The organism is Rummeliibacillus sp. JY-2-4R, from assembly GCF_053847205.1.
The window spans coordinates 1,095,760-1,153,430 of record NZ_CM132623.1; the positions used below are offsets into that span (position 1 = coordinate 1,095,760).

Sequence of the window (57,671 nt, forward strand, 5' to 3'; positions counted from 1 at the left end):
TACTTGTAAAATTGGAAGGCAAGGAGAAAAAAAGTAACATTCTCAATATACTTACTTTTGGGCGTTTTAATCATAAAATCGAAAAACCAAAAACTAAATTTGATTGGCTCACTTCTGATGCAAAAGAAGTCCAAAAATACTTAGATGATGATGAATGCGGTTTTATTTCAACCAATCAGCTTTATGTAGATTTTTTACAAGGTATTATAAATTTATCGAAGTCTAAACAAGTGAATAAAATTCGTAAAGATTTGCCAATCTTATTGATCAGTGGTTCAGATGACCCAGTTGGAAGTTATACAAAAGGAATTTGGAAAGTCGCAAATCAGTTCCAAAAATATGGTTTTCATGATGTAACGGTACAGATTTTTTACGGTATGCGACATGAAATTTTAAACGAAATCAAGAAAGAGCAAGTGTTTCAAACGATAATAAAATGGTTGGAGAAAGAAGAATGACACAACAAGAATTAGATGTGATTGCAATAGTTGGACCTACAGCTGTAGGAAAAACTGCACTAAGTATAGAGCTTGCTAAGACGATGAATGGTGAAATTATTAATGGCGATTCTATGCAAGTGTATAAAGAGTTGAATATTGGTACAGCAAAAATTACACCAGAAGAAATGGAAGGAATTCCCCACCACTTACTAGATATAAAAGAACCGACAGAATCTTTCTCAGTTGCGGATTATCAACAATTAGTTCGTGCCAAAATTGCAGAAATTAAGGATAAGGGAAAACTACCCATTATAGTGGGAGGAACGGGTCTTTACATTCAAGCAGTATTATATGATTTTCGTTTTACTGAAGAGAAGATTGATGAAGGTATACGCCAAGCCTATTATAAAGAATTGGCTGAGATAGGTCCTGAAGCTATGCACGCTAAACTTGCAAATGTTGACCCGAAAACTGCTGCTAATATACACCCGAATAATACTAGACGCGTTATTCGTGCATTAGAAATGGCAGAACATAGTGATATTTACAAATCGGACGATTCTCAACATCTCGGGGATACACCACTCTATCATCATAGAATAATCGGGTTAAATATGGATCGGGATATGCTTTATAAACGAATTAACCTACGTGTTGATTTAATGATTGAAAAAGGATTATTAGAAGAAGTAAAGGGTTTATACGATAAAGGAATCCGAGATGTTCAATCCATTAAAGCTATAGGATACAAAGAGCTGTATTCGTACTTCGATGGTCTTCTAACTTTGGATGAAGCAATCGATGAGTTGAAGCAAAATTCTCGGCGTTATGCGAAACGCCAGCTTACTTATTTCCGAAACAAAATGAAAATTGAATGGTTTGATGCACAATTGGGTATAGTAAAAATAATTGATAAAATTTTACAAAATTAAAGGAAATGCGCTAGATAAATCGAATATACAATACTATTAAAGAGGTTAAGGGGGATCTTCATGAAATCAATGAATTTACAAGATACTTATTTAAACCAATTACGAAAGAATGGTATTTTCGTTACCGTATTTTTATTAAATGGCTATCAATTAAAAGGGACTATTCGTTCATATGATAATTTTACTGTGCTACTCGAAGTAGAAGGTAAGCAACATATGATTTACAAACATGCTATATCCACGTTCTGCCCTTCAAAATCGGTAGATATACAACAAGAAGTCGAGTAAAACCGAAAATATTTTCTAATCTTGTCGTATTACCAAAAATGAGTTGATTCTATTTTGATTAATGTAGAATCAACTCATTTTTGGGTTGATATTAAAAAAGTAGCCCATTTTCAAAATCAACTATATACTATGTAATAGATAGAGAAGATGGAGGAAACAAAAATGAAAACAATTACACCCGAAGAAGTATTAAACAAATTAGATGCAAACGAAGATTTACATATTGTTGATGTCCGTGAAGACGCAGAAGTAGCAAATGGAATTATTCCAGGAGCAATTCATATACCACTAGGACAGATTCCTGAGAGAATTGCTGAATTAGATAAGGAAACTCCATATATTTTCGTATGTCATGCAGGTGGTAGAAGCTTTAGTGCATGCTCATACTTAGATGGTCTAGGCTATGATGTGACAAATATGGAAGGTGGCATGAGTGCTTGGGAAGGCGAATTACAATTCTAATTCCAAGTCAAACATGCAAAAAAGACGATTCCAATAGTGAATCGTCTTTTTTGCATGGAATTGCTTGTAAAAAAATATCGAATAGTTGACGAATAAGAAAGAATTGATAAGATTAAAATTGGTTTTAATTTAGAAATGGAGTCGATAGAAATGGCATATATGTCCAACTTAACAGAAGAAACATTGGCCTTAGCCAAAAAAATAGAGGGAAAAGTGAAGCCTTATTTTGAAAGAGCAGATGAAATGGCGTTTTACAACCAACAAAAAGTACTTTCAGCCTTTCGAAATAACCATGTAAGTGAAAGTCACTTTTATCCATCTACGGGTTATGGTTATGATGATGAAGGGCGAGATAATTTAGAACGTGTATATGCCGAAACATTTGGTGCAGAAGCAGCAATTGTACGTCCACAAATCATTTCGGGAACACATGCAATTACAATCAGTCTTTTCGGTGTTTTACGACCGGGAGATGAACTCATGTATATAACAGGACGACCATATGATACACTTCAGTCAATTGTTGACGGTGGTGATCGAGATACAGGTTCTTTAAAAGATTTTAATATTGGCTACCAACATATTGATTTACTAAATGATCAATATATTGATTGGGATTCTGTGAAAGATAAAGTTTCAGAAAAAACAAAAGTGATTGCGATACAACGATCAAAGGGATATGCCACTAGACCATCGTTTACAATAGAGCAAATCGCAGAAATGATAAAAAATATCCGTGCAATAAAAGAAGATGCCATTATTTTTGTAGACAATTGCTACGGTGAATTTGTTGATGCAGTGGAGCCGACAGAATTAGGTGCCGATTTAATGGCAGGTTCATTAATTAAAAACCCTGGTGGAGGTCTTGCAAAAGTAGGAGGGTATATTGCCGGAAAAGCAAAATATGTTGAGCAATGTGCATACCGTATGACATCTCCGGGGATTGGTGCAGAAGCTGGCCCATCTCTAAGTGCACTGCCAGATATGTATCAAGGATTCTTCTTATCACCACATGTTGTTGCTCAAGCTTTGAAAGGTGCAATTTTCACAGCAGCAATTTTAGAAGAAGTAGGGATGACACCATCGCCACGATATGATGCAAAGCGAACAGATCTGATTCAATCAGTATCTTTTAAAACGCCTGAACAAATGATTCAATTCTGCCAGTCAATCCAATTGAATTCACCTGTAAATGCTCACTTTGCACCACAACCTGCACCGATGCCAGGTTATGAAGATAACGTGATTATGGCTGCAGGAACATTTGTACAAGGTGCAAGTATAGAATTGTCTGCGGATGGCCCTATTCGTCCTCCGTATACCGCTTATGTACAAGGTGGATTAACATATGAACATGTGAAGTATGCAATACTAAATGCTGTTCAGAATTTACAAAAAAATTCTATTTAATTATTTAAAAAGAAATAAAAAAGGCTCGTAAACTTAATGTTTACGGGCTTTTTTAATAGAATTAGAATAACATGTAAGAAAATCTAACATACTGTTGACAGGGAAATTAACATAGTGTAATATAAATCTTGTGAAAGGTAAGGTGATGGATATGAGTAAAGAAATTCGCAAGACCATGCCTTTACTACCAATCAGTATAGTCATGCAACTTACTGATTTAACCGCTCGGCAAATTCGTTATTACGAAGAACATGAGCTAATCACACCTGCGAGAACTGAAGGGAATCGTCGGATGTTTTCATTAAACGATGTTGATGTTCTACTTGAAATAAAAGACTTATTAGACCAAGGCATTAACATGGCAGGTATCAAAAAAGTCTTCGCAATGAAGAACGAGCCAGTATTGGCAAAACAAACGAAAACTGATATAACGGATGCTGATTTAAGACGCATTCTTAGAGAAGAAATGCAGCAAGCACAAACAATGCAAAAAACGTCTATTCGTCAAGGGGATTTATCTCGATTCTTTTTTTAAGAGTTGAGTATTTATAAAGTTTATTACATATTAATGGGAGAGTGATTAGTTTGAGTAAATACACAAAAGATGATATCCGTAGACTTGTTGAGGAAAAAGAAGTTAAATTTATTCGTTTACAATTTACTGATATCTTAGGTACGATTAAAAACGTTGAAATTCCAGTGAGTCAATTAGAAAAAGCACTTGATAACAAAATGATGTTTGATGGATCTTCAATTGAAGGATTTGTTCGTATTGAAGAATCAGATATGTATTTATATCCAGATTTGGATACATTCATTGTATTCCCATGGACTACTGGTAAAGGTACTGTTTGTCGTTTCATCTGTGATGTTTATAAAGCTGATGGAACTCCATTTGAAGGGGACCCTCGTAACAACCTTCGCCGTGTTTTAGGACGTATGGAAAAAATGGGTTATACAAGCTTCAATCTAGGACCTGAACCTGAATTCTTCCTATTCAAATTAGATGAAGATGGTGAACCAACTCTAGAATTAAATGACCACGGTGGTTACTTCGATTTAGCACCAACAGATCTTGGTGAAAACTGCCGTCGTGATATCGTGTTAGAACTTGAAGAAATGGGCTTTGAAATCGAAGCTTCTCACCATGAAGTTGCTCCTGGTCAACACGAAATTGATTTTAAATATGCTAATGCAATCGAAGCTTGTGATAATATCCAAACATTCAAATTGGTTGTAAAAACAATTGCTCGTAAACATGGTTTACATGCAACATTCATGCCTAAACCATTATTCGGTGTAAACGGCTCTGGTATGCACTGTAACGTTTCATTATTCAAAGGCAAAGAAAATGCATTTTATGATGAATCTGGTGAATTAAAACTTAGCGAAACTGCTTTCCAATTCATGGCAGGCGTATTAAAACACGTTAAAGGATTCACTGCAGTAACAAACCCAACAGTTAACTCTTACAAACGTTTAGTACCTGGATATGAAGCTCCTTGCTACGTTGCATGGTCAGCTCAAAACCGTTCACCATTAATTCGTATTCCAGCTTCTCGTGGTTTATCAACTCGTATTGAAGTACGTTCAGTAGACCCAGCTGCTAATCCATACTTAGCAATGGCAGTAATTTTAGAATCTGGCTTAAATGGTATCGAACAACAACTTACACCACCACCTGCAGTAGATCGCAATATCTACATTATGAATGCAGAAGAACGTGCTGAAGAAGGTATCGGTAACTTACCAGCTAATTTAAATGATGCACTTGCTGCACTTGCAGAAGATAAAGTAATTCAAGATGCTCTTGGTAGACATATCTATGCAAACTTCCGTGAAGCAAAAGAAATCGAATTTGACATGTTCCGTACACAAGTACACCAATGGGAACGTGACCAATACATGAAAATGTATTAAGATGAAATGGAAAAGCGCTTGAGGCTTTAGGTCTTAAGCGCTTTTTCTTTGTCCTCTAATTTTATTATTTGTGGACAAATTTTTTATTTAATCCATATTTTTTTCTATGATAGTTTCTTTATATATTCATCTACTCCGTAACTTCTGAGAAACATCTACAAAGATAGGTGTATTTCTATGTAAAATATTGGTTGGGGATTATTAAAGGAAAAACTCTCTATTATGTCGAAATTCATTAGATAGAGAGGTGAGGGGAATGTGTAAATTAGGATTACCCAGTAGTAAAATAAAAGAATATCTAGATCAAACTAGCTTATGCGTTGGAGATAAGAAAATTATACAAGAATTAATTGAGCAAAATAATAAAGAGATTGAAAAAGAAGTTGCTTCAGCCCTAACTGAAAAAAATAAAGATGCAATAAGTTTTTCAATTAGTTAAGAGATATAAAAATGTGAGCACATCTTGTCAGGTGTGCTTTTTATATGCCTTCGACAATGGGTGAAAAGCGTTGAAGCTTTTAGCCTCAACGCTTTTTCCTTATTAAAGATTTTATTGAGGTAAGTAAAATTGTAAATGCAAAAAAGTATTGTCTAATTTTGCTCATCCTTAGATTTTTCAATAGGCTTATTTTGCTCTTCAATTTTCCTGAAATGAATATCATCGCTTATTTTCTTTTCATCCTGGTGCTTCAATGCGAGTACTGCTGCCCTCCCATCGCTTGGCGAACCATCTGAAAAATACATAGGAAATAATGAGAAAAACAGAATATAAAATGAGAAATAAGTAAACTGATACCAAAAGACAGACTTATCTAGAATTCCTTGAGAAATGAGAGCTTGTATCAGAAAAATACCTATCAGGTTGAATAAAGAACCGCCTAGGTATATCAATGCGTTTGTTATTCGGTTATCATGCTTTAACATTTTAAACTCGCATGCCCCATTCCAGAAGTAGTATTTCTTTACTTCGATATTCCATAAGGAGAATACTACCTGCCCACATCCAATACTGATTTTTTTCTCCGCCCCCCCGAAAAGTGTAACGAAAAAAATATGTCCGCTTAAATGGATAAGCGTAACGAAGGGCAGAATCACGAAAAAAGAGATTAGAAATTTTATTATATCAGCGAATCCAAACATGATTGTCCTCCTAAAATATTCTGTTTAGAATATCTACCCGGATAACAAAGAATAATAACTAGAAAAAATTTGTAATAATTAGTGTGCTATGTATTCTAAAGTTACATTAGAATACAATAATTTCCGGATGAGGGACTTTATGAATGATTGTTGCTTGATACATCAAGGTTAGACATTTAAAATCAACTATTGCGTTTAAATGCTTTTTTATTTACATACAAATATAAATCATAGTATATACATTTCAATGGTGATATGATAAGCCTTAGTATTAAGCATTTTTTTATGAAAGGGTATGAAGTTCTATGCCTGAGATGGAAAAAAAAACGAAAATCAAGCAGTCTAAATATCAAATTATTGCTGCCGATATTGCCTCTAAAATTGTTGAAAATAAATACCGAATTGGCGAAAGAATATATGCCAGATCTTCTTTAGCAAGTCAATATGGTGTGTCTTCGGAAACGGCACGTCGCGCAATTGCAGTGCTGCATGATTTAGAAATTGTAGAAACTTCAAAAGGTTCGGGCGTTATTATAAAATCATACGAGAACGCTGCGAAATTTGTCCATCAGCTACAAGATGTACAATCAGTAAAAGAAGTTCAACGTGAAATGGTTGATAGCATTTCTCAACAGAAGAAAGAACTCGAAAAGTTGGAAACTTTAACAAAGGAATTAGTAAGTCGTACTGACCGTTTCCATTCACTTAATCCGTTCGTTCCATTTCAAGTAACCGTTACAGGGGAATGTGCTTATTTAGGAAAGACCATTCAAGATTTGAATTTTTGGCAAAATACAACAGCAACAATTGTTGGTATTAAAAGAGGGCAGGAAATCTTATTATCACCAGGTCCTTATGCTTCGTTGCATGAATATGATGTGATCTATTTTATCGGAAATGAACAATGTGTTGACACAGTTCAAAATTTCCTTTTTTCAAAAGATTAAATAAACACAATTTAAAATACGGGTATCTAGGTAATCTAAAAAATTTTAGATTACCTTTTTTGTGGGAAATTTTATTTATTTAAATCATAAGAAGTACTCAAATTCTTTGCTGAAAAAAGCAAAAAATCTAGAAATATGATTACTCGGCTATTTAGTTTGTAATTGGTGGCTATTTGACTAAAGTAACAACCTGATGATAACATTAAGTTGTTACTTTGTGTTGAAGCGGTTAAATGCTGATAAATAGAAAATCTTTTTTTAGGGGAGATATATTTGGAAAAACTTAAAATTGATCACGTAAGTAAAGTTTTTGGTAAGCGCACAAATCAGGCGCTAGACTTGGTTAAACAAGGAATTACAAAAAATGAAATCTTGAACAAAACAGGAGCAACTGTTGGTGTATATGATGCTAGTTTTTCTGTAAATGAAGGTGAGATCTTCGTTATTATGGGGTTATCTGGTAGCGGGAAATCAACACTTGTTCGATTATTAAACAGATTAATAGAACCTACAAACGGTAATATTTTTATAGATGGAGAGAATATCTCGAAAATGAATAAAGAACAGTTGCGGAAAGTACGTAGAGAGAAAATCAATATGGTCTTTCAAAACTTCGGTTTATTCCCTCATCAAACAATACTACAAAATACTGAATACGGTTTAGAAGTTCGTGGAGTATCAAAAGAAGAACGTAGAGAAAAAGCAGAGCAAGCTTTAGAAAATGCAAGATTACTAGATTTCAAAGATCAATATCCAAATCAATTGTCTGGTGGTATGCAGCAACGTGTAGGATTAGCAAGAGCGCTTGCGAATAATCCGGATATTTTATTAATGGACGAAGCATTTTCAGCACTCGATCCACTTATTCGAAAGGGCATGCAAGATGAGCTATTGGATTTACAATCTACGATGAAAAAAACAATCATATTTATCACACATGATCTGAATGAAGCACTAAGAATTGGAGACAGAATCGCTATTATGAAGGATGGTCAAATTATTCAAATTGGAACAGGTGAAGAGATATTAACAAATCCAGCAAATGATTATGTTCGTAACTTCGTAGAAGATGTAGATCGCTCGAAGGTTCTAACAGCAGAAAATATTATGATACGTCCAATTACGGTCAATGTTGAACAAGACGGACCAAAGGTTGCGCTTGCCAGAATGCGCCAAGAGGAAGTAAGTATGCTTGTTGCTCTTGACCGCAGTCGGAAAATTAAAGGTTATATAACAGCTGATGATGCATTAGAATCTGCTAAACGTGGAGATAAAAGTATTAAGGAAATTGTTCATTCAGATATTGTGACTGTTGAACACGATACTCTTATCCAAGATGTTTTTAATGTGATCTATGACGCTCCAACACCAGTTGCTGTCATAAAAAACAGCAAACTTATTGGTATTTTAATCAAGGGAGTTGTTATTGAAGCATTAGCAAAAGATAGTGAGGGGGTATTAGTACATGAGTAATTTTCTAGATCAATTTTCAAAAATACCCGTTGCAAAATGGACACAAAACGCAATGGACTTTTTGACAGATCATTTTGCTGGTATGTTTGACACCATACAAGCAATAGGCCAAATAACGATGAATTCTATTACGGATTTCTTGATGATTATACCACCTATTCTTTTAATAATAATTGTAATGTTACTAGCATTTTTTGCTTCAGGAAAGAAAATAGGATTAGCAATCTTCTCGATGATTGGTTTGTTATTTATCTACAACCAAAACCTATGGGAAGAGTTGATGAATACAATTACACTAGTATTATTTGCGAGTATTATATCAATAATAATAGGTATTCCTATTGGGATATTAATGTCGAAAACTAGATTTGTAGAGAGTATCATGAAACCCATCTTAGACTTTATGCAAACGATGCCTGGTTTCGTCTATTTAATACCAGCTGTTGCCTTTTTTGGCATAGGAGTTGTACCAGGAGTATTTGCTTCTATTATCTTCGCAATTCCACCGACAATACGATTTACAAATCTCGGTATAAAACAAGTATCAAAAGAGTTAATCGAAGCATCTGAATCATTCGGTAGTACTTCTTTCCAGAAATTATTTAAAGTTGAACTTCCTCTAGCAAAATCCACTATTATGGCGGGAATAAACCAAACAGTAATGTTAGCACTTTCTATGGTCGTTATTGCTTCTATGATTGGTGCTCCAGGATTAGGTCGCAAAGTATTGTCAGCTTTACAACGTGCTCAAGTCGGAAATGGTTTTGTTGCGGGTTTATCTTTAGTAATCTTTGCAATAATAATTGACCGATTATCACAAAGCTTTAATAAGAAGAAATACGAACAAAAAGGATGATTGGATGAAACTAAGCAAAAAGATGAAAGCCATTAGTTTAGCTGCATGCATTGGATTAAGTACGATACTTGCAAGCTGTGATTTAAATTCTGTAAAGAGCAAACAAATTAACTTAGCTTATGTAGAATGGGATACTGAAGTAGCATCTACAAATGTTATTGGAAAAGTATTAGAAAATATGGGATATGATGTCCAACTTACTCCACTAGATAACGCAATTATGTGGGAAGCTGTATCAAAAGGTGAAGCAGATGCAATGGTAGGAGGTTGGTTACCAAATACCCATGCTGCACAATATAAAAAGTATAAAAATGATTTAGATGATTTAGGTCCGAATTTAAAAGGGGCAAAAATAGGCTTGGTTGTCCCAAAATATATGAAGGAAAATTCGATAGAAGATTTGAAAATGCAGGCAAATAGTACAATTACGGGTATTGAGCCAGGAGCCGGTGTTGTTGCCACAGCTGAAAAAGCTTTGAAAAGTTATGATAATTTAACCTCATGGAATGTAAAAACTGCATCCTCAGGAGCCATGACTATTGAGCTTGGTAAAGCGATTAAAAATAAAAAAGATATCGTGATTACAGGATGGTCACCCCACTGGATGTTCCAAAAATATGATTTAAAATATTTAAAAGACCCCAAAGGTGTTTTTGGTAAAGAAGAAAGTATTCACACTTTTGCACGTAAATCGCTGAAAGAAGACAAACCAGACGCTTATAAAGTTTTAGATAGATTTAACTGGTCCACTAAGGATATAGAAGAAACGATGCTAAAAATTTCAGAAGGTGAAGACCCTGAAGATGTGGCAGAAGAATGGATTAAAAAGAATCCAGAAAAGGTTGCAAGCTGGACAAAAGGGATAGATGAGAAATAATGATTAATATGAAACAAAGAGTCCTAAAGTCATTTGAAAATATGAAATTTAAATAGTGAGTAATAGAAAAAAGCATCCAATTCTAATCTATTAATAGAATAGAATTGGATGCTTTTTCATATAGTAGATTATTGAACATTACGATATAGTCCTACTACTTTACCAAGTATAGATACATTGTCTACAATAATTGGTTCCATAGAAGAGTTTTCTGGTTGAAGACGGAAATAACCATCTTCTTTGTAAAAACGCTTTACAGTTGCTTCGTTTTCTTCTGTCATTGCTACAACAATATCACCATTATTGGCTGTTGCTTGTTGTTTTACAATTACGTAATCACCATCCAAAATACCAGCTTCTATCATAGATTCACCCATGATTTCAAGCATAAAGATATGGTCGTCGGAAGTGCCGTAAAAGTCTGGAATCGGAAAATATTCTTCGATATTTTCAATGGCCGTAATTGGTAAACCAGCAGTAACCTTTCCTACTAATGGTACATGCATGACGCCTTGTTTTGAAATATTATCTTGGTCCAAAATTTCTATGGCACGAGGTTTTGTTGGATCGCGTCGAATAAGGCCTTTGCTTTCGAGTCTGTTTAAATGTCCGTGGACAGTAGAACTTGAAGCTAGACCGACAGCTTCCCCAATTTCTCGGACAGAAGGTGGGTACCCTTTCGTGCGAACTTCTTCTTTAATAAATTCTAGTATATCTTCTTGTCTTTTCGATACTTTTTTCAATCCAATCACCTCTTATCTTGAGTCTCTTCTAAAATTGTTAAATTTAGTATAACATTTGCGAACAAACAATGCAAACATAAGTTCGAAAAAGCAGTTGACAAAAACAAACGTTCGATTTATATTAGGAACATACATTCCGAACAAACATTCGATGAAAGGATGACTTACATGAATTGGGTTAAAAAAAATCAAAACACAACACTACTTTTTGCAATCATTATCATTGGCATGATTATACTATTCGTATCAAATAGAGATGTCACTAATTATACAAAAATTGAAATAGAACAAGGAGATACGCTTTGGACATTATCCGACGAATATAAAGGTGATCTTACAAATGATGAATGGGTTCGTCTAGTGAAAAATGAGAACAATATGATTGACGATAAAATAATAGCTGGTCATACTTTAAGTATTCCTGAATATAACAATACAATTTCAAATGATAAGGGAATAGAAGTGGCGAGTGAAGAAAATGGTAGATAAAAAAGCGGTTCTGTATTGTCGGGTAAGTACAGAAAAGGAAACTCAAGATACATCATTGGAGAGGCAAGAGTTAGAGCTAAGAGAATTTGCTTCAGCTAAAGAATATGAAGTGGCTGAAGTTTTCACTGATCGACATAGTGGCTATGATATTGATCGTGAAGGATTATTAGACTTACTAGAATATATAAAGGATTATCAAATTCATGCTTTATTTGTTCAAGATGAAACACGCTTGGGTCGGGGAAATGGACGCATGGCTGTACTACATTTGTTACAAAAAATGAATGTTGATATATTTACATTAAGTAATTCTGGTAATATGCGACTTAATGAAATGGATACGATGTTACTTGAAATTTTAGCTCTTGTAGAAGAATACCAACGTAAATTACATAATGCCAAAATAAGGCGGGGCATGAAGCGTGCTGTCGAAAATGGCTATAGACCTGAAAATAACTTAAAAGATAGAGGAAATCCTGAAGGAAGAGAAAGAATAGATGTTCCAATTGATCAAATTGTTAGCCTTAGACAAAATGGTATGACATTTGAAGAAATAACGGCTACATTAAAAGGATTAGGCTTTCAAATCAGCAAAGCAACGATTCATAGACGTTATAAAGAATATGAATTGGAAAGTAAATAGTGAATTTTAAAGCGGGAACTTATAATATATCTAAATTTCATAATTATTAATGCGAAAACTGCTGCAACTCTATTCATTAGGTGCAGCAGTTTTTAGTTTATTAAGAAATAAAATACTTTCTTCGTATAGAATATATATTCCATTTTTTAATTCTTCTAAAGATGCATAAGCATAAGAGAGACGAATATGATGAGAATCATAAGAGTTATAGATATAACCTGGATTGATTAACACTTTTCTCTGAAGTAGTTTGAGGAAAAATTCCTTGGTTACAATAGGCTCATTAAATCTAAACCAAATATAAAAGCCGCCTTTAGGTTTCTCCCATGTGGCCAAAGATTCAAACAACTCATTAAGAATCGTATCAAGAAGTGTAGCACGAAACTTCAATTGTTCTCTTAAAAAAGTTAAATGATTTTCATATAAATCAGAATTTAGCCAATGCGTAACAATTTCTTGAGAAAAAGCACTTGTCCCGTAATCCATTTGCATTTTAATATCTGCTAATCTCTTAATCACAGGTGTTGGACCGACTATCCAACCAACGCGTAATCCAGGACTAAGAGTCTTTGAAACACTTCCGATATATAGAACTTGACCAGATGTATCAAGTGATTTGATAGATGGAGAAACTAATTTTGAGTCAAATAGTAATTCGAAGTAAACGTCATCTTCAATTATTGGAATTCGAAGTTCAATACATAAGTTATAGAGATTTTGTTTTTCTTCTAATGACCAAACACTTCCGGTAGGATTGTTTAATGTAGGAATCGTGTAATAAATAGATTGTCGATTTCTTTTCATTTTCTGTAATGATTCTTTAAACATTTCCTCTTGAGAAACGGATTTTAATTGCATACCAAAAGATTGAAAAGGATGAATTGAATTTAAATAGGAACTGGGCTCTTGGAATACAATTGAGCCAGGTTCAAATAATCCCAATGATATTAACTGAAGCGCCTGCAGTGCACCAGAAACAATCAAAATGTTTTCCGGTGTAGTAGTAATCTTTCGTTTGCTTAAATAGTTACATAAAGCTTGACGCAATTTTTCACTACCTTGTGGGGAAGAATAGCCAATATCTTTTCCTTCAAATGAAAGATTTTGAAGGGATTTTTGTAATTTAGTAGTTGGCAACAAAGACGGAGAAAGCTCTCCAGTCCCTAAGCGGATTACAGTATTGTCTTGTTCATATTCATTGATCATTTGAATAGTATGATCATTTGGCTTATGAATGCTTGCTTCGATGTAGCTTTGCCAATTAGGTTGATTGTTTTTCGATAATAAATTCCAAGAGTTATTGGCAACAAATACACCTGAACCTATTCTAGACTCCAATATACCATCAGCTTTTAATTCATCTAAAGCGAGTTTTATTGTACTTCGATTTACTTCAAGCAAAAAAGCAAGTTGTCGCTGTGTTGGAAGTTTTGTGCCAACCACCCAATCTCCTGATTTAATCTGTTCTGTAATCCATTGTATAATTTGATGATGTAAACTTTTTGGAATAGTACGGCTCGGCTTCCACATGCTCAAATGACTCCTTTCTTAAAATTGGATGGGTAGATAGCCAACCAATTGGGCCTTTTCTTATATTTATATCATAGTACGATAATTATAGAAGGAGGAGGACATGGACGCTTATATTCATGGATTTATTTTAGCACTTGGTTTGATTTTACCGTTAGGTGTACAAAATGTTTTTGTTTTTTCTCAAGGAGGCACGCAACCAAATATATTGAAAGCATTGCCAGCGAGTTTAACTGCAGCTATATCAGATACTCTATTAATTGTTTTAGCGGTGTTCGGAGTTTCAATGATTGTTTTCCAATATGAATGGGTTCGAATCTTTCTGCTAATTGGAGGAATACTTTTTTTACTATATATGGGGAAAGTAATATGGAGCTCAAGCTCTTTAAATGTCGAAAAAGAACAGGCATTACCTATTAAAAAGCAGATTCTCTTTGCGCTATCTGTATCTTTATTAAATCCACATGCGTTATTGGATACAGTCGGCGTAATTGGTACAAGCGCATTAAAATATAGTGGAGAGGATCAATTATTTTTTACTTTGGCGTGTATTAGTGTTTCATGGTTATGGTTTGTAGGTTTAATGATTGTAGGGGCTCTTATGAAAAAGTTACAAATTTCGAAAACGATTTTTAACCTTTTCAATAAACTTTCTGCACTATTTATATGGGGAACGGCAATCTATTTATTGATCAGCTTGTTTTAAGTGATTTTGCATTTTATCCCGCATTAACGGGCTTATGGCTCAACTGCAAGTTCGACAGCAGAACGGGATTAACAATTAGTGGGCGATGGCCAACTAAAAACGCCACGAAAATTCTTCTTTGGTACTAGTACGTCCTGTAAATTGAAACGCCACTGATTGAAGTTTCACTTTATTTAAGCTTTAGGCTTGCGCTTGAAGCTTTTTTTTCTTACCTTTATAGTAGTGTAGTTATGAAAGGTGTGTTAAACGTGTTACCAAAAGACAAAATCCAGCGTATTAACTATTTATCAAAAAAATCAAAAGAAACAGGTTTAACGATTGAAGAAGCAAAAGAACAAACAGCTCTTCGAAAAGAATACTTGGATACATTTCGTGAATCAATGAGAGGGACAATTGAAAACGTACGTATTTTTGATCCGAATGGGGATGAAGTCACTCCAGAAAAATTACGTGCAAAACAACAAAGAAACAAACCATTAAATTAATTGAACAATTGAAAAAGCATTGTGTTATGAAAGAATGTTGACTAAACTGTAATAGAATAATATTTTGCTTTATGAAAGGATGTCTACTAAATGGCTCAACAAGCAGATCAGCTTGCAATAAACACAATCCGTACTTTGTCCATAGATGCAATTGAAAAAGCAAATTCTGGTCATCCAGGATTACCAATGGGTGCAGCACCAATGGCATATACGCTTTGGACAAAACAATTACACCACAATCCAAAGAATCCAAAATGGTTCAACCGTGACCGTTTCGTCTTATCGGCTGGACATGGATCAATGTTATTATATAGCTTGCTTCATTTAGGTGGGTATGATCTTCCAATGGAGGAAATCAAAAACTTCCGTCAATGGGGTTCATTGACTCCGGGCCATCCAGAATATGGCCATACTGCTGGGGTAGAAGCTACAACTGGTCCACTTGGACAAGGGATTGCAATGGCTGTCGGTATGGCTATGGCAGAAGCTCATTTAAGTGGAGTATATAACAAACCAGATTATGACATTATTAACCATTATACATTTGCGCTTTGCGGTGATGGTGATTTAATGGAAGGTGTATCAGCAGAAGCAGCTTCTCTTGCTGGACACTTACAATTAGAAAAGCTAATTGTTCTTTATGATAGTAATGATATCTCATTAGATGGAGATTTAAATAAGTCTTTCTCAGATAATACTGCAGAACGCTTTAAAGCATATGGTTGGAATTATATCTTAGTACAAGATGGAAATGATATTGATTCTATCAATAATGCTATTGAACAAGCAAAAGCTCATGTTGGTCAACCTACATTAATTGAAGTGAAAACTGTAATTGGATTTGGTTCACCAAACAAATCTGGTAAATCAAGTTCCCACGGATCACCACTTGGTAGTGATGAAGTAATGCTTACAAAACAAGCCTACGAATGGGATAATGAAGATTTCTTCGTACCTGAAGAAGTTTACAATACATTTAAAGAAGCAGCGAAAATTCAAGGTGAAGATGCAGAAGTTGCATGGAATGCCCAATTTAATTCTTATAAAGAAACATATCCTGAACTTGGCTTACAATTAGAAAAAGCAATAGCAGGCGATCTTCCTGAAGATTTTGATGCAGAAATACCAACTTATGAAGTTGGAAAATCAATTGCTACTCGTTCATCTTCAGGTGAAGTAATTAACGCATTAGCAAAGAAAGTCCCAGCATTCTTTGGTGGTAGTGCCGATTTAGCAGGTTCAAATAAAACAACAATCAAAGGTGCAGGCGATTTCTCAAGCTCTGAACGTGATGGCCGTAATATTTGGTTTGGCGTTCGTGAATTTGCAATGGGTGCAGCACTTAATGGTATGGCGCTTCATGGTGGTTTAAATGTCTTCGGTGGTACATTCTTCGTATTTTCAGATTACGTTCGTCCAGCAGTTCGTCTTTCTGCTCTTATGGGATTACCAGTAACATATGTATTCACACATGACTCAATTGCAGTTGGTGAAGATGGTCCAACACATGAACCAATCGAACATTTAGCAGCATTACGTGCAATGCCAAATCTTTCTGTTATTCGCCCAGCAGATGCAAACGAATCAGCTGCAGCTTGGAAACTTGCAGTATCTTCTAAAAACCGCCCTACAGCTTTAGTATTATCTCGTCAAGATTTACCAGTACTCGATGTAGATGTACAAACAGTTTACAATGGCGTTTCAAAAGGTGCTTATATTGTCAAAAAAGCGGATAAAGAAGTTGCAGATGCATTGCTTTTAGCAACTGGTTCAGAAGTTCAATTGGCAGTATCTGCTAAAGAAGAACTTGCGAAAGAAGGTATTGATGTAACTGTTGTGTCAATGCCTGATTTTGATCGCTTTGATGAACAAGATGAAGCCTATAAAGAAAGTGTGTTACCAAAAGCTATAACGAAACGTTTAGCAATCGAAATGGCATCTTCATTTGGTTGGCATAAATACACTGGTTTTGAAGGTGATGTACTTGCAATCGATGGTTTTGGTGCAAGTGCTCCTGGAGAAATCGTGATGAAAGAATATGGTTTTTCTGTCGACAATGTTGTATCTAAAGTTAAAGATCTATTAGCAAAATAAAACATAAAAAAGTAGAGGGAATTTCCCTCTACTTTTTGTTTTTTGACAAAGAAAGTGCAATATTTACAGGTGAAATTGACAAAATATTTGCTAAAATGAAGGTATAATTAGTTGAAAGAAGGGAGTGACAATAGATGCGTGTTTACTCAATCTTTCATGTCAAAAAAAAGCATCAGTCATTTATATACGGTAGAGAACGGTTATTATTTGAATTAATTAATAATATAAAAACTGAAAAAAATGCTTTTTATCCATCTCAGGAATTGACTTATTTATGCGAATTATTGCCAATTGATGAAATTGAAGCGTTTGTCGAACAATACTTATATAAAGATTTTACTGCCATTCAGATGAAGAACCATGAGATTTTTTTGACTCATGAATTTAAGGGCGACTTACATATCGAAATTCAACCATATTATTTAACAGTAACTTGTGTTGGATCACGTATGTTAGAATTGGATTTATTTGCAACATTATCAAAACTAAGTCCAGGGTTCATAGGGTTTAACAAGAACGAAATGGAATGTGGTTGGCTAAAACCTCCTAAATTTTCTGTTGTCGCAAAGGGTTAAATCAGATAAATAGTAGTATCAAAATAGTTTTTATTGTATAATCCTCTTGGAGATAATTTTCTCGTATGTGAATTTTAGAGGAGGAAAATAAGTGAGTACTGGCTTAGCAATTACTTTAATAGTAGTAGCACTAATCATAGGTTTAGTTGGAGGATTCTTCATAGCTCGACAATATATGATGAAATATTTAAAAGAAAATCCACCAATTAACGAACAAATGCTACGTGTGATGATGTCTCAAATGGGACGTAAACCATCAGAAAAACAAATCAAACAAATGATGAACCAAATGAATAAATTGAGTAATAAATAAATACTTGTTTACAATCTGTAAACAAAATACTTTTTGTACAAGTTGTTTATTTGCTTAATTATTATAATAATGAAATCTAAATAACAAAAACCAATGGAAAATTATTTATTTCCATTGGTTTTTTTATTTGAAAAAAATTTTAGAATGAGAAATGCTTCTCACATATGATTATTTGTCATCACATATTCATGTAGAAACTCACGAACTGTATCTTCATATTCTTGAGGATTTGCATTGAAGGATTGTGCATGTGCACCTTGTTCGAACAGTTTCAACATTTTTGGTCCTTTTTTTAATCTGTATAATTCGATGGTCATCGAAGGGAGGATAAAATCATCTGGTAGACTATGAATAAATAGTACGGGTTTATCAATATTTGTAACAGCCGTACGAGGTGCTACGCTTTTCAGCCAGTAGCCATCACGTAATCTTAAAAATATATTTGCAAGTCTAATGGCAAGTGGACTTTTGAATGGCGTTTGTTTAGTCAATAGATAATATAGTTCTTCTGAGAAATCAGAATAAGGACAATCGGCAATATAGAAGTGTGCTTTATCTTCTAAAGTTCCAGCATACAAGATTGTTGTTGCAGCTCCCATTGATTCCCCGTGGACCCCTATAGTGGCATCATCGCTTACTCTTTCTTTCATATAGTTCAGAACTGCTTGTAAATCGACTTTTTCATAATAACCATAACTTGTTGTCTTACCACCAGATTCACCATGCCTTCTGTGATCATAAACGACTGTGTTAAAGCCAAGACGTTCAAATAATCTTACATATTTTACAGAGTTTACTTTGTTTTCGGTCACGCCGTGGCACACAATCATCGTATTTGCTGTATCTAATGGTTTAAAATAGATTCCTTTTATCAAATATCCATTGGGGGAGTCGATACTCAAAGTTTCTTTGTGAACTGTTTCAAACCATTTTTCATCATAGCGCATTGCTTTTTTTTCACGATCTAAAATAAAATCATCGTCTTTTTTCTTAATATAAATAATTCGACTTGATACAAGGTAGCCAATCAATGTTATGGCTCCCCCGATAATTCCTGTCAGTAAGCCAATAATCCAGATAGCCCTTTTTTTCATGAGTAACACCACCTTCTAACTTTGTCTATATAGCTTATATTGAGCACTTGTAATTTCTACTTTCAAAAATGGTTGTAACTGTATTTCTCATTCTGCCCCCTTATATTCTGAATTAAAAGAATCCAGGAAAATTTTTGTTTTCTATATTATATGTGAGTTGATTTTATAATTCGTAGTTTTTCAAAAAAACGTTAATGTTACTTTCAAAGGTCTTATCAGTTCATTCCTTTACTACTTGTTGTACTTGATAACTGTTGATAATGTACACAGTAAGCAGTAAAATTGAATGAAATTGGTAATGACATCATACAACAATTTATATTTAAGGGAGTACAAATATAATGGCTAAGAAAAAAAGACAGCATAGTGAACAAAAACAATCAAAATCAATAGAAAAGGTAGAAAAACTTACTTTAGAAGATCAATTGAATGGCGATGTACTAGCAAAATTGAAACTTGCTAAAAAGGAACTTGTGGCAAAAGAGCAACAAGAACAAGAAGAAAAAGAAGCTCAGCTTGCATTTGAAAGAAAACAACGTGAAAAGAACAAAACGTTTGCTGAATTATTTGAAGAATATGGGGATAAAGGTTCCAAGTTTTAATTCAATATTGTAAAAAAACGGGAAGAATTGTAGAATTCTTCCCGTTTTTTTAATCTCGATGATTGATGTATATATCACGTTTAGTAGTGTTAATAAGTTCCTCTAAATTCTCAATTTGATCAATGGATTCATAGGCACTAATCGTCTTTACTAATTGTTCTTTTGAACTTGCACCAACAACAGCAGATGCAATTGTTTGATGTCGCAAAATGGTTTTTAATGCAAGTGCATGGATTGATGATGTGTGTTCAAAAAGCTGTGAAAGTGTTTCTTTTAGTTCATCTTGAGAATAAGTTAAATAGCCATTTGTTTTGGAAAGACGTGTTTGCCATTCGTCCGTCAATAATCCTTTTGCTACTGAGCCACGCGTTACAACAGATGCTCCTTGATTTCCTATAAAATCTAGCCATTCTTCTGGTCTTCGGTCAAGTAAGCTATATTGCATCATGACAGAAACAGCATGACTTGTTGGTAAAAAGCGTTTTAAAACATTTGGTCGAATTGATGAAATTCCATATTCACGTATTAAGCCATCTTTTTTTAATTCTTCAAATGCTTCTATAACTTCATCCCAATTATCCTCAGATGTCCCACCATGAAGTTGATATAGATCCACATAATCTGTTTCTAAACGTCTTAAACTTTCTTTAATACCTTTTTTAATATGTGATTTCGATGCATCCCAGTGCCATGTATCAGCTGAAGAATCCCAAACGTTTCCTACTTTCGTTGCTAAAATAATATCTTGTCTTTTTTCTTTTAAAAGCTTTCCTATCATTTCTTCATTTAGACCATGATTATAAAGATCCGCAGTATCGAAATAATTAATACCAAAATCAAGTGCAGCGTCCATAATATACGACGCATCATGAACGTCTGTTGGTAATGACATACAACCTAGACTAATTTCAGAGATATGTAAATCAGAAGAACCTAATTGTCGCTTTTTCAAAAATACCGCCTCCTTCAAGATAATGGTACAATGAAATATAGTAAAAGAACAATGGAGAGGGATTTATAGATGAAAAAATTCGAAGAAAAAACGATTTCAACAAAGCAAATTTTTGATGGACGTATAATTAAAGTCCAAGTAGATGAGGTAACATTACCAAATGGCAAAACAGCAACTAGAGAATTGGTGAAGCATCCAGGAGCTGTTGCAATTATCCCAATTACGAGTGAAGGAAAGATTGTGATGGTAGAACAATTCCGTAAACCGCTTGAGAAAAGTATTATCGAAATTCCTGCAGGTAAATTAGAGCCGGGAGAAAAACCTGAGTTTACAGCATTAAGAGAATTGGAAGAAGAAACTGGATATGGTGCAACTGAGTTAGAGTTGATCCAATCATTTGCTACTTCTCCAGGCTTTGCAGATGAAATTATTCATCTATTTGCAGCGAAAAATCTATTTAAAATTGCACAACCAAAAGATTTAGACGAAGATGAATTCGTCGAACTAATGGAAGTTAGCATAGAAGAAGCTGAGCAATTAGTGAAAGAACAACGTATTTATGATGCTAAAACAATATTAGCAATTATGTGGGCGAAAAATAATCTAGTAAAATAAGGTATGTTTAAGAGTGAGGAGCATAGGTTGTACTATTAGAAAGTAGGTGACCTAGTGAATCGCTCAATGCAAATAACTTATTTTTTCCTAATCATTTCAATTGGCTATATTGGAGGTATTATCGCATTTAAGATGTCAACACCAGCTCATAATGAATGGTTGATATCAATAATGGACCCAAGGCTTTTATTAGAAGATAAGCCAAAATTGTGGCAATCATTATGGCCAGCATTCATGCCTTATGTATTTTTAGTGTTGCTTGCTACACATCAATGGTTTAGGCATGCTACAAGACTTGTTGTTGTAAGTAAAAGTGCCTTCTTTGGTTTTTGTTCTGCATACTTAATTGCTACACAAAATGCATTTTGGAATTATGCACTCTGGTGGTTCCCAGTGCAATTTGTGTATACTTGTTTATTATTATTATTTTCAATTGTCCTCGTTCCAAAACCATTTTATGATAGTCGCAAAAAGGGTATACACTGGAAAAGAATTGTTGTTATTAGTATCATGACTATAATAGTGTTTGGTATTGAACTTCTTATTGTTCATTTTATGTTTTAATTTCTAATTATTTATTGATAATAATTATCAATAAATAACCATTACAATGAAATTAGTCGCTTAATCTTGTAATGAGAATTAAACATTTGGTATAATGGTAGAAGTTTAGGGGGGCGTCATATGGAGAGCCGTATCGATCGAATAAAAAAACAATTACATGGTGCTAGCTATAAACTGACGCCGCAACGAGAAGCGACGGTAAGAGTACTTTTAGAAAATGAGGAAGATCATTTAAGTGCTGAAGATGTATACCTTTTAGTGAAGGAGAAAGCACCTGAAATCGGTCTAGCGACTGTTTATCGTACATTAGAGTTACTAACAGAACTTAAAATTGTCGACAAGATTAATTTTGGAGATGGAGTGTCTCGATATGATTTACGACAAGAAGGAGCAGCTCACTTTCATCATCACCTCGTATGTATCGAATGTGGCGCCGTCGATGAAATTCAAGAAGACTTACTTGAAGATGTAGAAGCAGTTGTTGAAAAACGCTGGAATTTCCAAATTAAAGATCACCGATTAACATTTCACGGTATATGCTGGCGTTGCAACGAAAAGCATGCTGAAGAACAAAAAAACAAAGAACAAAATAATAATGAAGAATAGTTTATCCCGCATTAACGGGTAGTAAGACACGAACTTAAGGCTTTAGAAAATACGAAGAAGCATAGGTGGAAAATAACTGCCGGTAAATGCCCGATTGATTCAACTATCAATCAGAGGGGGTTGGAAGAACCCCTCACTGATTGAAGTTTCATTTTATAGCGAATGTAAAGGATGGCGGAGGTGCTATCCTTTTTTTTATACTTTTATAGCCATTAATCAGACTGACTCATGTTTGTTTAATAAAATTCGTTTATTTTAATCACAAAACTGTAACAATGAGGAGGGGATAGCAATGAAACAAGATATTTTAGATGCAATCGCAGATTATATACATTTTCTAAGAGTCGAACGTCAATTATCTGAAAACACATTACAATCATACGAAAGAGATATCAAAGACTACACAACGAATATTTTTGATAAACAACAGTTAAATACTTTTGATGATATAGATAGGCTTCACATTTTACAGCATTTACAGGCATTACGAAATAAAGGTATATCCGTTCGAACAGTTTCTAGACATATCTCATCCATACGTTCTTTTCACCAATTTTTGCTAAGAGAAAAGAGATGTGATCATGATCCCACAATTCATATTGAAATGCCGAAAATTGAGCAAAAGTTGCCTAAGGTTTTATCAATTGAAGAAGTTGATCGATTAATAAAAGCTCCGAACATTGCAAAACCTCAAGGAGTCAGAGATCGGGCAATGTTAGAGCTACTCTATGCAACAGGTATGCGTGTCAGTGAATGTATAGCCTTAAATGTAGATGATATCCATTTAACAATGGGATTTGTACGTGTATTTGGTAAAGGCGGAAAAGAACGGATTATTCCGTTAGGCAGTTCAGCAATTGAAGCATGCACAAACTATTTAAATGTAGCACGATTTAAGTTAGAAAATCAAAAATTGAGAACTGAAGCGTTATTTATTAACCAAAGAGGGAAAAGATTAACTAGACAAGGTTGTTGGAAATTGATGAAGGGTTATGCTGCTGATGCAGGAATTGAAAAGGAATTGACCCCGCATATACTACGACATTCATTTGCTACGCATTTAATTGAAAATGGAGCAGATTTGAGAGCGGTCCAAGAAATGCTTGGCCACGCAGATATAGCAACAACGCAAATTTATACGCATATAAGCAAATCAAGATTATCTGAAGTATATAAGCAATTCCATCCTAGAGCATAATATTTTTGATTTCGTCAGATGTCTGACCTTTATTTTTTTTCGAGATTTGTTAAAATGAGTTGTAGGAACAAGGAGGATAATTTGATGAACACAAAACCATTTAAACGCATTCACTTAATCGTAATGGATTCAGTTGGAATTGGTGAAGCACCTGACGCTTCAAAATTTAACGATGTAGGTTCTGATACACTTGGACACATTGCTCAAGAAATGAAAGGGTTAACAATGCCGAATATGCAACGACTAGGCTATAACAATATTCGTGGCTTGATTGGTCTTAACGATTTAGAAGGTATGAAATCAGTAGAAAAACCAGAAGCTTACTATGGCTATATGCAAGAAGCTTCAGTTGGAAAGGACACAATGACGGGGCACTGGGAAATCATGGGTTTAAATATAAACAAACCTTTCAAAGTATATCCAGAAGGATTTCCACAAGAATTAATCGAAGAATTAGAACAACGTACTGGACGTAAAGTTCTTTGCAATAAACCTGCATCAGGTACACAAGTTATCGAAGATTTCGGTAAAGAACATATGGCTACTGGTGCAATCATCGTATATACATCTGCAGATCCTGTACTGCAAATAGCAGCGCACGAAGAAGTTGTACCTTTAGATGAATTATATAGAATATGTGAAATTGCTCGTGAAATTACATTAAAACCAGAATATTTAGTTGGTCGTGTAATTGCTCGTCCATTTGTAGGGGAACCAGGAAACTTTACTCGTACTTCAAATCGACATGATTATGCATTAAAACCATTCGGGCGTACTGTGATGAATGAAATGAAAGACGCTGGCCTCGATGTTATTGCGTTGGGTAAAATCTCTGATATCTATAACGGAGAAGGTGTAACAGAAGCTATTCGTACAAAAGATAATACAGATGGGATGGATAAATTAGTAGAAGTTGCTAAAAAGGATTTCCATGGTTTATCATTCTTAAATCTTGTTGACTTTGATGCGAAATACGGCCACCGTCGTGATCCAATTGGATATGGAGAAGCATTAGAAGAGTTTGATCGCCGTCTTCCAGAAGTTCTTGAACTATTAGAAGAAGATGACTTATTAATGATTACTGCGGATCATGGGAATGACCCAACATTTCCAGGAACGGATCATACACGTGAGTTTGTGCCATTAATCGCATATTCTCCACGGTTCAAAGAAGGAAAAGCGCTTCCAAAAACAGATACTTTTGCATCCTTAGGAGCAACAGTTGCTGAAAACTTCGAAGTGAAACTTCCTGAATTTGGTAAAAGTTTCTTACAACTTTTAAAATAAGAAAGAGGCGATGATACCATGAGAATGGTTGATATTATCGAAAAAAAACGTGATGGTCATGAATTAACAACAGAAGAAATTCGTTTTTTCATTGATGGATACACAAACGGCTCTATACCGGATTACCAAGCAAGCAGCTTAGCAATGGCAATATTCTTCCAAGATATGACTGATCGTGAACGGGCAGATCTTACTATGGCGATGGTGGAATCCGGTGATCAAATTGATTTATCTGGTATTGAAGGTATAAAAGTAGATAAGCATTCAACTGGTGGAGTAGGTGATACTACTACTCTTGTTCTAGGACCTCTTGTTGCTGCAGTAGGTGTTCCTGTAGCGAAAATGAGTGGACGCGGTTTAGGTCATACTGGTGGAACAATAGACAAATTGGAGTCAATCGAAGGATTCCATGTTGAACTTACATCTGAACAGTTTACACAACAAGTAAACGATATTAAATTAGCAGTCATTGGCCAAAGTGGAAATTTAACTCCTGCGGATAAAAAGCTATATGCTCTTAGAGATGTTACAGGGACAGTTCCAAGTATTCCATTAATCGCAAGCTCAATTATGAGTAAAAAAATCGCAGCAGGAGCAGATGCCATCGTCTTAGATGTTAAAACAGGCGACGGAGCATTTATGAAAACGGTTGAAGATTCAAAAAAACTTGCTCATGCCATGGTGAAAATTGGACATAATGTTGGCCGCCAAACAATGGCCATCATTTCTGATATGAACCAACCACTAGGATATGCCATAGGGAATGCTTTAGAAGTAAAAGAGGCAATTGAAACATTAAGCGGAAAAGGTCCAAAAGACTTAACGGAGCTTTGTTTAACTCTAGGTTCACAAATGGTTGTAGTAGGTGGGCATGCAAAAACAATCGAAGAAGCTCGAAAACTTCTAGAAGAAGTTATATCAAATGGAACTGCTCTTGAAGTATTCAAAAAATTCATCAAAGGCCAAGGTGGAAACCCAGACGTCGTAGATGACTTATCATTACTTCCTCAAGCAAAGTATACATTTGAGGTACCTGCAAAAGAATCAGGTTTTGTAGAACATATTGTTGCAGATGAAATAGGTACAGCGGCTATGTTACTAGGTGCTGGTCGTGCAACAAAAGAATCTGAAATTGATCTTGCAGTTGGCTTAGTACTTCGTAAAAAAGTAGGCGAAGCTGTAACTGCAGGAGAGTCATTAGTTTCAATCTACTCTAATAGAGAGAATATAGAAGAAGTGTTAGATAAAATTTATGCAAATATTAGTATTTCACAAGAAGAAGTGAAAGCTCCAACTTTAATTGAAGGCATTATTACTGAATAATTGAATAAAAACGTGCCGCATTGGTTATAAATGAGCCAATGTGGCATTTTTTTTTATTTTTTCCACTATTAAATGATTAAAAGAGAGGTTATTTTCACAAACTAATGGATGATATGTCGTATTTTTTCTATCTTTAGCATTTTAATTGATAAATTGTCATGGCAAAGGATTCTTCTATTTATCCGTAGAATAGTTCTTGAAAAGGAGGTATGTAAATGCAGCACCATATTGAAATTACATCAGAAAAAATTGCGATTATCCGATTAAAAGGAGAGCTTGATCATCATGCAGCTCGCCAAATTCGTGAAGATATATCGCAAGCTATTTACAGTGGCTATGTACAAGATATTATTTGGAATTTAGAGGGGCTACAGTTTATGGACAGTGCAGGAGTAGGCTTAATCTTAGGAAGAATGAGAGACCTACAAGTACAAAATGGTCGTACATTAATCATCAAACCTTCTTCAACAATGGAGAAAATTTTCCAATTTTCAGGATTAGGCAAATATATTTGGCATGAATCAGAGCATGAAGCCATCCAAAGTTTAGGAGGGATTCTTCATGGATAATGAAATGACGCTATCATTCTTGGCAATTAGTGATAATGAGGCACTTGCTAGAATCGCAATCACAAGTTTTCTAGCTGTTTTAGACCCTACAATAGAAGAATTATCAGAGATTAAAACAGTCGTCTCTGAAGCTGTAACTAACGCGATTATACACGGATATGATGAAAATCCGAATGGAATTGTGACTGTCCAAGCAACACGTAATGGAAGAGAAGTAACAATTACTATTTTAGATCAAGGCGTTGGTATAGAAAATGTAACACAAGCGATGGAACCACTTTATACAACTAAACCATTGCTAGAAAGGTCAGGTATGGGCTTTACCATTATGGAAAGCTTTACAGATCAACTAGCTGTACAATCAGAACTTGGGAAAGGAACGGCCGTCACCTTTAAGAAACAATTTCAACCAGTAGAAGAGCCGCTATATGTAAGGTGAGAATTATGACATCAAACCCGCAAGCGTCAAAAGAACTTCTGACACAGGATCGAATGAGAGAACTTATAAAATTAGCGCAGGCAGGGGATGAGGCAGCTAGAAAAGAAATGGTTGAGGGGAATACCAGACTTGTATGGTCAATTGTTCAACGTTTTTCATCAAGGGGTGCCGATTTAGAAGATTTATTTCAAATTGGATGTATAGGGTTGATGAAATCAGTCGATAAATTTGATTTATCTTATCCAGTGAAATTTTCGACATACGCTGTACCTATGATTATTGGTGAAATTCAGCGATTTCTTCGGGATGATGGTATGGTAAAAGTCAGCCGTTCTATTAGAGAATTAAATTATAAGATACGTCATGCCACAGATGATTTCTTAAAAGACAATGAAAGGCCTCCTACAATTCAAGAGTTAGCATCTATATTAGATGTATCCATTGATGATGTCACAATGGCAAGTGATGCTTTACGCGATCCTGCATCACTTCATGAACAAATTTTTGAAAGTGATGGAGACCCAATTAGCTTAATGGACCAAATGAAAGACGAAAGGTCAGAGAAGCCATTCGAACATATACCATTAAAAGATATGTTAGAAAGACTGGGTAAACGTGAGCAGTCTGTCATCTATTTACGCTATTATCTTGACTGTACTCAGAGTGATATTGCTGAAAGACTAGGTATCTCTCAGGTCCAAGTCTCCCGCCTAGAAAAACGTATTTTAGCACAGTTGAAAATTTGGCTAACAGATCAGCAATATGAACAATTGGTAAAGGTGGCAGAACATGAGCAGTAACAGCAATAATGAAACACAAGCAATTTTCCAGAGTAATCAAGCAGCAGAAGCTTTCATGATTTCCCAGTTTGGGAAAAGTGAAAGCTTCGATATCAATATGAAATATATTCATGTTCATAATATGGAAGTATTCACCATTAATGTTAATGGGTTAATTGATAGTCAAAATTACACTCGATTATTGACATCGATACAACCAACTGTTGCGTATGAAAAAGATAAATATGAATCGCATGAAAAACGTTCTAACGCCCAAGAAAAATCAGACGGAGAGAATGATTCTAAAAAGGATTCAGAAGAAGGTCACACTTTAGATAAACAAGAAAGAATTCAAGCAGAAGCAGATTATTTCTTTTCTGCATTTCCTTTTTTTGCATGGGAATTGCAAACATCAAAGGATAAATTATTAGCTGCTATTATGAGTGGCCAGATAGCATTTGTAACACCATCAGGTATAGCTTTTACAGCAGATTTCAGAAATTACCCTGGAAGAAATCCTGAAGAGCCTGATAACGAAAAAGTAATTCGCGGTTCAAGGGATGGCTTTACGGAAAATATTATTCAAAATACAGGTTTAATTCGTAGAAGAATACGTGATACATCGTTGCGTTTTGAGTTACACCAAGAAACGTTTCGAAGTAAGACGGATGTAGCCATCGTTTATTTAAAAAACATGGCGAATGAGGAACATTTAAAATTTATTAGGGAACGATTAGAAGAAATAAAGCATGACGGATTGACAATGGCAGATAAATCACTAGAAGAATGGTTAATAAAGCAAGGATATCATCCATTACCATTTGTTCGTTATAGTGAAAGACCAGATATCGTTGCAGCACACATACTGGAAGGACATATCGCAATTGTAGTAGATACCTCTCCATCCGTAATATTAGTCCCCATTACAATGTTCCATCATTTACAACATGCAGAAGAGTATAGACAGGCCCCAGCAATTGGGACAATTGTTCGGTTTTTGAGATTTTTCGGAGCCTTCTTTAGTTTCTTCATATTGCCTCTGTGGTTCTTATTGATTAAGCATCCTGAATATGTACCGTGGTTTATGGATTTTATCGGAATTCACAAAAAAACCTCTATTCCTCTCCTCGTTCAAGTATTGGCGGCAGATATCGGTATTGAATATTTAAGGCTTGCAGCTATTCACACGCCAACTCCATTATCAACGGCTATGGGTTTAATAGCAGGTATCGTTATAGGTCAGATTGCTATTGAAGTTGGATTGTTTTCTTCAGAGGTTGTACTTTATACAGCGGTTACAGCCATTTTTACATTTGCGATTCCTTCTTATGAACTAAGCATTTCCATTAAAATATTCAGAATCGTACTTCTGTTGTTAACAGCAGCATTTGGTGTTAATGGATTCTTCCTCGGGATGTTGCTTATTGTATTCTATATGGCTTCTCTAAGACCGATGAGAGTACCTTATTTATGGCCACTCATTCCGTTTTATCCTAAAGCATTTGCGCACGTTGTGATTCGATACCCTATGACGAATGATGCCCCAAGACCATTTATCGTTGGAGCGAAGGATAGAAGACGAAACTAACAGGCATATTGCATCTAATCCTCTATCGTGTTAAAGTTCATGGTATAGAAAATTCCGTGTATTCTTAAAATCGCATAAGTATACACGATGGGAGCGATTAGATGTATTTATATGGGACTCAAACTATTACACCGAATGATCACCTATCTATCGGTGGCGTTGATACAGTAGAATTAGTAAAAACATATGGAACACCACTTTACGTTTACGATATTGCTCTATTTCGAAAAAGGGCTCGTGGTTTTATAGACACTTTCAAAAATGCTTCAGTAAAAGCGCAAGTTGCTTATGCTAGTAAGGCATTTTCAAGTATGGCAATTTATCAAGTGGCTGCACAAGAAGGCTTATCAGTTGATGTCGTTTCAGGTGGTGAGTTGTATACTGCCATTCAAGCAGGATTTCCAAGCGGAAAAATACACTTTCATGGGAATAATAAGAGTACACAAGAATTAGAATTCGCTTTTGATTCTAATATTGGATGTATTGTGATTGACAATTTTTACGAAATTGATGTGTTAAAACAGTTATCTGCTCAAAGAAAACAAAAAATGCATGTTTTAATTCGAGTAACACCAGGAGTAGAAGCACATACACATGATTTCATTACTACTGGTCAATCTGATTCAAAATTTGGTTTTGATTTAAGTAATGGTCAAGCAGATGAAGCTTTTAAACTGTTATACAATGATCCATATTTAGAATTACAAGGTATGCATTGCCATATTGGTTCACAAATATTTGATACAGCTGCATTTCGTCTTGCAGCAAAAAAATTGACAGACAAAATGGGTGAATGGTTAGAGGAATATCAATTCCACACGAATGTTCTAAATTTGGGTGGTGGTTTTGGAATCCGTTATACTGAGGAAGATGCACCCTTGGAACCAGCTATTTATGTAGATGATATGATAAAAACAGTAAAGCAAGAAGCTAAATTACTGAATATCCCAATGCCTGAAATTTGGATAGAGCCTGGAAGATCGTTAGTTGGAGATGCAGGTACAACACTTTATACTATTGGTTCCCAAAAAGAAGTTCCTAGTATACGTAAATACCTAGCTGTAGATGGAGGTATGTCAGATAATATTCGTCCTGCTCTTTATGATGCAAAGTATGATGCAGCAATTGCTAACAAAATGTCTCAAAAAGCAACAGAAACCTATACAATTGCTGGTAAACTCTGTGAGTCAGGTGATAAGCTGATTGAGAATATAAAACTGCCAAAAGCTGAACCAAACGATATCCTTGCAACATTTTGTACGGGTGCTTATGGTTATTCTATGGCTAGTAACTATAATCGAATTCCTAGACCGGCTGTTGTGTTCGTTGAAAATGGTGAGCATCAGTTAGCAGTGAAACGTGAAAGTTATGAGGATCTTGTGAAGCTAGACCTTCCGTTAACAATTGGAAGGGGGTAATTAGTTGAAAAAAAACAATATCATTTTAATAGTTACCTTATTAGTAATGGCAATTATTTGGGGAGTAATTTATTGGTTGTATATAGCTCCAGAATCACTTTCCAAATAACGGAAAAACATTTGCCAAAGTATTGCTTTTCGTGTAGGATATCTAAAGATACTTTAAGGCAAAAAAGAGGGATCTAATATATGTTGTATCGTTATCAGAAGGCATTCGAAAAAATTGCAATGGGACTCTTATCATTTATGCCTGAACATAAAGACGTAAAAAAGCTACAAGAGACGATTTGTCAATATAATTCTAATCCAAACTGGCAACTGTTTTTATGGAAACAATCTGAAGATTATATCGGCCTCGTAGGTGTTGAGATGGAGAATAGTCAATGGATTGTTAGACATATATCAGTGGATCCTTCTCATCGTGGAGAAGGTATTGGAAAAGAAATGATTCGGCAGCTTTCAGAAATGGATTTATGTGGCTCAATAGCATCAGATTCATTAACAGAACCATTTATCCAAAGATGTCTAACGATGTTAGAAGAAGCAGACAATAAGTATTAGTGTCTGCTTCTTCTTTTTTCTTCGCGTGTTAGAATAATATCAGAGCGATCTCTTAGCATATGTTTATTTTGAATAAAATAATAATCACTAGGTGGTAAAGCAGCGATAGAACGTTCCACTTTAGATTTTAAATCCGAAGAAATAATATCAATAGTCCAAAATACATAAGGAATATTGTTTTTTATATTTTCTTGAGTTAAATGGATGTGTTGTATTAATTTGAATGTATTAATTTCTTCTAAAAACGGATTATAAATAGAAGCACTTAATGTACTCTCCGCCTTTTTCAATATGGTATTTGCACCTTTAAAATTCCCACGCCTCCAGTGATATAGACCTGTAGCGAGCTGAATCCAACCTGTAAGTGGATGTGTTTTATCTCGTGGTGCTACTTCTTTCCAATATTTCTCTAATACTTCGTGACATTCAAAATAATCTTGATTGCCATTGAAATACGTAAGAAATTGGATAAATAAAGGGTGATGCATTGGATGCATTTTGGTCACCTTTCCTCTATACTAAATTTTGAAGATAAATTGTCAGGTGGTAAACTATGTCATACGAAGTAAAATTAGAGGCTTTTGAAGGCCCTCTCGATTTATTATTACATTTAATTCATCGCTTGGAAATTGATATTTATGATATCCCTATGGCTGAACTTACTGCACAGTATATGGAACATATTCAAGCGATGCAAGTACTAGAGTTAAACGAAGCAAGTGAATATTTAGTCATGGCCGCTACATTACTAGCCATAAAAAGTAAAATGCTTCTACCTATTCACGAAGGTGAACTTAATGAAGATGAATTCGAAATAGACGAACCGGATCCGCGTGATGAACTTGTTGCAAGATTAATAGAATATCGTAAATTTAAAGAAGCAGCGACTAATTTAAAAGATATGGAATCAACAAGAACTCAATATTTTACAAGACCTCCAACAGACTTGTCCGCATATATGCCTGATGAACAATTGGTCTTGTTTGATGCTTCTGTAAATGTTTTTGATTTGGTAGCAGCATTTCAAAAAATGTTAAACAGGAAAAGATTAAAAGCACCATTAACAACAAAGGTGACAAAACAAGATTTATCGATTAGACATCAAATGCGAGCAGTGGTGGACGTTTTAAAAACACATCATGGGCGTGCAGATTTCTTTGAATTATTCCCTTATGAAGATAAAGGGACGCTTGTTGTTACATTTTTGTCTTTATTAGAATTGATGAAACGACAAGTAGTAGCCGTACAGCAGGAAAACAATTTTGCAGATTTAACGGTGATTTTACGGAAGGAAGAAGTAACAGATGAACAACTTGAATCAATTGATGAGCAAGATTGAGAGTCTTCTTTTTGTCATCGGAGAAGATGGATTAACAACAAAGCAACTTTCAATTATAACGGAAGCGACAGAAGAAGAAATAACAGAAGCAATACAACAAATGATGGTACGTTTTGAGGAGCAACAAGACAGAGGGATTATGCTAAAAGAATTGGCAGGTACATTTCAATTAATATCAAAACCTGAACATGCTGATGTCATCCAAAAGTTGGTAGAAAACCCTCCAAGTCAATCATTATCTCAAGCATCACTTGAAGTATTAGCAATCGTAGCATATAAACAACCAATTACAAGAGTAGAAATTGATGATTTAAGAGGTGTAAAAAGTGAAAGAGCGTTACATACTTTAAGTGCACGAGGTTTAGTACATGAAGTTGGGAGAGCGGAAGGTACTGGTCGTGCTATTCTTTATGGAACAACAAAAGAATTCCTGAATTATTTTGGCATGAAGAATATAAATGAATTACCAGAGCTTCCTGAAATGAGTGAATCTGAAACAGACGAACAACCAGATTTGTTTATGTCTAAATTCCAAGAAGCTTTTCAAGAACCACAAACTGACTAATCTCTAAAGGAGTGAAATTTTGAGTCGAATACTTGTTGCTATATTAAGTTGCATTATTTTGTTTATGCCATTTGAAAAGACTGCAGAAGCAGTAGCAGCCTCACATTCCTATGCAGTAATTGATGCTGATACAGGGAGATTACTACTTGGGATGAACGAACATGAAAGACTTCCAATTGCAAGTCTTACGAAAATGTGGACAGCTTTTGTAGCAATTAAGGAAAAAGATTTAAATACCGTAACAACCATTTCTAAAAAGGCGACATTAAGTGAAGGATCCTCCATTTATTTGGTAGAGGGTGAGAAAGTTTCCTTAAAAACATTACTTAATGGATTATTATTACGTTCAGGTAATGATGCAGCAACAGCCATTGCAGAAGAGGTCGGTGGCTCAGTAGGCGGCTTTGTCAAATTGATGAACGACTATGCTATGATTTATGGTCTTTCAAATACTAAATTTGAAAATCCATCAGGGTTGCATCATGAAAACCACTTGTCATCTGCATTCGATACAGCACAAATGCTTAGAATAGCTATGAAAGATGACGATTTCCGCAAAATTGCTACGACTAAATTTTATAAGAACGACCTCAAAAACCCTACAGTTTGGCAAAATAAGCATAAACTCCTTCATTACAATAAATATGCAATTGCAGGAAAAACCGGCTACACAAAAGTAGCAGGACGTACACTTGCTACCTATTTTGAAAAAGATGGTAAAAGAGTGATTGTAGTTACGCTAAACGAATCGAATGATTGGCAAGTTCATTCAGGTTTTGCAGAAACGGTTTTCCAAAAATATGACAAAAAGTTATTGGCAAAAAAAGGGGTATATCAAGTTAGAGACGATTTACAAGTGGAATTAGATCATCCAGTATATGCATTGATTTCGAAGGACGAAAAGAAAAAAGTAAAATCTATCCTTAAAATGCCTCGTATATCGCAAGGTGATATGGGTATTTGGACATTTTATCTCGATGGTAAGCCATTTATCGAAGAACCAGTTCATATGATTTGGAAGTAAGAGACTGCCCAGGCAGTCTCTTTGTGCTTTAGGCTACCTTCCTTATTTCAGTCCCTCGGTCGAAAGCTGAAGGGATGTGCATCTGTCGGGATTTCCAATGATTTTCGGAGGCCCACAAGATGTGGGGCAGATAGCCGTTGCGACATAATGTCGCGTCTTTAGGCTATCTTCCTAAAATACGCCTACGCTTTTATACTTTTATTATTAGAAAAAGTATGCAATAATTTTTGAAGGCTAATAGCATTAAGTTTAATGAGGTGACCAAATGGAAAGACTACAGAAAGTGATAGCTCATGCAGGTATCGCTTCAAGAAGAAAAGCAGAAGAGTTAATCTTAGAAGGCAAAGTAAAAGTAAATGGTCAAGTTGTTCGAGAACTTGGTACAAAAGTAACTACTTCAGATTCTATTGAAGTAGAGGGTATAAAAATTGAAAAAGAAGAGAAGGTTTATTTTCTATTATACAAACCAAAGGGCGTTATATCAGCAGTTTCAGATGATCGAGGTCGCAAAACCGTAGTAGATTTATTTCCCCATGTAGAACAACGTATATTCCCGGTAGGACGATTGGATTACGATACTTCTGGTGTCTTATTATTAACAAATGATGGGGATTTTTCTAATCTTTTAACGCATCCACGTTACAATATTGATAAAACCTATGTTGCTAAGGTAAAGGGTTCTCCAAGTAGGGAAGATTTAAAAAAATTAGAACGGGGAATTATGCTAGAGGATGGTAAAACAGCGCCTGCTCGTGTCAAAGTTTTATCTTCTAATAGAGAACATGGTACATCTATTATTTCGATTACGATTCATGAAGGTAGGAACAGACAAGTTCGCCGTATGTTTGAGGCAATTGGATGCCCAGTTCAAAAGCTGAAGCGAGAACAATTTGCATTTTTGGGCTTACACGGTTTGAATGCAGGTGAATCAAGGGAATTAACAGCACATGAAGTAAAGCAACTGCGTGTTCTTTCTGAAACAGGAAAAATTGGATAGTAAATGTTCTACTAGAAAAGATTCACAAAGCCTTCATATATGAAAAGGTATATAAACCATAATTTGTTATAATAATATAGAATGTCTTTGTCTTTTTTAGGGGGTTATTACGACAATGGAGAGAAAACAAAAAAGACTGTATACGCGGATCACAATTTTAGTAGTTCTTGTTGCGGCAATTGTTTATACGATTTATACAACTGCACATAAGGACGATGTACAACTATTAAAAGTTGGCGATGATGCACCTAATTTTTCATTAGTAGATTTAAATGGGGAAACGCATAAATTGTCAGATTATAAGGGGCAAGGTGTATTGCTGAATTTTTGGGGAACTTGGTGTAAACCTTGTAAAAAGGAAATGCCAGCAATTAATGAACAATACAAACAATTTAAAGACCATGGTGTTCAAATCTTGGGTATTAATATTGCTCAGACTGATTTAGAGGTTTCAAGTTACGCTGATAAACTTGGCGTAGAGTTCCCTATCGCAATTGATAAGACGAAAAGTGTGATGAGAGCGTATAATGTTGATCCTTTGCCAACAACTGTTTTGATTAATAAGGACGGGAAGATTGAGAAAATCATAACAGGAGAAATGACTGAATCAGCTATAAAACAATACCTTACAAGTATTAAACCATAAAGGAGTGTTCTAAAGGATGAAAAAGATAACTTGTGAATGTGGTCATGTTAATCCCGAAGGAACGCATCTATGTGAAAAATGTGGACGTCCTCTAACAGATGAAGATATTAAGTCAAAAGTTGTTGATATGAAATACGAAGGTAGGGCAATACGCTCGAAGACGTATAATAAATCGATAATTGATAAAATTTGGAATTTCTTTTCGAGTGTAAAAGTGGGCGTCACGATTATCGTCATTACATTGATAGCTGCGGCAATTGGGACATTTTTGCCTCAAGTAGTATATGTCAATATACCTCAAGGCGAGGATGTTAAACAAGCGTATATCGACAACTACGGGACGTTTGGTAAAATCTATTACAATCTTGGACTTACAGATGTTTATAGTTCATGGTGGTTCCAAACGTTAATTGGAATGTTAGCGATTTCAATCATAGTTGCTAGTTTGGATCGTGGTATTCCTCTTTATAAATCATTGAAAAATCAAAGAGTAAGACGACATGAAAGTTTTATGAAACGCCAACGCATCTTCGGCGAACAAGTCATGACTTCAGCAAAATCCGATGAATCATTAGATTTAGCAGAAAAGAAAATGAAAGAGCTTAAATATAAAGTTCGTAGAGAAGATGGCGTATTTCTCGCAGAAAAAAACCGTTTTGCCCGTTCGGGTCCATACATCAATCATTTAGGATTAATCATATTCTTATTTGGTGTTATGTTGCGTTTAATGCCTGGATTTTATATCGATGAATCTATGTGGATTCGAGAAGGTGAAACAGAATCTATTCCAGGTATGGAAGGATATTACCTACATAGTAATAAATTCACCTTCGAAACATACAAAAAAAATGAACAAAAACAAGAATTTAATCAGTCAAAAGCAGCTGTTAACTCTATTGCAAAAAATTATCAAACAGACGTTGTATTATATAAAGCAAAAGATGGTGCTGTTGCTGGTGATACAACCAATCTGGAAAAGATTAAGGATTATCCTATTCAAGTAAATGAACCTTTAAAATATGATGGCTATGCTGTTTATCAAATGGATTTCCGTTTAAATGAGTTAAAAGCTATGAACTTTAATTTAATTAATAAAAAAACTGGGAAGTCATTAGGTGAAGTGAGTATTGATCTTCAAGAACCGAAAAAAGTATATAAGATAGATGATCAAACAAAAGTAGAGATAAAGGGATATTACCCAACGTTCTCAGGTTTTGATAATGGAGAACCACAATCTGATTCACCTATACCAAACAACCCAGCATTTATCTTTACAATGTATACACCAGAAACACCAAAAGGTGAGACAAGCTTTGTAGCAATCAAACAAACGCTAGAACCACTTGGTACAACGAAGTATAAGATGAAATTTGCAAGTATTGATACACGCAATGTATCTGGATTAACTATCCGAAAAGACAAGACACTTCCAATTCTGTTGCTTGGTGGTATAATCTTTATGATAGGCGTAGTAACTGGTTCTTATTGGAGTCATCGTCGTTTATGGCTACAAAAAACAAATGATGGTCGCATGCTTCTAGCTGCTCATACAAACAAAAACTGGTTTAGTATGAAAAAAGATTTAAACTTAGTGACAGAATATGCTCACCTACCTAACTGGGTTGATCAACAAGATGACGAAAAGCAGGCAGAAGACCAACAGAAAGAAAAGGAAGGTGACATTACTTTATGAGTTTAATTGATATTAGTAGTACCCTATTATTTATCGCATTTATCGCTTATTTAGTCGCTACTTTATTTTTCGGTGGAGCTGTAAAAGGTGCTCAAAAGGATGCATCTAAATCCAACAAAAATTGGGGAACCATTGCCATTGCGATTACAATTATCGGTTTCATCTCAAATCTTGGTTATTTTATTACGCGTTGGATTTATGCAGGACATGCTCCTGTGAGTAATATGTTTGAATTCACAACTGCATTTGGTATGTTTGTTGTTGGAGCATTTATTTTAATTTATTTCATCTATAAACTACCATCACTTGGTTTATTTGCATTACCAATTGCGATTTTAATTATTGCATATGCAAGTATGTTCCCACGTGAAGTAAATCCGTTAATTCCAGCACTAAAGAGTTATTGGTTATATATCCATGTAATCACAGCAGCAATTGGCGAATCTATTTTAGCAATTAGTGCGGTCGCGGGTCTAATTTATTTGTTGAGAAATGTTGATACATCGAAACGTACAAAAAGTAGCATTTGGCTAGAAGTAGTTATGTATGCTGCTGTTCTGGTAATTGGGTTTGTCGTAGTTACTTCAACATTTAGAATGATGGGCTACCAAGCAGACTTTACCTATGTAGATAAAAACGGTGCACAACAGGAGATTACGTATAATACGCCAGCATTATTTGGGATGCATCAATATGAAATGAAATCTACGGATAAAATGCAACCATTTGTAGAAGTTCCGGCAATCGTTAATGCTAAAAAGTTAACAACTGTAGTATGGTCTATTATTACCGGTACAATTCTATACGGTTTGATTCGATTAATTATTCGTAAACCAATTTCACGTGCAGTTCAACCACTAGCGAAACGCGCAAATTCTCCTTTACTAGATGAAGTTGGATACCGTTCTGTTTTAATTGGTTTCCCTGTCTTTACACTAGGTGCTTTGATTTTTGCTATGATCTGGGCGCAAGAGGCATGGTCTCGATTCTGGGGCTGGGATCCAAAAGAAGTATGGGCATTGATAACTTGGTTGTTCTATGCAGCTTTCCTTCACTTACGCTTATCTAAGGGGTGGCATGGTGAGAAATCTGCATGGTTAGCAGTAATTGGCTTTGTTATTATCATGTTTAATCTAGTAGCAGTAAACTTAATTATCGCTGGTCTACACTCATACGCAGGATAATCTAATTTGAATGAAGAAGCCTTTTCCTTAATATGAGGGAAAAGGCTTTTCTTTTCTTTTCATTTTGTTTGACAGAATGTACAATGAAAGTATTAATACTGGGAGGCATATACATTGACTGAACAAATTTCGATATTAGTAGTAGATGATGAGGACCGTATTCGTCGTTTATTGAAAATGTACTTAGAGCGTGAAGGATATGAAGTTGATGAAGCAGAGAATGGTGAGCAAGCCGTAGAAAAAGCACTTGCCAATAATTATCACTGCATTCTGCTAGATGTCATGATGCCTGAAAAGGATGGAATGGAAGTTTGTGAAGAAATTCGCGAGAAAAAGTCAACACCAATTATTTTATTGACAGCTAAAGGGGAAGAAGCTAATAGAGTACAAGGATTTGAAATAGGTGCTGATGACTATATTGTTAAACCTTTTAGCCCAAGAGAAGTCGTATTGCGAGTAAAGGCTATATTACGCCGCTCTGCAGCATTTTCTCCAATTTCTGTATCATCTTCATCTAAAGACTTAGTTGTATTTCCACATTTAACGATTGATCATGATGCGCATAGAGTCTCTGCAGATGGAGTGGAAGTAAACTTAACACCTAAAGAATATGAACTACTATATTTCTTAGCAAAATCACCAGATAAAGTATTTGATCGTGAGCAATTATTAAAAGAAGTTTGGCACTATGATTTCTTTGGTGATTTACGTACTGTTGATACACATGTAAAGCGTTTACGCGAGAAACTAAATCGTGTATCTGAAAATGCGGCTAAAATGATTGTAACTGTATGGGGCGTAGGCTATAAATTTGAGGTAGTCAATGACTAGAATATGGAATAGTGTTGTCGGGAAGCTGTGGGTAACCATATTGCTTCTCGTTTCATTTGTATTATTTGTTTTTACAGTTTTAATGTTAGAATTCCTTTCAAAATACCATACTCAACAATCGGAAGCATTACTAAGACAAGAAGCCACTACTATTGCAAGAGTTGTCGATGATCATAAGTCTATTGCTTCAACTAGATCGATAATCAACGATATATTAAGTGATGAGACAAACGCAGTAATAGCTGATCAACCTGGCAAAGTATTATTCTCGCTCCAAGAAGGATTAAACCAAGAAAAAATAAAAAGTGAAATTATAAGTAATAAATCCTTTGAAAAAGTTTTTTATACAAATAAACCTGTAGTAAAAGAAATGATGCTACCATCTTCTACAGAAAAGAATCATGTAGAGTCTTATATTGTATTAGCATTTCCTCTTAATGTTGGAAAAATGAGTCATGGTGTATTATTCATATACCAAAGCCCAGATGCAATACATCGAACTACAAAAGAAACAACGAAAATTGTCTTTCTATCTGCAGCTATTGCATTTATCCTGACTACTTTCTTTGCGTTTTTCTTATCTACTAGAATTACGTCCCCATTACGGAAAATGAGAGAAGCTGCTTTCGAATTAGCCAAGGGGAACTTCGATAAAAAAGTTCCTGTATTACAAAATGATGAAATTGGACAATTAGGGACAGCATTCAATCAGATGGGCCGTCAACTAAAAACTCATATTGAGATTATCAATCAAGAGAAAGAGCAGCTTTCAAGTATATTAACATCCATGACAGATGCTGTAATTACGTTCAATAGTGATCGGACTGTAATTTTAAGTAATCCACCAGCGGAGTTATTGTTACAAAAGTGGTTTATCAATAAGGGTTCTAATAGTGATCAACCAATTCCAAAAGAAATAAATCATATGCTAGAACATGTATTGGAAATGGAAGAAGAGCTAAGAGAAGAATTAGAATTAGATGGTACGTATTTTACAATTTCTATAAGTCCTCTTTATAGTGGAGATTCCGTACGTGGTGCTGTTGCAGTATTTAGAGATAGGACAGAAGAACATCGCTTAGATAAGTTACGAAATGACTTTATAGCAAATGTTTCGCATGAATTGCGTACACCAATAGCTATGTTACAAGGTTATAGTGAAGCAATTATTGATGAGGTTGTGACAAGTGAAGAAGAGCGGAATGAAATGATCCGCATTATTTATGATGAGTCACAACGAATGGGAAGGCTTGTAACAGATTTATTAGATTTGGCACGTATGGAGTCTGGAAATATCACATTATACAAAGATTTGGTTCCAATTACGCCAGTATTTGAAAGAATCACGCAAAAGTTTGTACAAGCAGCAAAAGAAAAAGGCGTTGAATTAACGTATTCATCTACCTTTGATGATGAAACAACAATTAATCTAGATGAAGATAGAATTGAACAAGTATTAACGAACTTGATTGACAATGCAATTCGTCATACAAATAAAAACGGCATTGTCCAAGTAATTGTTGATCAACAAGTATCATTCGCACGTATTCAGGTTAAAGACAATGGGGCTGGAATACCAAAAGAAGATTTAGAATATGTATTTGAAAGATTCTACAAAGCTGATAAAGCAAGAACCAGAGGAAAAGGTGGTACAGGTTTGGGGCTTGCTATTGCTAAAAATATCGTGGAAGCCCATAAAGGACGTATTACTGTAGAAAGTGAAGTAGATGTAGGTACAAACTTTATCTTCTTCTTGCCACTAGAGTTTCAACAAGAAACTTCAATGAAATGATTTAAACCCCTAAGTTAGATAAAAACTAACATAGGGCTCTTTAATTGGTTAAATTCACAAGTGAGTTGAATTCTACTCCAAAAAAATTTAAAACAAACTAATATTGTAGGAATACTAAAAATTTTACAGGAAAATGAGATTAATACCTTTACAAATTACTGTATATTTTATATAGTTAAATTGTAATAAAAAATCATATTGATTCATCTTCGGGGCAGGGTGAAATTCCCGATCGGCGGTATTAGAGAAAAGTGCAGTACTCTTAAGCCCGCGAGCCGTTAGGTATGACTTGGTGAGATTCCAGGGCCGACAGTATAGTCTGGATGGGAGAAGGTGAAGGTACGGTCGTCTTAATTCTATTTTAAAATAGTAGATTTAGACGCTTATTTGACTATGCCTATTTCTCCCTTAAGCTTTCAAAGCTTAAGGGATTTTTATTGCATATCTTGTAATCCGGACCTCTCTTCTTTAGAAGTGAATCGAAAAAAGGAGAGAAAAATATGAAGAACACAAAATTGCAAAAAATGATTTCAATCGGTATGCTAAGCAGTATCTCATTTGTATTAATGATATTTAACTTCCCATTACCACCGTTTCCAAGTTTTTTAGAAGTGGATTTTAGTGATGTTCCAGCACTTATTGCAACAATTACAATGGGTCCAGTAGCGGGAATGGCTGTAGAATTTATCAAAAATGTATTGAACTGGTTTTATGTTGGAAGCCCAACAGGTGTTCCAGTTGGACAAATTGCAAACTTCACAACAGGTGTATTATTCATTTTACCTGTTTACTTTATCTATAAACGTTTAACAAGTGCAAAAGGATTAACAACAGGTTTAGTAGTCGGAACTCTAACAATGGCAATTGGAATGAGCGTGTTAAACTATTTCTTATTTATGCCTATGTATAACTATTTCTTAAACGTACCAGTTGAAACAGGTGCAGCACTTAGAAATTCTATTGTTATGGGTGTTTTACCATTCAATATTATTAAAGGAATTATCATTGCAGCAATCATGCTTTTACTATTCTCAAGTCTTAAAAATTGGATTGTGAAACAACGTAATACTTTTATTAATGGCTAATGATATAAATAGATTGATAGGGTAATCCTATAAATAATATAATATTCAATAGAAAAATCTGCTCATCTATTTAAAATAGATGAGCAGATTTTTTTGATATAGCTCTTGATTTTGTTCAAGTGGAGACTCCGCCTAAGTGAGAGGAGATTACAGAAAACAGTAAGCTATTTTTGTTTCCATAACGGAGGAAAGTTAAACTAACTTTATTTCCCAGGAAAGAATAAGCAATATCTAATTTAATTAATCATGATATTAAGCATCATATTTGCAAATGAATTAAATTACCGATATAATTTTAAGGATATTTTATGTTCTAAAACATAAAATCTGCAAGGATAAATTTTCAATTTTGTTATATGAAAATAGAGTCTATCTCTAATATCTTGCAAATATTAAAAGATAGGTGGAAAAATAAGTGGATTATCGAGTTTTACTTTATTATTTTTATACAAAGATAGAAGATCCAGAAAAGTTTGCTACAGAGCATTTAGCTTTTTGTAAATCACTAGATTTAAAAGGACGTATTTTAGTAGCATCTGAAGGAATCAACGGAACAGTTTCTGGAACAATTGAACAAACAAATGCCTATATGGAGTATATGATGGCGAATCCAATATTTAATGGTATTGTTTTCAAAATCGATGAAGCAGAAGGTCATGCATTCAAAAAAATGCATGTACGACCAAAAACTGAATTAGTCAACTTCAGTTTAGAAGATGATATAGATCCACATGAATTAACAGGGGATTATTTAGAACCTGCTGAGTTTTTTGCGAAAATGCAAGAAGAAAATACAGTTATTATAGATGCGCGTAATACCTATGAATATGATTTAGGGCATTTTAGAGGTGCAATAAGACCTGATATTCAAACATTCCGTGAATTGCCTGAATGGATTAGAGAAAACAAAGAGCAATTTGACGGTAAACAAATCCTTACTTATTGTACAGGTGGTATTCGTTGTGAAAAATTCTCTGGTTGGATGAAACGAGAAGGCTTTGATAACGTAAGTCAGTTACATGGCGGAATTGTCACTTATGGTAAAGATGAAGTAGCAAAGGGTCAATTATGGGATGGTCAATGTTATGTATTTGACGAACGAATTTCTGTGCCTGTAAACCAAGTTGAACACGTGATTGTAGGACGTGATCATTTTGACGGTGAGCCATGCGAACGTTACATCAACTGTGCAAATCCTGAATGTAATAAACAAATCATTTGCTCAGAAGAAAATGAAGATAAATATTTAGGAGGATGTACACATGAATGTAGAGTACATCCGCGTAACCGATATATTGCTCGAAATGGGTTAACTGAACAGGATGTAAAGGATCGTTTAACTACTATTGGTGAAACACTTTAAAAATGCAATGATTGAGAGGGAAAGAGATGGTATTAGAAGGTATTATTCATCTCAGACAAATGAAAGGCCCAAATTTGTTGTATTTAAATGAAGAGCCCTTAGCCAAAACACTTCTTCCTTATGATGGAAAAGAGATGACCATCACATTTACATTACCTGGTATAGAAAAAAAACTAAAGGGCATTGCAGAAATCTTCTATTTCGAAGGTAAAGACGGATATGGTGGCGATAAATTCACCAATGATTTAGATATAGAAGATTTTGATTGTATAGAATGGCTATCTACTTATGAAGAGCAATCTATAACTATTACAATAGATTAAAATCTAAATACAAGAAAAGCCACTTCCAAAGCAAATTGAAAGTGGCTTTTCTTTACGCCTTTTTAAAATAATCAAGAATAAATTGTTGAAATTGTTTTGTAGCAGGTGATTGGAAACGACCTTCAGACCAAGCCATACCAATGACTCGTTCAAGTTTCATATCGCTAATATGGATTTTGGCCATCCGATTTGTATTAATTTCTACTCCATTAGGTAAGATGGAAACGCCTAGCCCTGCAGCAACGAAACCCGCGACAGTAGCAACCTCGTCCCCTTCAAATGTTATATCAGGTTTAAGATTAGCATACTCGAAAACGGCATCTAGCTGAATTCTTAATGCATATCCTTTTTTTAGTAAGATGAATGATTCATCTCCTAATTCTTTTAATGTAATTGTGTCACGAGTTGCTAAAGGGTGTGAAATTGGGACAATTGCAAATAATTCCTCACGCCATAATTCTGTCCATTGGATTGGTTTTTCAGTCTCCATCTCAGCTAGTAAACATAAATCTAGCTCGCCTGATTGTAATTGTTTTAGCTGAAGATGTGTATGATTTTGCTTTAAAGTAAAGTGTATATCATGATGTTGCTTTCTGAATTTCATGATTAAATCAGGGACAATATTTGTTCCTAGCGTATGTAAAAAGCCAAGGGAAACTTCCCCGTGATTTGGATCTACTAGCTCTTGGATTTCATGGAGGCCATCCTGATACTCGCGCATTATATTTTGGACACGTTTTACGAATATTTCACCATAACGATTTAAAGTGATTGAGCGTCCTTGTCTTTCAAATAAAGGAACACCTAATTCGTCTTCTAATCGAGCAATAGAGCGACTTAGTGCTGGCTGGGAAATAGATAGCTGCTCAGCAGCCTTCGTCATATGCTGAATTTTCGCTAGTACTTGAAAGTATTCTAGCTGTTGCCATTCCATTTACATTTCTCTCCTTTAATGATTACATATATCATTTTGGCTATCATAATGAACCAGGACTTTTAAGTCAACAATAAAATACATTAATTTGATTCTAACACTTTTGTCGAATTAATGTAGTTAATAGAAAAAAACAGTATATTGAGTAAGAATCATAATGAAAAAGCATTGTTTCAATTATGTAACATGGGTGTTACGCTTCTATTAAAACAGGAAAAAATGACTATACAAATATATGATTCGTGCTATTATAAAATAGTAAATAAAAAACGTACATAGTGAAAATATTGGAAATGAGATGATTTAAATTGAATATACGTTCAAAATGGGGCCGTTCTGCAGTTGTTACTCTAGCACTAACTTGTGGTTTTATGTATTCAGCAGAGCCAATTCAAGTAAATGCTAAAACTTCGGCAGAAATGATTCAAACTAAGGCCTCAATTGATCAGAAAATAAAGAATCTAAATAAAGAAATTGAAATATTACAAAAGAAAATTGATAAAAAACAAGTAGAATATGAAAATACGTTAAAAGAAATTGACGAAACAAATAATGCAATAAAAGAAACAGAAAAAAATATTAAAGATCGTTCAACAATTATCAATGATCGATTAAAAGCTTACCAAAATCAAGATAATACGGTAAATCCATATGTAGAAGCTATTCTTGGAGCAGATAATTTTGCAGATGCAGTAAGTCGAACAGTTTCTGTTAAAACTATTTTAGATGCAGATCAAAACCTATTAGATGATCAAAAAGCGGACAAGAATAAATTAGCTGAAGAAAAGCAAGCACTTCAAAACAAACAAGCAACACTACAAAAGCAATTCCAAGATATGCAAAATGAAGAAAATCATTTAGAAACAAAAAAGGCAGAAAATAAAGCAAAGTCTTTAAAACTGAAAGAACAAATTGCTACAAAAAAACAACAAGAAAAACTTGAGAGAGAACGTAAAAAACGTGAAGCAGAAGCAAAACGTTTGAAAGCGTTGCAAGAGAAAAAATTTATAGAAGAAAATGCTTCTGTAACTAAGACTAGTAATTCAGTACATACTGATAGCGTAGTAAAAACAGAAAACGTTAGCGATGATGTTAATAATGCTGGTAACGGTACTAATGGCGCTAAGGTAACAGATCATGAGCAGAAAGCTCCTAGCGTGTCAGGTTCTGGTTCTGCAAAAGCTGCAATTGCAGAAGCAAGTAAATATCTTGGACGTGCATATGTATGGGGTGGAAGTAATCCAACAACTGGTTTTGACTGCTCAGGTTTAACACAATGGGCATTTAAACAAGCAGGCGTATCACTGCCACGTACAGCAGCACAACAATATTTAGCTACTACAAAAGTAAGTGCAAGTGAAGCAAGAACAGGGGATTTAGTGTTCTTTAGTTATGGTTCAGGCATAGCACATGTTGGTATCTACCTTGGTGGCGGAAGAATGTTAGATGCTCAAAACAATGGTGTTGTTACTGAATCACTTGACTGGTGGAACAAATACTTAGTTGGATACGGACGTATCTCAGGTGTAAACTAGTATTCTATTGTTAATTTTATAACTAAAGTATGTTGTCTTAAAATCAATAATTGTTAAAACACACTTAATAGGCTGTCTTTAAAGGGGAACTTTATCTTTAAAGACGGCCTTTATTTTATACATAATTTATTTCGGAAGGCTCTTAAGCTTAGAAAACTTTCAATTATATGGTAAAGTATTTATGGAGTATTTATTTCATCTTATTTTTTCAATCTCTATAAGAAAAGAGAAGAATACTAAATAATCTACGATTAATAATGATGAAATGTATCGAAGTTTTATTGAAAAATACTTTTAACGAACGCTCAATAGAGCAATTTATTCGTATTTTTCGAACAAATAAATATTCATAATAATTCAATTTAATCTTTCAAAATTTTTACAGCGTAAAGGGGGAAGAAAAAATGTCATTAATCGAACAATTGAAAATGGAATGGCCAATAATACAAGCACCAATGGCAGGGGTTACGACACCTGAAATGGTTATTGCAAGTGCAAAAGCAGGTATTTTGGGTTCTATTGGAGCTGGGTATTTAAGTGCCGAAGTAACTAGAGAATTTATCCGAGCAGTTAAAAAAGAAACGACAAAACCATTCGCAGTTAACTTATTTGTTCCGCATGATGTGAATGTCACCAAAGAAGAACTTGAAGAGGCTTATAATGCATTAAAACCGTATCGAAAAAAATTAATGATTGCAGATGAAGGAGCTTTTCTTTCAACTACTGATTTTGACGCTCAAATCGAGGTCATTATTCATGAAGATGTAAAGGTAGCGTCATTTACTTTTGGATTGCCAACTGTAGAAGCCGTACAAAAATTAAAAGATCATGATGTATTTACTATTGGGACAGCGACAACTTTAGAAGAGGCAATTTTAGTCCAAGAGCGTGGATTAGATGCAGTAGTTCTACAAGGTGAAGAAGCAGGTGGCCATCGTGGCTCATTTACAGAACCTGTCGAACTCATTTCTTTAAATGAATTACTAGAAGGTATTAAAGAAAAAGTGTCGATTCCAGTCATTGCTGCTGGGGGAATTGTTACGAAAGAGCAGATTCAAAAGGCAATTGAAGCTGGTACAGAAGCAGTTCAAATCGGTACGGCATTTTTAGTAAGTGAAGAAAGTGGTGCATCGGATGTTTATAAGGAACAAGTACTACTAGCCGATGAAGACTGTACAGTTGTTACAACAGCATTTTCAGGAAAATTAGCTCGTGGTATTAATAATGATTTTATATCGTTTATGGAAGGAAATAAAATTGCACCATATCCATATCAAAATGATTTAACGATGGGCATTCGAAAGCGCGCACAGGAATTAGGAGTCTATAGCTTAATGGCAATGTGGGCTGGAAGAAATTTAAATCAGGTGCAATCTGGCACCGTACAGGAAATTGTCGATCGCTTAACAAAATAATAGAAAGAGGTAAACCATTATTTGGTTTACCTCTTTTTTCAACTTTATAAAGAATAGGTTCTTAAGCGCCACCCATTATATTGTAGCCACCGTCAACATAAATTACTTCACCTGTAACTCCGCTAGAAAGTTGGCTTAACATGACAACTGTCATATTTGCTACTTCTTCAGGAGTGACATTGCGTTTAAGTGGTGCTGCTTCTTCCATGATATTCATAATTTTATTGAATGAAGGAACACCTTTAGCAGCAAGAGTTTTAATAGCGCCTGCTGAAATTGCGTTAACTCGAATATTTTCTGCACCAACATCAGCAGCCAAATAACGAACAGAAGCTTCCAAAGCTGCTTTTGCAACACCCATAACATTGTATCCTTGAAGTACTCTTTCTGCACCTAAGTAAGTCATTGTAACAATAGATCCGCCCTCAGTCATATATGGTTTAGCGGCATTTGTAACTGCGATTAAAGAATAAGCACTTGTATCTTGCGCAAATGCATAGCCATCACGAGAAGTTTCCACAAAACGATTTTTTAAGTCGTCAGCATTTGCAAATGCAACTGAATGAACGACACCGTGAATTGTGCCTACTTTTTCTCCAATTTCTTGGAATGCTTGTTGAATGCTTTCATCGCTATTTACATCACATTGAACAAGAAGTGGTTGTAAATCTTCATAATTGGCTAATTGTTTTTCTAATTTCATTAAAGAACGTTCTTTACGGTATGTGTATATAACATTGGCACCAACTGACATTAATGCTTTTGCTACGCCCCATGCAATACTACGATCATTGGCAACACCCATTACCACGATATTTTTACCTTGTAATTGTAAAAAATTATCCATAATAGCCTCCTGTGTTAGTTACTATTAGTACCTGATACTAAAATAGTAACCTATACAAAGTGAGAATGCAATAAAGAAATTACACGATCTGGTTTGTGGTTGAAGTTTATAAAATATTTAAGGTATAAAAAAGGTAAATGTTATACTGTAAATTACTATGATTAATTCATATGACTATAAAAAAAGTGCCTGGGAAGCAGTTAATTTCCCAAGCACTTGTTGATTAGACTGGATTTAAGTGATTTAAGTCTATTAAAAAACTATTCGTATTTAAGAGGATCGCCCTCGAATGATTCTTCTGCTACTTTTATAGAGTCAGTTGGGCAACCTTCGAATGCATCTTCCATGTCTTCCATTAAATCTTCTGGAACTTCAGTAGTCCCCGTGTTATTATCTAAAATAACGAAGGCAATACCTTCATCATCATAATCGTAGATATCTGGTGCTGCCGCCCCACATGCACCGCAAGCAATACATGTATCTTGATCAACGATGGTAAATTTGGCCATTCTACTTCTCTCCTTTTACTTCAATCCCTATAGCTTCTTATTCATTCTAAAACGGTTTTCCTCATATTTCAACCTAAATAACTTTTAATCGGAGGAATAGTGATGTATTTACAACAAATATTGCTACAAATTTATCAAAGAATTAATGGTCAACGATCCGAATCAGCAGCATATCATTTACTACGAGGGAAGCGTTCAGGACAAACTATTCAAGATGTGGGGACATTTGGATTACAACCATACTTTTGTATTTTACCTAAATTTTCTAAGGCAAATTTTCAGGAAGCTTTTGATCAATTAATTGAAAACGGTTGGTTACATTACGATGAAAAACGGGCATTACTATTAACGAAAAGAGGCACTTGTTTACTCGATAAATCACCGGATTTTCACTTTAATGGCTGGGTTTATAGAGGAAATGAGCAAATTTTTTTTAAACGACTGTCATTAATTGTACAAACTTTGTCTCATATTTATGAAGGGGATTGGCGGTTTTTGCCTGTACAAAAAGATGATGAAATCCAAGTTTTTGTAAAAAGCTTTTTAAAGAATTATTCTTATAAAGAATCCACCTTCCGCAAACAATTACGTGATGAAATGGAAGCTTCTTTAATGCAATTGCCAATTTCCGATGAATCAAAGCAAATAATGATGTTAAGATTAACTGGTTATATGCAAACTGGATGGACATGGCAACAACTTTCTTTTCAGTTTGATCGGCAGGAAATAGATATACAATTGATGTTTGTTGAGTTATTACATACATGGCTTGATTTTCTTACAACAAACGGGAACCAAAATAATTTCACACTTCTGCATAATCTATCGAAAAACATACGAATTGAATTACTACTAACAGATTCTACGAAAAAAACTGCAGATTTATATAATATAGGATACACTCTTGAACAAATTTCCTATATGCGTAAATTAAAAATGAGTACAATTGAGGATCACTTTGTTGAAATGGCAATGGTACAACCTAATTTTCAGCTTAATCAGTTTATTCAGGAGGAAGACATTCAAAAAGTATTATATATACTTGAGAAAACAGGAAGTAAAAGATTAAAAGTGATTCGAGAAGAGCTGCCGCAATTATCTTATTTTCAAATCCGATTAGTCATTGCAGCAAAAGGGGGTAAATAACATGATTGAGCTCGAACAGCTATTACAAAAACATTTTGGTTATTCTTCGTTTAGACCCGGGCAAAAAGAAATAATCCAAGCTGTATTGAATGGACAAGATGTTATCGCCCTATTACCTACAGGAATGGGAAAATCACTTTGCTACCAACTTCCAGGGATTATATTAAATGGTCCTGTATTAATTGTTTCACCCTTACTTTCGCTTATGCAAGATCAAGTAGAGCAACTGAAACGATTTGGAGAAAAAAGAGTGATTGCAATAAATTCATTTTTGCAAGGAACCGAAAAACAACATGTTCTGCAAAATCTTATGCAGTATCGATTTATCTTCACATCTCCTGAAATGTTAGGAACAAAAGCTGTTCAAGATGCCTTTTTACAACTTCAATTTTCACTAATTGTTGTTGATGAAGCACATTGTATTTCACAATGGGGGTTTGATTTTCGCCCTGATTATTTAAAAATAGCTGAATGTATAAATAACCAAAATAGAACGCCTATATTAGCTTTAAGTGCGACTGCAACAAAGCAGGTCGTAAATGATATCAAAATCTATTTAAATATGAAGGAACCATTTGAATATATTCATTCTGTGGAAAGAGCCAATCTTCATTATGATATCGTCAAAACCCAATCAAATGAAGAAAAAATGAATTGGATTATTGAGCATATCGTCAAAACAAAGGGTCCTGGAATTATATATTCCCAATCACGTAAAAAGACCGAGACTTATGCAGAAATGTTAGGAAACCATCATATTCGTGCTGCGGCATATCATGCTGGAATGGAAATGCTAGATCGTCAATTTATTCAGCAACAATTTATATCAGGTGAACTAGAATGGATTTGTGCAACAACCGCTTTTGGAATGGGGATTCACAAAGATAATGTTCGCCAAGTAATTCATGATCATATTCCTGCAACAATGGCAAATTATATGCAGGAAGTTGGAAGAGCAGGGCGAGATGGTAATGATGCGATGGCCATTTTGGTTTATTGCCCAAGAGATGAAGAATATACACAATTTGTTGTGACAGAAGATTTACCAGAACCCTTTCATGTTGAGATTTATGATGAATATAGAAAAAAAGGGGAAGATCCAAAGAAAATGATAGATCTAAAGCAAATAAGTGAAACGGGATTCCGTGTTTTATCTTATTGGATGGAAAAACTTTCTTTAGAACAAGTGATAAAGAAGTTGAACAACTTAAAACAACAAAAAAAGGAACAAATCCATCAAGTAGCATCTTTTGTGATTGGAGAGCATTGTATGCGTGAGCAATTAGTTTCATATTTTGATCAAAAGTTGGAACAAAAGCCATCAAATTGCTGTCATTATTGTGGTATAAATTATGGTGAGATTATTCAAACAAGAGAAATTAATGATGTGCAAAATGAAGTACCAAAATGGCAGGAAAGATTGTATTTAATACTTCCATAGTTGTATGCGAACTATATTTACAATTAACTATAAATTCGTCATAATAATGGTATAAAGTTAGAATTCTAAGTTGGAGGGAATATGGATGTCTCAAGAAGATTATCGTGAGAAAATTGAAGAACATCGACAAGCTGTTAATTTTGAGCCTGAACATAAGACAAACCCTTCAAGAATGACAAGAAGACAGATACATGGCAGTCATAATAAAAAAAAGAAAAACCGCACAAATAAATTAATCACTACTTTAGCCATAATCTTTATCTTAATTCCAGTGTCAACACTAATTTACTTTGCCTTTCTTGCAAACGGGGGTAAAAACGAAAAAACAGTGATTGATCATGGTGAAGTTCAAATAGAAACGAACACTATTCATCAATCCAATGTAACAACTAAGGCTTCTATTAATGAAGAATCAAAATTAACCAAAAAAGAGAAAGCTGCAAAAGAAAAAGCTGAGAAAAAAGCATTAGAAGAGCAGGTTGCAAAAGAAAAAGCGCAAAGGGAAGCAGCCCTTGCAAAACAGAAAGAGGAAGCTGCAAAAAAAGAAAAACAACAGCAACTTTATAACGAAGCTAAAGCTGCTGGGAGGCTTTATAATGTTAAACCAGGAGAAACTATCCAAAGTATTTCGTTGCAATTCTATGGTAGTGACGTGGGTATTCCAATTATAAAGGAAGCAAATGGTATTACAGGGGATTCAGTTCCTGCTGGCACAATCATTGCAATCCCTGCCCAATAATTCCAAACAGGTATGTGAAATCAATCACATGCCTGTTTTTTTCATGTTTCAAAGCGTATAATATAACATTATGACTAATCTACAGCATCTCTAAAGTTTTTTAGAGAGGTTTAAGTATATAAGGAGTGACCGTTTTATGTGTCAACAAGATGCAATAATAGTGGGTGGAGGACCATGTGGGCTAGCTGCAGCTATTTCATTGCAAGAAATAGGGTTAAATCCTATTGTTATTGAAAAAGGAAATATCGTGAATGCGATTTTTAATTATCCAACTCACCAAACGTTTTTTAGCTCAAGCGAAAAATTAGCAATTGGTGACATTCCTTTTATAATTGAACAACAAAAGCCAAAGCGTAACCAAGCGCTTGTTTATTATCGTGAAGTTGTAAAAAGAAAAAATATACAAGTGCACCGATTTGAAAAAGTAGAGAAGGTAACTCGTAAAGAGAACGGGCAATTTATCGTAAATACTAATAAAGAAGATTATGAAACCCCTTATGTAATAATTGCTACTGGCTATTATGATCATCCAAATTATATGAATATTCCAGGTGAAGAGCTACCAAAAGTCCATCACTATTTTAAAGAAGGTCATCCATTCTTTGATACAGATGTTCTAGTTATTGGTGGTAAAAACTCTGCAATTGATGCAGGCTTAGCACTTCACAAAGCAGGAGCGCGCGTGACAGTTGTGTATCGAGGAGAAGATTACTCACCTAGTATCAAACCATGGGTGCTACCAGACTTTGCTGCACTTGCAAGAGATGGTCATATTAATATGATGTTCAATACAAATGTGAAAGAGATAAAACAGGATACTGTATTACTTAATCAAGATGGGAAAGAGATTGTTCTAAAGAATGACTTCGTTTTTGCGATGACGGGTTATCATCCGGATCACTCATTTATTCAAACGATGGGTGTTACAGAAGATTCTGAAACAGGACGTCCAACTTTTAATCCCGAATCAATGGAAACAAATATACCAGGCTTGTTTATTGCAGGTGTAATTGCAGCTGGAAACAACGCCAATGAAATCTTCATTGAAAATGGCCGTTTACATGGAGATTTGATTGCAAAATGTATTGAAGAAAAACAATAGAGTAGCATATATATGAAAATAGTAAAAGCAAGGTATGAAGTATAGAATATAGGGTAAATAGTATAATAAAGTAAAACCATGCCTTATATTTAAAGGTTTTGAGTTTGATTATATATAATCAAACTTTATAATCAAACTTTTTATTTGTATAGGGGTAAAGCTCAAACTTCGGAAATTTTGTACATTAAGGAACGTTAATAATATGCACGATTCTATGCAACATCATGATAAACGTAGCACCAAAACACGTTCAACCTGTTGCTGAGACTAACTTTTTAGAAACGTGCATAAAAGTATATATAAACAATGTTCTACTAAAAAAGCGACAAATGTTGTTAAATCAACATTTGTCGCTTTTCTGTATATGTCCAAACTTGCATTTGGGAACGTTATTTGTATTTGAGTTGTATAATTTCTGCTTATAAATCCTATGAAGTATTTATTTGTAGCTCATTTCCTTCTTAGCTATTTCGATAATCGTTCTAATAAACGGTTCTTTTTTCTTTGTATAGGTTGGTCTATCGAATTTATAATTAGAAGCAAGTTCTTTTTTTAAGACAGCATATTCTTTAGCTACATCAGGATTTAGTCTAAGATAATCTCGAAATAACAATTTTTCAATCCACTCATTGCTGTTAATTTCACAGATATGCAGATGACAAGTTCCCTGTCCCCATAATCCCTTCCTAAAAAATCTTCTATCTTTAAACTCAGGTTTATGAACATATTCATATTCAATATCACTAAGGGGAACAACAAAATTAGATATTTCCTCTAAATCTTGCACGCCCACAATGATATCAATTACTGGTTTAGCTTTTAATCCTTTTATAGAAGTGCTACCAATATGTTCAATTCCTGAAATTTTATCACCTATAACATTAACAATTCGTTTTTTTTCATATTCAAATTCATTTTCCCACTTAGGGTTATAATCACTAAGGTTAACAATTAGTTTCGTCATTTTGTTCCCACCTATAAAATTATGCTTCGTACATCAAGTGCTATAAAATTAACACAAAACCTTCTGCAACAAAACAAATTTGTTGCAGAATAAAGTATTTGTTATATTTCATTAAGAATTTTTTGTATGGCAGTTACATATCCAGCCTTATATACCTGAATGCCGTTTTCTTTTACTCTGCCATAATTATCGGTAGTCCATCCCTGATGGCTCATAAATTCGTTTGATACGGCATTTCTCAGAGCATCTATTTCGGTATCTGTCAGATTATAAGAAGGCTCGACTATAACGACATCCTTATTTTTGCTTATATCGTTTATAGGACGCATATCAATCGTGAAGGTTGTTTGTTCTTTAAGCAGAGAGTTTTCTCTTTTGAGCTTTTTATTCTCTGCCATTAGCATACCAACCAGTGCCTTTGTTGTTGGTTCGGAGATACTTGCTAAGATATCATCGTTTACGGTTGTTCTCTTATCTTTTTTAGGCTTTTTAGTGGTAGTTTTATAGTATTCAGCCCACTGGCTTATCAAAGCTCTGTAATCCTCGGCATTTTTGTTTCTAAGTGCCTGTTCACTTGGACCGCCATCATCTGCTATCAGTCTTGCTATAGTTCCAATAGAAAAATCTTTTATGTCAGACTCGGACTGTTTTTTACAGGCGTTATTTATGAGTTCTAATGTTTTCTTTTTCCTTGTAGAAGCGTTCTCATGAAGCTTTGAGAACAGTTCATCTGGATGTATTTCCATCATATATCCTCCAATACATGAATTATTCTTAATCAATAGTAGAACTATCTCTATCTATATTGGTAATAAATTATTGTTTAAAGTCACAGATTTAAGTTCTTCAACAAACTCATTCTTAAACCCGATTTCTTCAAGTTTCTTACGCCCAATTGCATAAGGAATAGCATCTTTTAAACTACCTGCACGATTAATCAAAAGCCTCATGAATTGATTTCCTGCAATGAGCTGTTCTTCTTCTGTTAATGAGAACATAACGGGCATTTTATTGTTATTTTTTAATGTTAAATCTATGATTTGAGACCTTTGAAGAACTGCCTTGCTTGCATCTGTTTCAGGAAACAGTTCCGCCCCATTACAGATGATTTGAAGCTGTTCAAGTTCATGTTCAATGTTATTAATAGAAATTCCAACATCCGATATAGAACCTACGGTAACAAGCTGAAATCCATCATCAGAAGATGTTTCTTTGATTAACTTCATGCACTTATCAATAAGACGAAGAGTGGCATTATAATCGTTTGCTAGCTTATCATTCTTCTGTATCTCCTGTGCATATAATTGCTCATATTTAAGCAATTCATGATGTTTTGTAAATATGGTTCCATTAAGTTCACATTCATATTTTTCATTTTCTAAAAGTTCTATATCATGCTGATATTTAATCACTCGTTTTCCTGTTTCGCCCATATTGTAGCCTACGGTATTAAAATGATGCACTAAGCCCGGAAGAAAAGCAGGACTAGTTACGAACCATCTACATCTGACACAGTTCTGCTCTGGAAAACCCGGAACAACACCATAAGTGATTTTATCCGTATCATCATTAACATATGTGCCACCTGAATCGCATCCAAAACAGCCTTTAGGACAAATTCCTTTATCACTTATAATAATACTTGCACCTGATTTTTGAGCGTTGATTACTGCCTGATAAGCTATTGGGTCATTGGCAGCTACACTTGTTTCTAACTGTTCATACTTTGTATCTCTAATAAATCTATCAAAAGCTTCTTTATCATTTTCAAGAATGCTATTTTCAGCCTGATTCATTGTATCTGTAACATACGAAATACCTGCTTTTGTATAATAAAGAGTCATAATGAGTCTTGCGTGACCTGCGATAGCCTTTGAAAGAATAGGCATTGGAACTCCACCTTCAAGAGCATAGGCAGTTATAAGTGATACTCTGAGTGAATGAAGGGGATAATAAGTCGTTGCTTCACTGTCTGGACGCACAAATTTTAATGTTCTTTCTCCTTCGGATGATGTATTTTCTTTAAGCTGAACCTCAAGCTGTTTAAGTGTCTTATACCAAAAATATTCCAATCCGCTTTTTGCTATTGGCAAGTGTTCCTGTCCTATTGAAGTAGGATTTCTGAAAAGAAATGTTATTTCCCCCATTTGTTTTAAAATCCTCACATCTTTTATCTGTCCTAAGTGTTTTCTTGTCAGTTCTGTCCATTTTGCAGGTTGAGATATAGGATTGTACTTCATCTGCCAATCCCTTAGTTTTGCAAGCCAGTATTGTGCTTC

General features: G+C 34.7%; 62 protein-coding genes and 1 riboswitch (2 of these 63 only partly in view). Of the genes, 50 read left to right on the forward strand and 12 right to left on the reverse strand.

All coding sequences use genetic code 11. The features are described from left to right. From ACWV26_RS05070 to ACWV26_RS05105, 8 genes are all read left to right on the forward strand, one after another. On the forward strand, nucleotides 1–458 hold the 3' portion of the coding sequence (locus ACWV26_RS05070; RefSeq protein ID WP_455897286.1) for an alpha/beta fold hydrolase. Its footprint begins 466 nt before the window's first position; the window shows 458 of its 924 coding nt (coding positions 467–924); its start codon lies off the left edge, out of view; its stop codon occupies nucleotides 456–458. Beyond that, nucleotides 455–1,372, forward strand: a complete 918-nt coding sequence (gene miaA / locus ACWV26_RS05075; RefSeq protein ID WP_455897287.1) for a tRNA (adenosine(37)-N6)-dimethylallyltransferase MiaA — start codon at nucleotides 455–457, stop codon at nucleotides 1,370–1,372. The genes ACWV26_RS05070 and miaA overlap by 4 nt, the downstream gene beginning before the upstream one ends. 60 nt (nucleotides 1,373–1,432) lie before the next feature. Next, entirely contained in the window at nucleotides 1,433–1,660 is a 228-nt protein-coding gene (gene hfq / locus ACWV26_RS05080) for an RNA chaperone Hfq (RefSeq protein ID WP_455897288.1), read from the forward strand. Nucleotides 1,661–1,822: 162 nt separating this feature from the next. Further along, the gene (locus ACWV26_RS05085; RefSeq protein WP_455897289.1) at nucleotides 1,823–2,122 is read left to right on the forward strand and encodes a rhodanese-like domain-containing protein; all 300 of its coding nucleotides are present in this window, start codon (nucleotides 1,823–1,825) and stop codon (nucleotides 2,120–2,122) included. Between the two features lie 150 nt (nucleotides 2,123–2,272). Further along, entirely contained in the window at nucleotides 2,273–3,532 is a 1,260-nt protein-coding gene (locus tag ACWV26_RS05090; RefSeq protein WP_455897290.1) for a methionine gamma-lyase family protein, read from the forward strand. A 151-nt stretch (nucleotides 3,533–3,683) separates the two neighbouring features. Continuing rightward, nucleotides 3,684–4,067, forward strand: coding sequence for a MerR family transcriptional regulator (locus ACWV26_RS05095; protein ID WP_455897291.1), 384 nt, complete (start codon nucleotides 3,684–3,686; stop codon nucleotides 4,065–4,067). A 50-nt stretch (nucleotides 4,068–4,117) separates the two neighbouring features. Then, nucleotides 4,118–5,452, forward strand: a complete 1,335-nt coding sequence (gene glnA / locus ACWV26_RS05100) for a type I glutamate--ammonia ligase (protein WP_455897292.1) — start codon at nucleotides 4,118–4,120, stop codon at nucleotides 5,450–5,452. Nucleotides 5,453–5,708: 256 nt separating this feature from the next. Then, complete coding sequence (locus tag ACWV26_RS05105) at nucleotides 5,709–5,891, forward strand: hypothetical protein (protein WP_455897293.1); 183 nt, start codon at nucleotides 5,709–5,711, stop codon at nucleotides 5,889–5,891. A 152-nt stretch (nucleotides 5,892–6,043) separates the two neighbouring features. On the opposite strand, the gene ACWV26_RS05110 is transcribed toward ACWV26_RS05105, so the two are convergent. After that, the gene (locus ACWV26_RS05110) at nucleotides 6,044–6,592 is read right to left on the reverse strand and encodes a hypothetical protein (RefSeq protein WP_455897294.1); all 549 of its coding nucleotides are present in this window, start codon (nucleotides 6,590–6,592) and stop codon (nucleotides 6,044–6,046) included. Between the two features lie 305 nt (nucleotides 6,593–6,897). On the opposite strand from ACWV26_RS05110, the gene ACWV26_RS05115 reads away from it, so the two are divergent. The 4 genes from ACWV26_RS05115 to ACWV26_RS05130 all read left to right on the forward strand — a co-directional run bounded on the left by ACWV26_RS05115 (nucleotide 6,898) and on the right by ACWV26_RS05130 (nucleotide 10,745). Next, nucleotides 6,898–7,539 (forward strand): TrkA C-terminal domain-containing protein, encoded by a 642-nt coding sequence (locus ACWV26_RS05115; RefSeq protein WP_455897295.1) that lies wholly within the window; start codon nucleotides 6,898–6,900, stop codon nucleotides 7,537–7,539. A 273-nt stretch (nucleotides 7,540–7,812) separates the two neighbouring features. Next, nucleotides 7,813–9,012, forward strand: coding sequence for a quaternary amine ABC transporter ATP-binding protein (locus tag ACWV26_RS05120; protein WP_455897296.1), 1,200 nt, complete (start codon nucleotides 7,813–7,815; stop codon nucleotides 9,010–9,012). Beyond that, nucleotides 9,005–9,868 (forward strand): ABC transporter permease, encoded by an 864-nt coding sequence (locus ACWV26_RS05125; RefSeq protein ID WP_455897297.1) that lies wholly within the window; start codon nucleotides 9,005–9,007, stop codon nucleotides 9,866–9,868. Before ACWV26_RS05120 ends, ACWV26_RS05125 begins: the two co-directional genes overlap by 8 nt. A 4-nt stretch (nucleotides 9,869–9,872) precedes the next feature. Beyond that, complete coding sequence (locus ACWV26_RS05130) at nucleotides 9,873–10,745, forward strand: glycine betaine ABC transporter substrate-binding protein (protein WP_455897298.1); 873 nt, start codon at nucleotides 9,873–9,875, stop codon at nucleotides 10,743–10,745. Nucleotides 10,746–10,873: 128 nt separating this feature from the next. Here the strand turns inward: ACWV26_RS05130 and lexA are convergent, their stop codons facing one another. Further along, nucleotides 10,874–11,488, reverse strand: a complete 615-nt coding sequence (gene lexA, locus ACWV26_RS05135) for a transcriptional repressor LexA (protein WP_455897299.1) — start codon at nucleotides 11,486–11,488, stop codon at nucleotides 10,874–10,876. 168 nt (nucleotides 11,489–11,656) lie between these two features. Between lexA and yneA the strand changes: the two genes are divergently transcribed. After that, nucleotides 11,657–11,977, forward strand: coding sequence for a cell division suppressor protein YneA (yneA, locus tag ACWV26_RS05140; RefSeq protein WP_455897300.1), 321 nt, complete (start codon nucleotides 11,657–11,659; stop codon nucleotides 11,975–11,977). After that, the gene (locus ACWV26_RS05145; protein WP_455898181.1) at nucleotides 11,967–12,620 is read left to right on the forward strand and encodes a YneB family resolvase-like protein; all 654 of its coding nucleotides are present in this window, start codon (nucleotides 11,967–11,969) and stop codon (nucleotides 12,618–12,620) included. The genes yneA and ACWV26_RS05145 overlap by 11 nt, the downstream gene beginning before the upstream one ends. Before the next feature lie 69 nt (nucleotides 12,621–12,689). On the opposite strand, the gene ACWV26_RS05150 is transcribed toward ACWV26_RS05145, so the two are convergent. Continuing rightward, on the reverse strand, nucleotides 12,690–14,150 hold the full coding sequence (locus tag ACWV26_RS05150) for an aminotransferase-like domain-containing protein (RefSeq protein ID WP_455897301.1): 1,461 nt from the start codon (nucleotides 14,148–14,150) through the stop codon (nucleotides 12,690–12,692). A gap of 103 nt (nucleotides 14,151–14,253) precedes the next feature. On the opposite strand from ACWV26_RS05150, the gene ACWV26_RS05155 reads away from it, so the two are divergent. The 5 genes from ACWV26_RS05155 to ACWV26_RS05175 all read left to right on the forward strand — a co-directional run bounded on the left by ACWV26_RS05155 (nucleotide 14,254) and on the right by ACWV26_RS05175 (nucleotide 18,323). Further along, entirely contained in the window at nucleotides 14,254–14,856 is a 603-nt protein-coding gene (locus ACWV26_RS05155) for a LysE/ArgO family amino acid transporter (RefSeq protein WP_455897302.1), read from the forward strand. Between the two features lie 248 nt (nucleotides 14,857–15,104). Further along, nucleotides 15,105–15,341: a DUF896 domain-containing protein gene (locus tag ACWV26_RS05160; protein ID WP_455897303.1), complete on the forward strand. Its 237-nt coding sequence runs from the start codon at nucleotides 15,105–15,107 to the stop codon at nucleotides 15,339–15,341. Between the two features lie 90 nt (nucleotides 15,342–15,431). Beyond that, complete coding sequence (gene tkt, locus ACWV26_RS05165) at nucleotides 15,432–17,435, forward strand: transketolase (protein ID WP_455897304.1); 2,004 nt, start codon at nucleotides 15,432–15,434, stop codon at nucleotides 17,433–17,435. A 134-nt stretch (nucleotides 17,436–17,569) separates the two neighbouring features. Further along, a complete protein-coding gene (gene sirA / locus ACWV26_RS05170) occupies nucleotides 17,570–18,010 on the forward strand; it encodes a sporulation inhibitor of replication protein SirA (protein WP_455897305.1) in 441 nt (146 codons plus the stop codon). Nucleotides 18,011–18,101: 91 nt separating this feature from the next. Further along, a complete protein-coding gene (locus tag ACWV26_RS05175; RefSeq protein WP_455897306.1) occupies nucleotides 18,102–18,323 on the forward strand; it encodes a YneF family protein in 222 nt (73 codons plus the stop codon). A gap of 158 nt (nucleotides 18,324–18,481) precedes the next feature. On the opposite strand, the gene ACWV26_RS05180 is transcribed toward ACWV26_RS05175, so the two are convergent. Beyond that, entirely contained in the window at nucleotides 18,482–19,417 is a 936-nt protein-coding gene (locus ACWV26_RS05180; protein WP_455897307.1) for an alpha/beta hydrolase, read from the reverse strand. Between the two features lie 341 nt (nucleotides 19,418–19,758). On the opposite strand from ACWV26_RS05180, the gene ACWV26_RS05185 reads away from it, so the two are divergent. Further along, nucleotides 19,759–20,019: a YqkE family protein gene (locus ACWV26_RS05185; protein ID WP_455897308.1), complete on the forward strand. Its 261-nt coding sequence runs from the start codon at nucleotides 19,759–19,761 to the stop codon at nucleotides 20,017–20,019. 49 nt (nucleotides 20,020–20,068) lie between these two features. Here the strand turns inward: ACWV26_RS05185 and ACWV26_RS05190 are convergent, their stop codons facing one another. Beyond that, the gene (locus tag ACWV26_RS05190; RefSeq protein ID WP_455897309.1) at nucleotides 20,069–20,971 is read right to left on the reverse strand and encodes an aldo/keto reductase; all 903 of its coding nucleotides are present in this window, start codon (nucleotides 20,969–20,971) and stop codon (nucleotides 20,069–20,071) included. 69 nt (nucleotides 20,972–21,040) lie between these two features. On the opposite strand from ACWV26_RS05190, the gene ACWV26_RS05195 reads away from it, so the two are divergent. The 12 genes from ACWV26_RS05195 (at nucleotide 21,041) to ACWV26_RS05250 (ending at nucleotide 31,918) form a co-directional block, all read left to right on the forward strand. Next, complete coding sequence (locus ACWV26_RS05195) at nucleotides 21,041–21,586, forward strand: NUDIX domain-containing protein (protein ID WP_455897310.1); 546 nt, start codon at nucleotides 21,041–21,043, stop codon at nucleotides 21,584–21,586. A 54-nt stretch (nucleotides 21,587–21,640) separates the two neighbouring features. Continuing rightward, nucleotides 21,641–22,150 (forward strand): hypothetical protein, encoded by a 510-nt coding sequence (locus ACWV26_RS05200; protein ID WP_455897311.1) that lies wholly within the window; start codon nucleotides 21,641–21,643, stop codon nucleotides 22,148–22,150. A 120-nt stretch (nucleotides 22,151–22,270) separates the two neighbouring features. Further along, nucleotides 22,271–22,756: a ferric iron uptake transcriptional regulator gene (gene fur, locus ACWV26_RS05205; protein WP_455897312.1), complete on the forward strand. Its 486-nt coding sequence runs from the start codon at nucleotides 22,271–22,273 to the stop codon at nucleotides 22,754–22,756. A gap of 292 nt (nucleotides 22,757–23,048) precedes the next feature. Next, nucleotides 23,049–23,954 (forward strand): site-specific tyrosine recombinase XerD, encoded by a 906-nt coding sequence (gene xerD, locus ACWV26_RS05210; protein ID WP_455897313.1) that lies wholly within the window; start codon nucleotides 23,049–23,051, stop codon nucleotides 23,952–23,954. Between the two features lie 84 nt (nucleotides 23,955–24,038). Continuing rightward, entirely contained in the window at nucleotides 24,039–25,241 is a 1,203-nt protein-coding gene (gene deoB, locus ACWV26_RS05215; protein WP_455897314.1) for a phosphopentomutase, read from the forward strand. 18 nt (nucleotides 25,242–25,259) lie between these two features. After that, nucleotides 25,260–26,564: a pyrimidine-nucleoside phosphorylase gene (locus ACWV26_RS05220; protein ID WP_455897315.1), complete on the forward strand. Its 1,305-nt coding sequence runs from the start codon at nucleotides 25,260–25,262 to the stop codon at nucleotides 26,562–26,564. Nucleotides 26,565–26,779: 215 nt separating this feature from the next. Then, nucleotides 26,780–27,133, forward strand: a complete 354-nt coding sequence (locus ACWV26_RS05225; RefSeq protein WP_455897316.1) for an STAS domain-containing protein — start codon at nucleotides 26,780–26,782, stop codon at nucleotides 27,131–27,133. Beyond that, a complete protein-coding gene (gene spoIIAB, locus ACWV26_RS05230; RefSeq protein ID WP_455897317.1) occupies nucleotides 27,126–27,572 on the forward strand; it encodes an anti-sigma F factor in 447 nt (148 codons plus the stop codon). Before ACWV26_RS05225 ends, spoIIAB begins: the two co-directional genes overlap by 8 nt. Nucleotides 27,573–27,577: 5 nt before the next feature. After that, a complete protein-coding gene (locus ACWV26_RS05235) occupies nucleotides 27,578–28,372 on the forward strand; it encodes a SigF/SigG family RNA polymerase sporulation sigma factor (RefSeq protein ID WP_455897318.1) in 795 nt (264 codons plus the stop codon). Further along, complete coding sequence (locus ACWV26_RS05240) at nucleotides 28,362–29,939, forward strand: spore germination protein (protein ID WP_455897319.1); 1,578 nt, start codon at nucleotides 28,362–28,364, stop codon at nucleotides 29,937–29,939. The genes ACWV26_RS05235 and ACWV26_RS05240 overlap by 11 nt, the downstream gene beginning before the upstream one ends. Nucleotides 29,940–30,040: 101 nt before the next feature. Beyond that, nucleotides 30,041–31,357, forward strand: coding sequence for a diaminopimelate decarboxylase (gene lysA, locus ACWV26_RS05245; RefSeq protein WP_455897320.1), 1,317 nt, complete (start codon nucleotides 30,041–30,043; stop codon nucleotides 31,355–31,357). 189 nt (nucleotides 31,358–31,546) lie between these two features. Further along, entirely contained in the window at nucleotides 31,547–31,918 is a 372-nt protein-coding gene (locus ACWV26_RS05250) for a GNAT family N-acetyltransferase (protein ID WP_455897321.1), read from the forward strand. Here the strand turns inward: ACWV26_RS05250 and ACWV26_RS05255 are convergent. Continuing rightward, complete coding sequence (locus ACWV26_RS05255; RefSeq protein WP_455898182.1) at nucleotides 31,915–32,415, reverse strand: DUF309 domain-containing protein; 501 nt, start codon at nucleotides 32,413–32,415, stop codon at nucleotides 31,915–31,917. The genes ACWV26_RS05250 and ACWV26_RS05255 overlap by 4 nt on opposite strands. A gap of 56 nt (nucleotides 32,416–32,471) precedes the next feature. Between ACWV26_RS05255 and ACWV26_RS05260 the strand changes: the two genes are divergently transcribed. The 12 genes from ACWV26_RS05260 to ACWV26_RS05315 all read left to right on the forward strand — a co-directional run bounded on the left by ACWV26_RS05260 (nucleotide 32,472) and on the right by ACWV26_RS05315 (nucleotide 44,760). Beyond that, the gene (locus ACWV26_RS05260; protein WP_455897322.1) at nucleotides 32,472–33,257 is read left to right on the forward strand and encodes a segregation/condensation protein A; all 786 of its coding nucleotides are present in this window, start codon (nucleotides 32,472–32,474) and stop codon (nucleotides 33,255–33,257) included. Next, nucleotides 33,223–33,822: an SMC-Scp complex subunit ScpB gene (gene scpB, locus ACWV26_RS05265; protein ID WP_455897323.1), complete on the forward strand. Its 600-nt coding sequence runs from the start codon at nucleotides 33,223–33,225 to the stop codon at nucleotides 33,820–33,822. The genes ACWV26_RS05260 and scpB overlap by 35 nt, the downstream gene beginning before the upstream one ends. 19 nt (nucleotides 33,823–33,841) lie before the next feature. Beyond that, nucleotides 33,842–34,846, forward strand: a complete 1,005-nt coding sequence (locus ACWV26_RS05270) for a D-alanyl-D-alanine carboxypeptidase family protein (protein ID WP_455897324.1) — start codon at nucleotides 33,842–33,844, stop codon at nucleotides 34,844–34,846. A 265-nt stretch (nucleotides 34,847–35,111) separates the two neighbouring features. Beyond that, nucleotides 35,112–35,843: a pseudouridine synthase gene (locus ACWV26_RS05275; RefSeq protein ID WP_455897325.1), complete on the forward strand. Its 732-nt coding sequence runs from the start codon at nucleotides 35,112–35,114 to the stop codon at nucleotides 35,841–35,843. 115 nt (nucleotides 35,844–35,958) lie between these two features. Then, complete coding sequence (gene resA, locus ACWV26_RS05280) at nucleotides 35,959–36,489, forward strand: thiol-disulfide oxidoreductase ResA (protein ID WP_455897326.1); 531 nt, start codon at nucleotides 35,959–35,961, stop codon at nucleotides 36,487–36,489. Nucleotides 36,490–36,505: 16 nt separating this feature from the next. Then, nucleotides 36,506–38,182, forward strand: a complete 1,677-nt coding sequence (resB, locus tag ACWV26_RS05285) for a cytochrome c biogenesis protein ResB (protein ID WP_455897327.1) — start codon at nucleotides 36,506–36,508, stop codon at nucleotides 38,180–38,182. Next, nucleotides 38,179–39,366: a c-type cytochrome biogenesis protein CcsB gene (gene ccsB, locus ACWV26_RS05290; protein ID WP_455897328.1), complete on the forward strand. Its 1,188-nt coding sequence runs from the start codon at nucleotides 38,179–38,181 to the stop codon at nucleotides 39,364–39,366. Before resB ends, ccsB begins: the two co-directional genes overlap by 4 nt. Before the next feature lie 114 nt (nucleotides 39,367–39,480). Beyond that, nucleotides 39,481–40,197 carry a response regulator transcription factor gene (locus ACWV26_RS05295; protein ID WP_455897329.1) on the forward strand — a complete coding sequence of 239 codons (717 nt, stop codon included), beginning with the start codon at nucleotides 39,481–39,483 and terminating at the stop codon, nucleotides 40,195–40,197. Further along, complete coding sequence (locus ACWV26_RS05300; protein WP_455897330.1) at nucleotides 40,190–41,989, forward strand: ATP-binding protein; 1,800 nt, start codon at nucleotides 40,190–40,192, stop codon at nucleotides 41,987–41,989. Before ACWV26_RS05295 ends, ACWV26_RS05300 begins: the two co-directional genes overlap by 8 nt. Nucleotides 41,990–42,190: 201 nt before the next feature. Then, nucleotides 42,191–42,328: riboswitch (FMN riboswitch) on the forward strand. Between the two features lie 161 nt (nucleotides 42,329–42,489). Further along, on the forward strand, nucleotides 42,490–43,074 hold the full coding sequence (locus ACWV26_RS05305; protein ID WP_455897331.1) for an ECF transporter S component: 585 nt from the start codon (nucleotides 42,490–42,492) through the stop codon (nucleotides 43,072–43,074). Between the two features lie 415 nt (nucleotides 43,075–43,489). Beyond that, on the forward strand, nucleotides 43,490–44,437 hold the full coding sequence (trhO, locus tag ACWV26_RS05310; RefSeq protein ID WP_455897332.1) for an oxygen-dependent tRNA uridine(34) hydroxylase TrhO: 948 nt from the start codon (nucleotides 43,490–43,492) through the stop codon (nucleotides 44,435–44,437). A gap of 26 nt (nucleotides 44,438–44,463) precedes the next feature. Next, nucleotides 44,464–44,760 carry a hypothetical protein gene (locus ACWV26_RS05315; protein WP_455897333.1) on the forward strand — a complete coding sequence of 99 codons (297 nt, stop codon included), beginning with the start codon at nucleotides 44,464–44,466 and terminating at the stop codon, nucleotides 44,758–44,760. Between the two features lie 52 nt (nucleotides 44,761–44,812). Here the strand turns inward: ACWV26_RS05315 and ACWV26_RS05320 are convergent, their stop codons facing one another. Then, nucleotides 44,813–45,694, reverse strand: coding sequence for a LysR family transcriptional regulator (locus ACWV26_RS05320; protein WP_455897334.1), 882 nt, complete (start codon nucleotides 45,692–45,694; stop codon nucleotides 44,813–44,815). Between the two features lie 308 nt (nucleotides 45,695–46,002). Between ACWV26_RS05320 and ACWV26_RS05325 the strand changes: the two genes are divergently transcribed. Then, nucleotides 46,003–47,229, forward strand: coding sequence for a C40 family peptidase (locus ACWV26_RS05325; protein ID WP_455897335.1), 1,227 nt, complete (start codon nucleotides 46,003–46,005; stop codon nucleotides 47,227–47,229). Between the two features lie 404 nt (nucleotides 47,230–47,633). Continuing rightward, nucleotides 47,634–48,644 (forward strand): NAD(P)H-dependent flavin oxidoreductase, encoded by a 1,011-nt coding sequence (locus tag ACWV26_RS05330; protein ID WP_455897336.1) that lies wholly within the window; start codon nucleotides 47,634–47,636, stop codon nucleotides 48,642–48,644. A 61-nt stretch (nucleotides 48,645–48,705) separates the two neighbouring features. Here ACWV26_RS05330 and ACWV26_RS05335 read toward each other — a convergent pair whose 3' ends face one another. Both ACWV26_RS05335 and ACWV26_RS05340 read right to left on the reverse strand, forming a co-directional pair. Continuing rightward, complete coding sequence (locus ACWV26_RS05335) at nucleotides 48,706–49,491, reverse strand: enoyl-ACP reductase FabI (RefSeq protein ID WP_455897337.1); 786 nt, start codon at nucleotides 49,489–49,491, stop codon at nucleotides 48,706–48,708. A 260-nt stretch (nucleotides 49,492–49,751) separates the two neighbouring features. Continuing rightward, complete coding sequence (locus ACWV26_RS05340) at nucleotides 49,752–50,000, reverse strand: ferredoxin (RefSeq protein ID WP_455897338.1); 249 nt, start codon at nucleotides 49,998–50,000, stop codon at nucleotides 49,752–49,754. Nucleotides 50,001–50,102: 102 nt separating this feature from the next. Between ACWV26_RS05340 and ACWV26_RS05345 the strand changes: the two genes are divergently transcribed. The 4 genes from ACWV26_RS05345 (at nucleotide 50,103) to ACWV26_RS05360 (ending at nucleotide 54,428) form a co-directional block, all read left to right on the forward strand. Beyond that, nucleotides 50,103–51,146 carry a helix-turn-helix domain-containing protein gene (locus ACWV26_RS05345; RefSeq protein WP_455897339.1) on the forward strand — a complete coding sequence of 348 codons (1,044 nt, stop codon included), beginning with the start codon at nucleotides 50,103–50,105 and terminating at the stop codon, nucleotides 51,144–51,146. Between the two features lie 4 nt (nucleotides 51,147–51,150). Then, complete coding sequence (locus ACWV26_RS05350) at nucleotides 51,151–52,587, forward strand: RecQ family ATP-dependent DNA helicase (protein WP_455898183.1); 1,437 nt, start codon at nucleotides 51,151–51,153, stop codon at nucleotides 52,585–52,587. Nucleotides 52,588–52,672: 85 nt separating this feature from the next. Beyond that, nucleotides 52,673–53,326, forward strand: coding sequence for a LysM peptidoglycan-binding domain-containing protein (locus tag ACWV26_RS05355; protein ID WP_455897340.1), 654 nt, complete (start codon nucleotides 52,673–52,675; stop codon nucleotides 53,324–53,326). A 136-nt stretch (nucleotides 53,327–53,462) separates the two neighbouring features. After that, nucleotides 53,463–54,428 carry a YpdA family putative bacillithiol disulfide reductase gene (locus ACWV26_RS05360; protein ID WP_455897341.1) on the forward strand — a complete coding sequence of 322 codons (966 nt, stop codon included), beginning with the start codon at nucleotides 53,463–53,465 and terminating at the stop codon, nucleotides 54,426–54,428. 439 nt (nucleotides 54,429–54,867) lie between these two features. On the opposite strand, the gene ACWV26_RS05365 is transcribed toward ACWV26_RS05360, so the two are convergent. The 3 genes from ACWV26_RS05365 to gmtZ form a co-directional block, all read right to left on the reverse strand. Then, nucleotides 54,868–55,392 carry a GrpB family protein gene (locus tag ACWV26_RS05365; RefSeq protein WP_455897342.1) on the reverse strand — a complete coding sequence of 175 codons (525 nt, stop codon included), beginning with the start codon at nucleotides 55,390–55,392 and terminating at the stop codon, nucleotides 54,868–54,870. A gap of 101 nt (nucleotides 55,393–55,493) precedes the next feature. Beyond that, nucleotides 55,494–56,138, reverse strand: coding sequence for a gamma-mobile-trio protein GmtX (gmtX, locus tag ACWV26_RS05370; protein ID WP_455897343.1), 645 nt, complete (start codon nucleotides 56,136–56,138; stop codon nucleotides 55,494–55,496). A 54-nt stretch (nucleotides 56,139–56,192) separates the two neighbouring features. Then, nucleotides 56,193–57,671: the 3' portion of a gamma-mobile-trio integrase GmtZ gene (gmtZ, locus tag ACWV26_RS05375; protein ID WP_455897344.1), read on the reverse strand. Its footprint extends 1,239 nt past the window's final position; only the last 1,479 of its 2,718 coding nucleotides appear in the window; the start codon falls outside the window, past its right edge; it ends in the stop codon at nucleotides 56,193–56,195.

Excerpts from the sequence above, each read along its gene's own strand:
- miaA (WP_455897287.1), top strand. The coding sequence starts at position 455 with ATGACACAACAAGAATTAGATGTGATTGCAATAGTTGGACCTACAGCT.
- hfq (WP_455897288.1), top strand. The coding sequence starts at position 1,433 with ATGAAATCAATGAATTTACAAGATACTTATTTAAACCAATTACGAAAG.
- ACWV26_RS05085 (WP_455897289.1), top strand. The coding sequence starts at position 1,823 with ATGAAAACAATTACACCCGAAGAAGTATTAAACAAATTAGATGCAAAC.
- ACWV26_RS05090 (WP_455897290.1), top strand. The coding sequence starts at position 2,273 with ATGGCATATATGTCCAACTTAACAGAAGAAACATTGGCCTTAGCCAAA.
- ACWV26_RS05095 (WP_455897291.1), top strand. The coding sequence starts at position 3,684 with ATGAGTAAAGAAATTCGCAAGACCATGCCTTTACTACCAATCAGTATA.
- ACWV26_RS05105 (WP_455897293.1), top strand. The coding sequence starts at position 5,709 with ATGTGTAAATTAGGATTACCCAGTAGTAAAATAAAAGAATATCTAGAT.
- ACWV26_RS05110 (WP_455897294.1), bottom strand. The coding sequence starts at position 6,592 with ATGTTTGGATTCGCTGATATAATAAAATTTCTAATCTCTTTTTTCGTG.
- ACWV26_RS05115 (WP_455897295.1), top strand. The coding sequence starts at position 6,898 with ATGCCTGAGATGGAAAAAAAAACGAAAATCAAGCAGTCTAAATATCAA.
- ACWV26_RS05125 (WP_455897297.1), top strand. The coding sequence starts at position 9,005 with ATGAGTAATTTTCTAGATCAATTTTCAAAAATACCCGTTGCAAAATGG.
- ACWV26_RS05130 (WP_455897298.1), top strand. The coding sequence starts at position 9,873 with ATGAAACTAAGCAAAAAGATGAAAGCCATTAGTTTAGCTGCATGCATT.
- yneA (WP_455897300.1), top strand. The coding sequence starts at position 11,657 with ATGAATTGGGTTAAAAAAAATCAAAACACAACACTACTTTTTGCAATC.
- ACWV26_RS05145 (WP_455898181.1), top strand. The coding sequence starts at position 11,967 with ATGGTAGATAAAAAAGCGGTTCTGTATTGTCGGGTAAGTACAGAAAAG.
- ACWV26_RS05150 (WP_455897301.1), bottom strand. The coding sequence starts at position 14,150 with ATGTGGAAGCCGAGCCGTACTATTCCAAAAAGTTTACATCATCAAATT.
- ACWV26_RS05155 (WP_455897302.1), top strand. The coding sequence starts at position 14,254 with ATGGACGCTTATATTCATGGATTTATTTTAGCACTTGGTTTGATTTTA.
- tkt (WP_455897304.1), top strand. The coding sequence starts at position 15,432 with ATGGCTCAACAAGCAGATCAGCTTGCAATAAACACAATCCGTACTTTG.
- sirA (WP_455897305.1), top strand. The coding sequence starts at position 17,570 with ATGCGTGTTTACTCAATCTTTCATGTCAAAAAAAAGCATCAGTCATTT.
- ACWV26_RS05180 (WP_455897307.1), bottom strand. The coding sequence starts at position 19,417 with ATGAAAAAAAGGGCTATCTGGATTATTGGCTTACTGACAGGAATTATC.
- ACWV26_RS05185 (WP_455897308.1), top strand. The coding sequence starts at position 19,759 with ATGGCTAAGAAAAAAAGACAGCATAGTGAACAAAAACAATCAAAATCA.
- ACWV26_RS05195 (WP_455897310.1), top strand. The coding sequence starts at position 21,041 with ATGAAAAAATTCGAAGAAAAAACGATTTCAACAAAGCAAATTTTTGAT.
- fur (WP_455897312.1), top strand. The coding sequence starts at position 22,271 with ATGGAGAGCCGTATCGATCGAATAAAAAAACAATTACATGGTGCTAGC.
- xerD (WP_455897313.1), top strand. The coding sequence starts at position 23,049 with ATGAAACAAGATATTTTAGATGCAATCGCAGATTATATACATTTTCTA.
- deoB (WP_455897314.1), top strand. The coding sequence starts at position 24,039 with ATGAACACAAAACCATTTAAACGCATTCACTTAATCGTAATGGATTCA.
- ACWV26_RS05220 (WP_455897315.1), top strand. The coding sequence starts at position 25,260 with ATGAGAATGGTTGATATTATCGAAAAAAAACGTGATGGTCATGAATTA.
- ACWV26_RS05225 (WP_455897316.1), top strand. The coding sequence starts at position 26,780 with ATGCAGCACCATATTGAAATTACATCAGAAAAAATTGCGATTATCCGA.
- spoIIAB (WP_455897317.1), top strand. The coding sequence starts at position 27,126 with ATGGATAATGAAATGACGCTATCATTCTTGGCAATTAGTGATAATGAG.
- ACWV26_RS05235 (WP_455897318.1), top strand. The coding sequence starts at position 27,578 with ATGACATCAAACCCGCAAGCGTCAAAAGAACTTCTGACACAGGATCGA.
- ACWV26_RS05240 (WP_455897319.1), top strand. The coding sequence starts at position 28,362 with ATGAGCAGTAACAGCAATAATGAAACACAAGCAATTTTCCAGAGTAAT.
- lysA (WP_455897320.1), top strand. The coding sequence starts at position 30,041 with ATGTATTTATATGGGACTCAAACTATTACACCGAATGATCACCTATCT.
- ACWV26_RS05250 (WP_455897321.1), top strand. The coding sequence starts at position 31,547 with ATGTTGTATCGTTATCAGAAGGCATTCGAAAAAATTGCAATGGGACTC.
- ACWV26_RS05255 (WP_455898182.1), bottom strand. The coding sequence starts at position 32,415 with ATGCATCCAATGCATCACCCTTTATTTATCCAATTTCTTACGTATTTC.
- ACWV26_RS05260 (WP_455897322.1), top strand. The coding sequence starts at position 32,472 with ATGTCATACGAAGTAAAATTAGAGGCTTTTGAAGGCCCTCTCGATTTA.
- scpB (WP_455897323.1), top strand. The coding sequence starts at position 33,223 with ATGAACAACTTGAATCAATTGATGAGCAAGATTGAGAGTCTTCTTTTT.
- ACWV26_RS05275 (WP_455897325.1), top strand. The coding sequence starts at position 35,112 with ATGGAAAGACTACAGAAAGTGATAGCTCATGCAGGTATCGCTTCAAGA.
- resA (WP_455897326.1), top strand. The coding sequence starts at position 35,959 with ATGGAGAGAAAACAAAAAAGACTGTATACGCGGATCACAATTTTAGTA.
- resB (WP_455897327.1), top strand. The coding sequence starts at position 36,506 with ATGAAAAAGATAACTTGTGAATGTGGTCATGTTAATCCCGAAGGAACG.
- ccsB (WP_455897328.1), top strand. The coding sequence starts at position 38,179 with ATGAGTTTAATTGATATTAGTAGTACCCTATTATTTATCGCATTTATC.
- ACWV26_RS05300 (WP_455897330.1), top strand. The coding sequence starts at position 40,190 with ATGACTAGAATATGGAATAGTGTTGTCGGGAAGCTGTGGGTAACCATA.
- ACWV26_RS05305 (WP_455897331.1), top strand. The coding sequence starts at position 42,490 with ATGAAGAACACAAAATTGCAAAAAATGATTTCAATCGGTATGCTAAGC.
- ACWV26_RS05315 (WP_455897333.1), top strand. The coding sequence starts at position 44,464 with ATGGTATTAGAAGGTATTATTCATCTCAGACAAATGAAAGGCCCAAAT.
- ACWV26_RS05320 (WP_455897334.1), bottom strand. The coding sequence starts at position 45,694 with ATGGAATGGCAACAGCTAGAATACTTTCAAGTACTAGCGAAAATTCAG.
- ACWV26_RS05330 (WP_455897336.1), top strand. The coding sequence starts at position 47,634 with ATGTCATTAATCGAACAATTGAAAATGGAATGGCCAATAATACAAGCA.
- ACWV26_RS05335 (WP_455897337.1), bottom strand. The coding sequence starts at position 49,491 with ATGGATAATTTTTTACAATTACAAGGTAAAAATATCGTGGTAATGGGT.
- ACWV26_RS05340 (WP_455897338.1), bottom strand. The coding sequence starts at position 50,000 with ATGGCCAAATTTACCATCGTTGATCAAGATACATGTATTGCTTGCGGT.
- ACWV26_RS05345 (WP_455897339.1), top strand. The coding sequence starts at position 50,103 with ATGTATTTACAACAAATATTGCTACAAATTTATCAAAGAATTAATGGT.
- ACWV26_RS05355 (WP_455897340.1), top strand. The coding sequence starts at position 52,673 with ATGTCTCAAGAAGATTATCGTGAGAAAATTGAAGAACATCGACAAGCT.
- ACWV26_RS05360 (WP_455897341.1), top strand. The coding sequence starts at position 53,463 with ATGTGTCAACAAGATGCAATAATAGTGGGTGGAGGACCATGTGGGCTA.
- ACWV26_RS05365 (WP_455897342.1), bottom strand. The coding sequence starts at position 55,392 with ATGACGAAACTAATTGTTAACCTTAGTGATTATAACCCTAAGTGGGAA.
- gmtX (WP_455897343.1), bottom strand. The coding sequence starts at position 56,138 with ATGGAAATACATCCAGATGAACTGTTCTCAAAGCTTCATGAGAACGCT.